We start from the raw sequence: 57671 nt of genomic DNA on the forward strand, positions 1-57671 counted from the left end.
TAGACAATGCCATTAAATCCGGACCCTCTGATGACAAAGTATTAGGGGTCTAAGTAACCGGGAAAAAGGGTTGTTGGTTGCATAAAATGGGACATCCATAATCCAGGTACCGACACCCTCTTGGTCGAAATTATGAAAATTTCAGCAAGTTATCTTTTAACCCTGTCCGTACTAAGTTTCGCTACAACTCCCTCTAGAAATTGCTCTTATCGTTCAATGCAGCAATTGATAAGATTTTAAAATTCTCATTATTAAATTCCGGTTGCATCTATTCACCCCCATTTTCAAAGGGGTGAATAGATGTCTCTGGCTTTAAAATCTAATCCACCTTGTCTTGAACGAAAATTACTAATTTCTAGAGGTGTGCTTAAGCTTTCCATAAGAAATTTAAGAAAATTTAACACTTTCAGACAAGTTAATAACTATTGAAATTGGCTTAATTCTCGATAAATTAGCGCTGTTTTTGATGACTTAGTGAATTAATTTTTTGTTAACAATTGTTAGGTATAATGCAATGAGAAACCAGGGTAAACCAGGCAAGTAGAAAATAGTTGGTTGTCACTGTTTTTGATGTGAAATATTAATTAATTGAGTCTAGGTGCTAAAGGTGCATCTGGACGGGAATAGGTTTGCTTAAGAAAATTTAGGTATTTTAGATTAATTGAAGGTATAGGTGATTGTAATGGGTATTGAAGCAGCGCAGCAAACGATAGTTGCTATGTCTAATCTGGGATGGGGGATGATGTCTGATGTTAATAATCTTGACACTATTCGTGATCTAGGTCCCAAAGGTAAAAAAGTTGCTGAAAAGCTATCGGCTGAGAAACCGCATGAAGATGCATTTAGCGGGTTCTATGACTTGTTTGACCAGCATCAGAGTACAAGAGGTACAGCACTGCTGATGCAGCGTTTGATTACAGCAGAAATGGCCAAAAAAGACTTCAGTTTTGGCGCAGAGTTGGATTTAGCTGAGTGCTATAAAAATCTGACGGCAGCACTGCAAAAAAATTCTGCGCTGTTGAAAGATTATAAAGAATTATGTGCTACGCTGCAGGCCTGCCGAACTGACGAAACCGCAAGAAGTATAGGGCAGGCTGGCAGTTTAGCTAGCAAATTGCTTACCTCTCAGACGGCGCCGTTCATTGAGGCAGCCCTCGGTACTACCACCGTTGCGGGTATGAGCGCCGCTGCACTTGCGACAGCGGGTGTGGCTGTGGGTGTGGCTCTGTTAGCGGGAGGTATTGCGTACAAAATTTCCGATACGGCTGAAAAAAAGGAAAAAACATTGCGTCAGGAGATAAGTCAAACTACTGATGAAATCGGTCGACAATCTAATCAGGGTACAGCCGTGGTGCTTGAAGCGATGAGCCATGATGCCGAATACGCAAAATTCGACCAATTTATGCAGGAAGCTATTTCTGCTGCAAAAAAGAATATAAAGCCATCAGTAGGTATGGATATGTTAACGGATGCGCAACAACTAAGAGGCATTCAGCAACAAGAGTATAAATATAATCTTAAAGAATTAGAATTCAGTTTACAGCATGCAAAACGCGAAGCAAATTATTTAACTACAAAATTGTTAGCCACTCTAGATTCGGAACCCGTAGAGAAAAAACCCGGTGCTTTAGAGAAGGTAAAAAATGTATTTAAATCGAAAAAAACCCTGAAAGCTGAAAAAGATCAGGATTCTCAACTGCAGCAAGCGAGAATTAACAGAAATCGCGAAGCGATAGATAGTCGCATAGCGGCTATCACTGAGAAAGTGCAAGTGTTAGAGAAATTAGTCAATCAGCTGAAAGGAAAAGATACCAGTCAGCGCGCTGAGGATACTATCAAATTTCATTCGGGAATGAGCTCTTCAGCTGCTTTATTGCAAAGATTGCAAACACCGTTGGAAAGAGGAGCGCAAAAAGTAACGATGCATGTGAAAGCAGATCCCTCGCCGGTGGTAAAAGAAATGCCAGTCGTCTTAAAAGAGAAGACAACTAAAACTCGACCAATAATTGCGACGGATTTTATGCAACCTCCTGTTGCTGAGGAATATTTAAGTTTAAGGCCATGTTAGGGATTATTGTCTTCCTCCATTTATTCTCTCCCCCTTTGAAAAAGGGGGATTAAGGGGGATTTAAAAGTTTTGCAACATATTATTGTTTATCTAGTATTTTAAGCTCAAGTAAAAAATCCCCCTCCGGCCTTGCTGTCTTCGATCCCCTTTTTCAAAGGGAATGAACAAAGCTTTATTTTTTTGTTACGCTTTGCAGGTAACCCGCGCTTTCATTGATCCAATCTTCACGCACTGGGGTGAAGAAATCAATATCAATCGTATTATCTTCCAGCGTCAGAAATTCGTGCGGCACATGCGGTGGAAAAATAATAACTTCCCCAGCTTTCACAATAAATTCCTTACCTTGAGAGTAAACTTGCACTGAGCCTTGTATAATCCAGGTGACTTGTTCATTTACATGATGGTGCAATGGCACTGTCGCGCCTTTTTGAAATATCCATTTAACCAACATAGATTGGCCCGAGTAAATATATTGACGGGATATTTTGTCTGAAAGTTTTTCGACTGGCATGCCGTCAAAATTATAAAAAGTCGGCTGCGCCTGGTAATGCGCAAAAATATGAGGAATAATACCTTTGGTACTGGAATCAGTCATAAAATTCTCCAATAAATGGTTAACTGCTAAAATATAAATATCTAAACATTTAATTATATTCTATCATTGACATTATTCTAATATAAGTACACACAATTTTGTGATATAGTATTAAAAATTATACTATGGGGCGATGGGTATGAAGACTAAAAAAAGCAGACGCAAGGGTGATTGTCATTATGGATGTTCTGTGGAAGCGGCTTTGGATGTCATCGGCAATAAATGGAAAGGTGTAATTTTATTTCATTTGTTAGATGGCACTAAACGTTTTAATGAATTAAGGCGTTTAATACCGAGTGTGACACAGCGCATGTTAACTTTGCAACTTCGTGAGCTTGAAGAAGATGGAATTATTATCCGCAAAGTATATCCAGTTGTGCCACCAAAAGTAGAATATTCGCTATCACCCTTAGCTGAGGATTTAAAACCGATTATTCTCGCATTAAGGGAGTGGGGTTCTCGCATAATGAAAAAAGTGTAATGGGAGTTTTTCAATATGAGTCAAGAACCACAGCAGCTCCCCAAAGCCACAAAATTTAGTCTAGTTTCAACGCTTAACTATTATTTCATCAGTCCATTAATACGTTTGCTATATGCGCCGATTGGTTATGCCAGTAGTTTTCTCCAAAGACCATTACCTGATAAAACTCATTCACACATGCCGCGTGAATTGCGCGATAGACAAACGGCATTAGATTATTACCAAAAATCTCAAACCTTATTTCGGGGTGCAATACACTTTAAGTCCTCTAGCATTCCAATGACTTTAGAATATTTATTTTCTAGCTTATTTTATATAAATAAATATATTAAGTTACTTGATAAAAATTCTGATACTCAGCAGAGAAATGAGGCTTATGTTGACAAAGCGTCAATTTATTTATCTTTATCTGCTGTTTTCAGATCATTGGGTAGCAAATGTACTAAAAGTGCTCCAGAAGAAGCATTGACTTATTATGAAAAATCTTGTGAGTACGCGCAGATAGCTAAGGGTCAGTTAAAGAGAATACCCAGTAAAAATAAAATTGCAGCAAAAATTTTAGGACAAATTGATTTTGTCACTGCCGACAATCATCGATACATAGTTGATATTATTTATCATACAAAGATGAAAGATGTAGAGAGCATATGGCGAGCATTATATCATTTGCAGCAAGAACAGTCGTTTTACCCTAAATTAACGTCTGAATTCCTCGATGGTGAAAAAGAATTGCTGGGCAGCATATTAGAACCTAGTACAATAAAAGACACTGATAAAAAATCTTCTGGGGAGCGTAGTTCTGCAGAAACTGTTGGTTCTGCGTCAACACCCATTTCAATTAATCGACTCTCTGTTGAAGCGGCTATTTTAACCAATAAAAATCATCAAGCGGGTATACATCTACATCTTGCAAGTTTAGCTAAAGATAAAAAAGATTGGGAAAGTTGTACTAAGCATATATTCGCATTAATTCAATGTTTGCCTGCAGAAGAAGAATTTCATGAATGTAAAAACAAAGCGAAAATAATGGGTGATACGGAATTGGTTCAAATGCTCGATGGACAATTGCGTGATCGTGAAACTGCTGAGTTAGCTTTAGTATTTATTTTAGAGTTGCCGCCTTTATTGCTGGCCTGTGCGCAAAATAATTTACCCTTGGTTCAAAGCTGTTTAGAAAAAGATATTGCTCTTGCGCCTGAAGGTTTAAGGTGGGCCTGCATGATGAATCGAACAGAGGTTATTCGCTATTTTATTAATAATTATCCAGCTATTGTTACTAATGAAAAAAATCCGCTTTATCGCCAAATAATTGCCCCTAACCTCGTTGAGCTGCAAGATAAAAAAGCTCAGACGCCTTCAGCAAAAGAGGGTGCCAAGAAAACAGAATCTGAAGAATCTTCTTCATCTGTAACAAAGGATACTCTGGCAAACATTCATGAGAGGTTTGCAACCATTAAAGAGACAATTGAAGGTCGTAAAATAACCGCAAAAAATCCAAAGCTTAATGCTAAATTACGTGAAGAAAATCGTCTCAAGGTGAAATTTGAAAACCTGCGCAAAAAGCCAGCAACAAATAAACAGGAAGAATTACAACCGGTATTAAAACAATTAATAAGAGCACATAAAAAGGTTGAAGTTTTTTTAAAATTGCAAACGCCTACATTGCCGGAGAAACAACCAGCTTTGGCTGAGCAGGTATCCTCCCCAAGTCCCAGTGAGGAGAAGCCGGATATCAAAAAAATTGTGCATGTTCTAAAAACTGCTTCTTCTTCCGCAATCATTGACTCTATTATGGCGGATTGCAAACCCAAACAGTCTGTAACCTCTAATAAAACTAAGCTTGAGGACGCTAGTGTTGATAGGGAGACAAAATATAAATTTACTGAATTAACCGATAATATTCCACCATTGCCACGTGCTGAACGTACCTTGGGAAGTTTCTTAGATATTCAGTATCAAAGTGAATTTTTACAGAAAAAAATACAATTAATCGAAGAATACGCAGAAATGGATTTTGCTCCGGTGATTGAAACGCAGCAGCAAGATAAAAATATCCAAACGCTGCTGCAGCTTTTGCAAATTTATGCTTTAGTGTTTGAAATGCAACAATATATGGAAACGTTAAAATCTATGCCTTCAGTGCAAAAAGATATAGGTTCTGTCAATTTTATAAGGAACGCTTTGACGCATGCTTACTGGTTAGTGGAAGCATCAACAAAGGAACCTGGTGCAATTTCCAAATTGCACCAGGAATTGGTGGTTGCTAGCAAAGTTATGACTGTTTGCCATCGGGATAAAAATTATCAAAAATTATATAAAGATGAATTTTTTAGTAGAATGTTGGCATATGGTGAAGTCAGGTTGCCTCAAGAAAAAGAATTGGATGGTAGTCAAATTCAAGCTAACACCCGTTTGATGGAAAAGTTATCCAGCGATTTTTTAAAACAAGCGACTACTTATAACTGTAATAAATTATTAGTCAGTACCGCAAATATCATCAAAACATTGACTAAAATGTATGGGGATAGAAACAGTTATTTAGTGGTTGGTTATTCACCTGAAATACGGCATCCTAAACCGCCTTGGCATGGGACGACTCCTAAAAAAACTCCTCCGCTCGCGCCTATTCTGCATAACCAAGGTTTTCGTTTATCATCAGATTCGGAAATTGTGAGTCAACGTTATATCGAGGATGCTATAGAAAAATATATCAATGGTATCACTCGAAAGCTGTCTATAGAAGTGCTGGTTCAACAGCATCCTGCTGAATTTAATAAGTATGGTACGAAGTTTATACAGAATCATTCTGTAGTAGGTGAATTTAAAGATAAGCAACAAGAGCGGGTCACTTGGATAGTTGAGCAATTACGTATCGCACAAAGTTTAGAACCCGATGATGATGAGGATGCGTCGACACAACCACCTAATGCCAGAAATGTTAGCTCATCTTCACCCTTTGAAATGGGTTCTAGTTAATCGCTGGCGCGAAATTCAAGGAACAATCAAAATGAATATCGTAGTAATCGATGGCTATGTGCTAAACCCAGGTGATTTGTCCTGGGGTGAGCTTGAGAAATTAGGAGCTTGTCAACTCTATGATCGCACCGCTGAAGATCAAGTTATTCAGCGCGTACGGGATGCAGAGGTTGTTATCACCAATAAAGTGACATTTAATCAGCAAAGGATTTTGCAGCTACCGAGGCTACGTTATATCGGTGTTTCAGCAACTGGTTATAATATTATTGATATGGCTGCAGCAGATGCACGAGGTATCACGGTGACGAATGTGCCTGATTACAGCACTTATTCTGTAGCGCAGATGACTTTGGCGTTGTTATTAGAATTGACCAACCATGTGGCCTTGCATTCTGCTTCAGTGCATGAGGGAGAATGGTCGGCCAGTCTGGATTTTTGTTATTGGAAGCGTCAATTAATCGAGCTTGATGATTTAACGATCGGCATTGTTGGATTTGGCAATATTGGAAAAATTGTGGCTAATCTGGCGCTGGCTTTGGGTATGCAGGTATTGGTTTATACTCGTACGCCAAGAGCGGCTCAACCGGGTTTAAGCTTTGTCGACTTAGAAGTTTTATTACGGCAAAGCGATGTTGTGAGCTTGCATTGCCCTCTTACGCCTGAGACGACTCATCTGATTAATGACAAAACCTTATCCTTAATGAAACCCAGCGCTTTGCTGGTGAACACCAGTCGCGGTGGGCTTGTGCATGAGCCCGCTTTAGCAGCGGCGCTCAATGCGGGTAGAATCGCTGGTGCAGGTCTTGATGTGCTGGACAAGGAACCTCCAGATGAGAATAACCCGTTAATACAGGCAAAAAATTGCATTATTACTCCACATATTGCCTGGGCTAGTAAAGCGGCACGTGAAAGATTATTGGATAAGGTAGTATCTAATTTGGCGTCTTTTTTATCTGGAAATGTACAAAATTGCGTCAATAGATGCTAGGTCTGTCGTCAATTAGTCCCATTGCGTCGTTTGGCGACCTGCCCCCCTTCTTCAAAAGGGGGTAAACGGTTGCTTATTGGTGCATTTAAGCGTTGTATATCAATTTTTTTTCGGGTTTTTAGCATGTTAATCTATCTCAATTTGCATTTCTCCAATCAGCATCTATGCTTTAGATGTGCATCATAATTTAAGGGAGTAAATGCGATGACTATCAAAAATAAATTGGCTGGAATAGCTTTAGCAACGGCGGTAGGATTATGTTTGAAAGGCTGTGCTAGCGCACCGGTTGGCGCTGAAAATAACCCAGTTATTCAGGTTAATCCCCAGGTTGGAAATGAGGTTTTATGTTATGGCGTTAATTCTTGCCAAGGACAGAGTGCTTGCAAGCTGGTTTCAACCACTTGTCATTATGTGAGTTCTGGTCCAGGCACAAATTCCTGCCGGGGTAAAGGTGGTGTCTATATGTCGGGCAAAGAATGTGAGGCTAAAGGAGGTGTAGTACCGCAAGTTCCATTATAGCCTGTTAAAAACCCTTCCCTTCATTGGTATCCTCTACAATACTTCCTTCTTTCCTAAGAATATAACTTAAGGAAAGAAGGGAAGTACTCACACAAACCAACATCTTAAACGCTTTGAGTATAACGAGGTTGATAATGATAGCCATCCAGGCTAGCATTAAGCTTTATCCCAGATATTTCATATTTTAGCAGTCACTCCTTTTTCCTTCTTCCCTTGTGGGAGAAGGAAAAAGGAATGGCTGCCAAATATGAAATATTCGCATTAAACATAAGAACCAGGAGATACTGTTTTATGAATGCACAACTTTCCAGCGCCCCGCCAATGGGTAGGGTAGAGCAGGGTGGGTATAAATTCATAGTTTATTTTATATGTTTGGTTGGCGCTTTAGGCGGTTTGCTTTTTGGTCTTGACCAGGGGTTTATTGCCAATTCACTGGAAACGATCAAAACGGCTTATAGTTTAGGTACCCAGGGCGCGGAAAAGTATTCAGCGATTTTGGCCACGGGTGGCGTCATTGGGGCGTTACTTTCAGGAATATTCGCTCGGTTTCTTGGGCGTAAAAAGAGTTTGGTGTTTGCAGGGCTTATCTTTAGCCTGGCCTCACTCGCTTCTGCGTCTTTGCCCTCATTTTTCTTGCTAAATGTATGCCGTTTCCTTCTAGGATTTGGGGTGGGCATTGCTTCTTTTATTGCACCATTATATTTATCTGAGACGGCACCAGCCTCTATACGTGGCTCTATGGGAACCTTGTTTCAGTTAATGATTACGATTGGTATTTTTCTGATCTCTGTGACCAATGTGTTTATCGCTAGAACATTTATCGATCCTTCAGTGGCTTTGCCATTGATGTTTCTGGTGATTTCACTGTTTGCACTATTAATGTTGATCGGGAGTCTGTTTCTTCCCGAAAGCCCGCGTTGGTTAATGTTAAAAGGCAAAAAAGACAAAGCAGTTAAAGTATTACGACGTATTTTCAATACGGATGCAGAAATTAATACTGAAATCAATGAAATTGAACAGGTTTTGGCACAAGGTAAAGGCCACACGATTAAGGCTTTATTTAAAGGACATTTTGTAAAAATTCTCATTATTGGTGTCGTGCTGCAGATGTTTCAGCAGTTGGTGGGTATTAATGTCATGATTTATTACGCGCCTACTATCTTTGGCTATGCGGGTATGAAAGGTTTGATTGCGATGATGACAGTGCCTACCGTTAATATGTTGTTTACTTTCCCTGCAATTTATTTGGTGGAAAAATGGGGGCGCAAAAAACTGCTATATGTTGGTGCGGTACTGATGATGATAAGTATGTTGGCGGCGGGTTTGGCGTTTCATGCTATTGGTAATGCCGCTGATCCACAAGCAATCAGTGCGCTTCCTAAAGGTGTATTATTGGCAGCGATTATTGTTTATATTTTTGGATTTGCCTTTTCCTGGGGACCTGTGGCTTGGTTAGTATGCTCAGAAATATTCCCGCTGAAAGGACGTGAGGTCGGTATGACTATTACTACCATGGTTAACTGGACGTTTGCCGGATTGGTTATGCGTTATGCACTGAGCTTTATGGAAACTTTTGGTAGATCATCCTTGTTTTATTTATTTGTGGTGTTCTGCGTATTAGCGATTATTTTTGTTGCGCGGTTTGTGCCGGAAACCAAAGGAATTACTTTGGAAGAGTTGGAAGCAAAATTGAAGAAGTAAAATTGTTACCTTAAAACATGTGACTACTCCCCCTTTTCAAAGGGGGGGAAGTTACATATACGTTTGGCAGCAGTGTTCACTGTATTTTTTTAGTCTAGGAATTGAATAAATTTGTATAAAACAGAAAATGTCTTCATGTGCCTAGATAGATAACTAATACTTTGAGAATTGTATGTCGCAAGCGAGCCGTGTTTCTGAGAAAAAATCCAAGAGTTCGCTCCCATTAGATAAAAAATTAATAAAACTAGATACTGAGGATATAAAGCAGAGGCCAGTACTTGATGATCCATTGGTTCAATATAATATAGCGGCGCTTGAAGTTTCTGATTATATCTACCTTGAATGGAATATGGTCCTTTAGCTAATGCTTATAAGGTATCTAGGACAGAAATGAGTTTGCCAATGGATATGTCTGCTCCATTAGAGCAGGCTGAACAAAAATTCCAACCATTTTTTCTAACCAAGTTTACTAAATCATTATCTGCTTCTGAAACAGCTATCGCCTATCTAGCAAATCCTGAAGTAACTCCAGAAACTATCAGAAAAATCCATCTCAAACAAATCGATGAATTAATCAATGCCTTTGAAAGTGCTGAAGGAGATTTAAGTTGGTTAAAAAGTTTGGTTAATGTCAGCAAAATAAAAGCAGACATAAAGTCTCAAGGAGCTGTGTTGATGATAAAACTAAAAGACGTGATCTAATAGATATACAATTACAAGCTTGTTTAGAGTTTTTACAACAAGTTCGTGAGAATTGGCTAAATTTGGGGGCCAGCTTAGAGAGGGAACATAAAGTTAAAACCACGCGTGAACATAAGCTAAAGGAATAGTAGGAAAAGTTGCCAAAGGCGGTACCCGATTTGAGTATCGATCTAATTACCCTGAAGAAGGTCAAACCACCTTATATATTAGAGATATTACTAAAGCTTCCTTGATTTCTTTTAATTCTGTTCAAACTGAATTTGAAACCTTAGCAAAAGTAAATTCAACGGGTTTGAAACTTGAGAGCAGTTGATTCTGAGACAAGATTTCTATTGAATACTGAGGTTATAAAAGGTTACCATATCTCCTCTCCATATCTATTGAAATGGGAATAATGTACTTATGCATTTAGACCCCGTCGTTTTATCTCGCATCCAATTTGCGTTTACACTTTCGTTCCATATCCTATTTCCAACATTGACCATCGGCCTTGCCTTGTACCTCTTGGCCTGGGAAATCGCTTGGTTAAAAACACGCCGGATAATTTATTACCAGCTATGCCGTTTTTGGACTAAAATTTTTGCCTTAGCCTTTGGTATGGGGGTGGTATCTGGCATTGTGCTTTCTTATGAATTTGGTACTAATTTTAGTCGTTTTTCAGAAATCGCGGGTAATGTGCTTGGGCCGTTGATGAGTTATGAGGTAATGACGGCATTTTTTCTGGAAGCGGGGTTTCTCGGTGTTATGTTGTTTGGCTGGAAACGGGTGCCACCTGCTGTCCATTTGTTTTCTACCGCTATGGTAGCCATAGGCACTTTATTGTCAGCCTTTTGGATTTTAGCTGCGAACTCCTGGATGCAGACGCCGGTAGGCTATAGCCTAAACAATGGTATTTTTTCGGTGGCGAATTGGTTACATGTGATTTTTAATCCATCGTTTCCTTATCGTTTCATGCATATGGTAGTGGCTTCATTACTCAGCAGTAGTTTTTTGATAGCAGGCATTGGGGCGTGGTATCTCATCAAACAGCGGCATTTAGAATTAGCGCGAGCCACCTTTTCTTTGGCGATAGGTGCTACTTTGTTGCTGGCACCTTTGCAACTACTGTTAGGAGATATGCACGGTCTTAATACTTTTAAATATCAAACCTTGAAAGTCTCGGCGATGGAAGGGCGTTGGGAGACGGAGCGGAGTGCGCCTTTGACGTTGTTTGCTATCCCTGATCCGGCGCAGGAGACCAATCACTATGCGATTGAAATTCCCAAACTAGGTAGCATTATTTTGACCCATGAATTGAACGGTGAGATTAAGGGTCTTAAAAGCGTGCCTAAAGAAGACCGACCCTATGTGCCCATTGTGTTTTATTCATTTCGGGTGATGGTAGGGATAGGCGTACTCTTTATTCTGACAGCGTTTACTGCACAATATCTACGTATGCGTAAAAAACTCTTTACTAGCTCCAGATTTTGGCGTTGGTGTGTGTTGATTTCCCCCTTAGGTTTTGTCGCGGTGGTAACTGGTTGGTTTACGACTGAAACCGGACGCCAGCCTTGGATCATTTACGGTTTGTTGCGAACTCGGGATGCGGCTTCCATATTACCGGCAAGCTCGGTATTCATTACCTTGATAGCTTTTATGGTGTTATACCTGACGTTATTAGGTACGTTTATTTTTTATCTGCTGCACTTGGTGCGTAAAGGACCAGAAGAAGTTTCTCATACTGATAAGCCAGACCGTTTGGCTTCATGGCTGGAGGATAAACCCTAATGGTGGATACATCAGTAATCTGGGCGGCTGTTATCGGCTTTGGCCTTATAATGTATGTTATTTTAGATGGTTTTGACCTGGGGATTGGTATTTTGTTTCCGTTTGTGAGAAGTCAAACGGAGAAAGATGTGATGATGAATAGTATCGCGCCGTTATGGGATGGTAATGAGACTTGGTTGGTGCTGGGAGGGGCGGGATTATTTGCAGCGTTTCCCAAAGCCTATGCAGTGGTGTTATCTGCGTTATATTTGCCGTTGATTCTATTTCTATTTGGATTAATTTTGCGTGGCGTGGCTTTTGAATTTCGTTTCAAAGCCAAACGTCATCAATATTTATGGGATTGTTCATTTGCTGTGGGCTCGTTTTTAGCTACTTTTATGCAAGGAATGGTATTGGGGCATTTTGTTGAAGGTTTGCCGATAGTTGATGGCAAATATGTGGGTGGAGCTTATGGTTGGCTAACGCCATTTAGTGTCATGTGTGGGGTGGCTTTAGTCGGGGGATATGCTTTGCTGGGTGCAACTTGGCTGATTATGAAAACTGAAAATGCGTTGCAGCAATGGTGTTATAAAGTCGCCTCTTATCTGATGTGGGTGATACTAGTATTTATTTTAGTGGTTAGTTTATGGACACCCATAGCGCAACCGGCTATTGCTGAACGCTGGTTTTCCTGGCCGAATATTCTTTATTTTATTCCGGTGCCGGTGCATACCACATTACTAGCCATTGCGCTGTTTTGGAGTTTACGCACCCGACATGAATATTTACCGTTTATTTGTAGCATTGGGTTGTTTATTTTATGTTACAGCGGTTTTGTTATCAGCATCTGGCCTTATGCAGTGCCGCGGGCTATCACGATTTGGCAGGCCGCATCGCCACCGACGTCGCAGTTATTTACCCTGACGGGTGTGTTGTTTCTGATTCCGATTATTCTGGCTTATACTTTGCATGCCTATTGGGTGTTTCGTGGGAAGGTGCAGGGCGAGAGTCATTATCACTAGTGATTTGCTATTGCTTGAGCTGGAAAACTGCTTCCATCCGTTAGATATTAGATGGGGTTGTCATGAGAGGTTTTTTATAGGAAAGTATAATTTATATGTAAAAGCTAAAATTAATGCGAGTGAGTTACTGAAAGTATAGAGAGGTATGAATGCAAATTGCGACAGAAAAAACCCTATCGACTCCTGAAGAAATAAAAATAGAGCAACACCCTTCTTCTATCCCGCCATCAATTCAAATGAAATACCCTGGTTCAATGAGAAATCGTGATGCCATTATTACGCAGCATGGAGTTGTGTTAAAAAGACCAACTAAGATGCTGAATAAAATGCTGGTGTTCTACCCAAATCCCGAAAGTTATGTGCCTATAGAAATAGAGGCATCGCGAATCGCAGCTTATAAAGAAGCACTTATGTTGAGCTTAGGTCGATGTTTTTTTGGTGATGCTTTTCCTGAGCCAGATTTTGAAGTATTTGATAAAGAGTTATGGCTCAAGATTCCATTTATCGAAGGCAGTTCGCTAGGATTACAGTATTTTGACAGGAATCCAGAGCAATTTATTAGTGATTTGGCGAAATTAACTACGATCATGGTATTGTTTAAAAATTCTGATATGTTTAACGATAACCTTATTGTAGGCCCGGATGGTTCGATACATGGGATAGATCTTGCTGAGTGTGGGGGAGGCGCTCCTAAAGATTTCTATTATACCCAATGGCGTTTTAGGAAATTTCAAACGCCCCTCACATTTATAGTGATTGATTTTCCCGATGATTTATTAAATAAATTACAAGAACATACAGACTTATATTGTTTGGAGGTGCGAAAAGCCATAAATTCGATTCGGGAGATAATTAAAAAAGGAGCAGATAGAGCCTGTATTAAAGCTTTTCATTCTATGAGGAAAGATTATCTGCCTCATATCGACAATGTGGAAAAGTTTATAGATATGAGTTGGTACTATCAATCATGTGTGGATTTTCTAGAATTAACAAGAGATTCATGCCTATTATTGAGGAAATGTAAATTCCAGGATATTCCTGAAAAATATAGTTTTTTTTATACGAAAGAATTTGAGGAAAATTTTAAAAATAGTGTCATTTCTACATTTAAATTGAGGGATATAAGAGATAAAAATATATTTGATTTATTATCTTCTTCTCCAGGAGAAGATAACAATGTGCTAATAGGAATTTTTTGTAATAAAATTTCAATCATGCAAAGGATATATTTTGTTCGGCAAATTTTGCCTTTTTGTATTGATTACAATAATTTACCTATGTTGGAAGCATTGTTGGAGGCGAACAAAGATATAACCGATAATTTTGAGAATTTTGAATATCTATTAAGTAAAAATCAGCGAGAAATGTTAAAAAAATTATTTGACATGAGAGAAATAAAAGCTTCAGGAAGGATGTTGTTGAATGAATTTATAAAATATGGAAATATCACCGATGCCGGGATTAAGCTTACAATGGCGCAACTGGCCTCCAGAAAAGATCATTTTAATCCAACCGTTATATCCGATAAAGAAAATTTTTCAAATTATTTAAAAGCTCTGAAATTGGGTATGCGTAATACTGAACGTCCTATCCGTGAAGTTTTTATTATGGGTGATCCCCATTTTAACAGCGGAACCCATTGGGTTTCAGGTATTATTGAAATAGATGCTAAAAATAATGTAAAACTTTTGCTAATCGATTCTGTTGGTGATGAGCTTAGCTCTTGTTGTGTGGCATCATTTGCCAAACAATTTCCTCAAGGTATGTTGTATCGTAATATTGAAAAACGACAATATCAGCCCAAAGGTTGTTCTATTTATGCAATGGATGATGCACGCCACGCCTTTACTGTTGAAAAATATTTGAAACAGAATATTTTTGATTATTTGGATAAGCAAAATTATCCGATCAAACGTTTTAAATTAGAAGGATTTATCATTCGTCAACGTCCCTGCCATCTGCCTTTGTCTTTTTACCGTACGGCGCAATCATTAGCCAAAGCAGTTCCTTTTAGATTTTTTGACGAATCTAGTAGTGTGATTAATAAAAAAGCGATGGATCTGGGTGATTGTCGTAAAAAAGATATGAAAGAAATTGATGGAAAATTACGAAATCGGCGTATCCCCTATGTATCTAATAAATTTCTCAAGAAGAATATGGAGTTCTTAGATAGGTTTGGTGATGAAAAAGTTGCTTCAAAAATGCAAAATTTTAGTCTGTCGGCTTTCCAACAACGTATGCGGCAAAGATATGCGGCTTCTGCATTTCGATTAGGGATATCTTATGCCAAGGGAATAGGTGTAGATAAAGATGAAAAGAAAGCATTTAGCTATTTATCAAGAAAAGAGGAGATATCTGAAGAGGAGTCACTTTGTAGTTATGCTTATTGCTGGCAACATGGGATAGGAGTAGATAAGGATGAAAAAGAAGCATTTAGATTGTATAAATTATCGGCTGAAGCGGGAAGTTTAGAGGGGCAGGTCAGATTAGGGGAGTGTTATCAGTTCGGGATAGGTGTAGAAAAAGATGAAAAAGAAGCAGTTAAATTATATCAATTGGCAGCTGAAAAAGAGGACGCTTATGCCCAATATAGGCTGGGATATTGCTATCATTATGGTATAGGAGTTACTTATGATGTAACAGAGGCGGTTAAATGGTACCAACTATCCGCAGACCAGGGGGATGCTAATGGGCTATATGGTTTGGCTTATTGTTATCAGCATGGAATAGAAGTGACAAAAGATGTTAGAAAAGCCTTTGAGTTATATCAATTATCGGCTGCAGAGGGAGACTTGAACGCAAAGGCTGAATTAACCTATTTCTACCAAAGGGGTATAAGTCCAGAGAAAAGTCAAATTAAGGTATTTTAATTGTAACAAAAATTATTCATTGCTCTGGTTCATGTCAAAACTGTGCCAGGTTTATATTTTTATCCACCTAAGGAAAAAAATTGATGCAAGCCATACGTATCAATCAATTTGGGGATGCCAATGTCCTGCAATTACAAGAAATAGCTACACCTAAACCCAATCCAGATGAAGCTTTAATCCGCATAAAATTTGCAGGCGTTAATTTCCGTGATATTTATCTTAGAAATGGCCGTCAGCCAATAGACTTACCCTGTACACCTGGTTTGGAGGCATCAGGTATTGTCGAAGCCATTGGGGAGAATGTAAAAGAAGTTCAACCCGGAGACCGAGTAGCTTACTCCTCAACTATAGGTTCATATGCTGAATTTAATATTGTCAAAGCTTGGCAGCTCATACCGCTTCCCGATGATATCAGTTTTGAGCAAGGAGCAACTTTTCCTTTACAAGGCATGACAGCACATTATTTATTACATGAGTTTTATCAAATTAAGCCCGGCGATCAGGTTTTAGTACACGCTGCAGCGGGAGGTTTGGGGTTATTATTGGTGCAATGGCTTAAACATAAAGGTGCTGTTGTCATCGGTACCGTTTCAACCCCAGAAAAAGCCAGAATTGCTAAAGAGGCTGGAGCAGACCACATCATTTTTTATAATACTGAAGATTTTGTGACAGCAACTAAAAAATTAACGCAGAATAAAGGTGTCGATTACATCTTAGATGGTGTAGGAAAAACTACTTTTACAAAAGATTTAGAGGCAGTACGTATACGTGGTTGTATTTGTTTATACGGCTCAGCCAGTGGTCCTGCTGATCCGTTTCCTCCAAATTCATTGCAGGCCAAAGCACTGACTCTGGCTGGCGGCACTTTGATAAATTTTATTACTACCCGTGAAGAAATGCTCACACGTGCAGCGGCGGTAATCGATGGCATGCGCGCTGGTTGGCTTAAATTGAAAATTGGACAAATTTTTCCACTGGCACAGGCAGCAGAAGCCCAGCGTCTACTCGAAAGTCGTAAGACAATTGGCAAAATTATTTTGGAAGTTGCGAAATAAAAAGCAATAATTTTTCAATCTCAAGAAAGAAATTAAAAATTTTTTTCCTAACTACTCGCAGGTCTTTTGAGTTAACATCTCAGATATTTTTTATGGCTGCAATTTGGCAACTACCATAAAAACCAATAATTTGATTGTCATCATCAATCAGACGCTTGGTTTCATTAAATTTGTGTTGCCATTGTTCCTCGGTAGTTCCATGCGCTAAATCAGTTTTTTTATACGCAATTAATCCTTTTAATAATCCCATTTTTTGGTCTTTTTTCCAGAATACAGGTTGAACCAAGTTTAGATCAGTAATAGCAAAACCGGCTTTTTTCGCTAAATAAAGAAGCTTCATTCCAATATCAGGGTCGCGCTCCATACCATCAATTTCGTCCTCAGGATTTTTAAATTCTGGTATATACCCCTGCCAAGCAAAAGTAGGTGGGTAAGCAAAAGCGGCGCCAATAATACCCTCCTCACCTATATATAATCCTCCAGTGTTAAGTCCTTCATAAAATACATTAAGTGCTCTACGTGGACTATGCAAATGATGCAAAACAAACCGGCAGTAAATGAGATCAAATTTTTCATTGAGTTGTAAAATATCGTATGCTGATAAAACTCGGGTCTGAACATTAGAAAGTTTTTCTTGTTGAATTCTTCTTATAGTCACATTAAGCTGCGCTTCACTATTATCAATGCTAACGACTAAGCCAGTCTGCCCGACTTGTTTTGCGAGCCAAGCTGTCATAAGTCCTGCACCACAGCCCACATCTAAGACCTTCATGCCGGGTTTTATGCCAGATTTCAAAACAAAAGCTTGGGTGCTCGGATTAAAAGATTTATCAAGCAGATCATAATCTAAACCTTCTTCTCCTATTTCAAAATCATATTTTTCAGGATTGTTCATGGGAGAGTCCATTGACTTAAAAACTTATGTTGAAGAGATTACCTGCGCTCTCAGGTTTGTTACCGGCGCTTCTGGAAAAAACTCTGTAGTAAAGTGGCGCATTCTTCTTTAAGGCATCCTCCTTCCCAGATTACTTGATGGTTCAAGCTACGCCTGTCTAGCAGGCTAAAGACACTAGCTACTGCGCCGGCTTTGGGATCTAATGCTCCATAGACCAGGCGGGAGAGACGTGCATTTATAAGGGCGCCTGCGCACATAGCGCAGGGTTCTAAAGTGACATACAGTGTGCTGTTTGGTGGGAGGCGATAGTTTTGCAGGTTATGGGTGCTGGCGCGAATGGCAACAATCTCGGCATGTGCCGTGGGGTCAGAAGTGGCAATGGGTTGATTCCAGCCTTCACCAATTACCCGATCGGATGCTACTACGACTGCACCTACTGGCACTTCTGCTTGCCCTTCTGCTCGTTTAGCTAGCGTGAGTGCATGTTGCATCCAATAGCAATCTCTTTTATTTAAACTTTGCTGATGATATTCAGAATTCATTTTGTGACTCAAGCTGAATTGCGGCTGGCATTGGTATTGGCTGCTAAGGCTTTGATGATTATTTTTTTATAGATCACTGATAAATCGCTTTTTTCATTTGCTAATTCTTGTAGTCTTATCATAGCGAATTGTTGTATAACCAACAAAGGTAACACAATTTCTTCGCGTAATTTAATCGATTCACGATTTAAAGGATCAGTTTCCAGTAAGCATTTTTGGCCAGAAATTTGTAATAATAATTTTTTCGTCAACTCAGCTTCTGCCAGTAATTTTTTCCAAAAGTCGCCAAATTCTGGGTCGTTTTTCATATAAGCCGTTAATGGGAAATAAGTTTTACATAGGCTCATCATCGTATTTTCAACTAAAGTTCTGAAAAATAGTGACTGTTGGTATAGCGCTGTTAATTGCGATTCTTTGCCTTGCTTTATTAATTCTTGCAGTGCTGATCCAAAGCCATAGTAACCGGGAATATTCTGCTTAAGCTGATTCCAAGAACCGACAAAGGGTATAGCACGTAAATCGGATAAACGTAATTGTGAGGCTTTTTTGCGCGAGGTTGGTCTTGAGCCGACATTTAATTCGCTAAAGAATTTCAAAGGGGTCATGTGTTCTAGATAGGGTACAAACAATGGATCATTTTTTAGAGCTAAGTAAGTCGCTTTACTTTTTTGAGATAATTGTTCCAAGAGGGAGATTTCAGTTTCATGTAGGTCATTGGTTTCTTCTTCGAAGATTAAATCGCTAAGACCGGCGGTGAGCAATTGTTCTAAATTATATTTGGCGGAGTCATGCGTGCCAAAATTGGTGCTAATGGTTTGTCCCTGCACGGTGAGTTGCGGATGACTGTGCTTGATTTTTTTACCCAATGAGCGGTAAAACGCATGGGTGTTGCCGCCGCCGCGTGCAGGCGGTCCGCCACGACCATCAAAGAAGGTAATATGGATGCCGTATTGTTGTGAGATAATACTTAATTGCAGTTTGGCTTTATAAATAGACCAATTAGCCGCAACATAACCGCCATCTTTAGTGCCGTCAGAAAAACCTAGCATGACCACTTGATTATTGCCACGTTGTTGCAAATGTGCAGCATAGCAGTCATTTTTATAGAGTTGCTCCATGATGTGGGTCGCGTTCTCAAGATCTGTGATGCTTTCAAAAAGTGGAATAATGTCGACACTAACTTGTTGAGAAAATTTTCCGGCAAGATGTAGCATGGTGAGTAGTTCCAATACATCGAAAGCGGAACTGGTATTGCTGATGACATAGCGGCATAAACCTTTTTCGCCATTTTGTGCTTGGATAGTACTGATAGCGGCAAAGGCTTCTAAATTGCTGAGAAGTACAGGGTTTTGCTGGTGTTCAGGTAAGGTATATTTAATTTGATGCTGAATTAATTCGGCCAGAACTTGGGTTTTTTGGGTGCCACTGAGACTAGTATAGGTCGATAAGTTTTGGTGATTGCCAACTGTGATCTTTTGATTAGCTAAATCTTTCAGCATCAGCACGAAAACTTCGCGATGTATGGGAGCGGTTTCACGCATGTCCATAGCGGCAAAATAAAAACCGAAGCAATGCACTTTAACCATAAATTGTTCGAGAATATCTAAAAATAAAGAGTTATGGTGAGTGATTAATAATGTGCGGATATGATTTAAATCGGCAAGGAGTTCTCTAGCTGTAGTGTAAATTGCGTTTGTCGGTTGAACATTGTCGGCTTTGGAAGCAAAAAAAGTGTCTTCGATTTTCTTTTTGATCGCTTCTAAAGGAACCAAAATACCTTCAAAAGTCAGTTTTTTTACGAGTAGCCGCAGTTCGGTCAGATACATACGTAGAATGCGCGATTTAAGTAATTGGGCTACCGCTAGAGTGGTTTGTGCAGTGACGAAAGGATTGCCATCACGATCACCCCCAGGCCAGAATCCTAATTCTAGGCATTTAGGCATTTTAAGTTCTTGGGGTGCAAATTTTTTAAGTGTTTGATTAATTTCGGTTTGAATTTGTGGAATCACTGGATAAAAAATATTTTCCAAAAACCAGATTAAGCTTTGTGCCTCTTGCAGTGGGGTCGGTTTTTGATGATGGCGGAATGAGGTTTTACCCATTTGCAGCAGCAGCAGGCTGATTTGTTTTAAGTCATTATGACGTAAAGCCGGGATAAGCTCAGTTAATATCCCTAAAATTGGAGAAGGATAAAACTGTGTGGGATGCGCAGTTAATACAATTTTAATTTGATAATCGAGTATTTGCTGAGCAAAGATTTGGGTGTGTTGTTTGTTGAGGGTTTTTACAATGAGATCTTGTAGAGAACCTGAGCCATTCAAATCATGGGTTTTAGCAAATGCAGCATCTTCCAAGGCATCAAATAGCACAATCTGACGTTCAACGAACTGCAGCATTTTAAACAATAAGTTGATTTCATCATTATCATTGTGGAGGTTGGAATGTTTGGCTAAAAAACTGCTGACGATATTTTTGGGGTTTTTACCCTTGGCAATTTCACTTTTGCAATGCTTGGCAAATACGGATAATAAGGTACCGGCTTCTTCAGTGCCGCCAAAGGGTAGAGTCAAAAATAGGCCGTTGTAAAGTTGATATTTTAAAACGACTTCATCATTAAAAAGAGTAAGATTTTCATTCATGGTGTTTATCCAGACCAGAAGGGTCAAAAAAACTCTATGGGTGACAGGATAGCATAATATACTTGAAGCGTTTGAGATTTAGGTCTTAGAGCAGCCCATTTTGCACTGATCTTTGCTCTGCTGCAATAAATTGGGACTCTGGCTCGGTATTATCAAATGGTGATGCCCAAGGCTAAGGTAAATATCTTGAGATTCTCACCAAATTGGCGGGCGGTTGCAGAATTTAGGAATTTGCAGACTAATGGAAGGTTTAATCTTCCATTAGTCTGGAATAGCGGATAATTATTTCTGGGGGGCGAAAGTAGTAATGATATCTATATCTGGTGCAGATTTGCCTACTGTAGGAAAGTAATTCGTATCTACTAAGAAACCAGCGCTACCCACTGTTAATAAACCTGATTTTTCAAGCACAAATCCAAAATTTCCTAGCAAAGTATTTTGAGAAAATATATTACAACCTATAGAACTTGTTGTGGATTGATTGAATAGTTCATTTAAAGATTTCTCAGCTGGTATATTTCCTGCGGGTACGGTTAAAAAAAGGTTTTCTTTATAATCGGTTTTCACTTCATAAGGTGCGCAATAAACTTTTACTTCAGTATTTGCAGATTTAACTATTAAATTGTTTTGACCGGCAAAAGTTGTCGTTGTTGCGAGAATCAATCCTACCAAAATTATTAATTTTTTGTACATATTGCACCTCATTTTAGCATAATAGACATTTCTTGGCTTTTTTGGCGGAGAGGGAGGGATTCGAACCCTCGATACGGGGTTACCGTATACACGATTTCCAGTCGTGCTCCTTCGACCGCTCGGACACCTCTCCTACAAAAGTGCGTAAGGATAGCATATGCATTATTATAAAGCCAAGCAGCGTGCTGAAACTTATTCTGCCTCGCCAAAACGGCCTTGGATTAAGGCTTCTAGTGCTTCAAGAGCAGCCGTTTCATCCTCTCCAGATATCACCAATTCGATTTCAGTGCCTTTGCTAGCGGCCAGCATCATGACGCCCATGATAGATTTGCCATTCACGCTTCGTTCGTTTTTTACCACCTCTATATTGCTGGCATAACGACTAGAAAGATGTACTAGTTTCGCGGCAGCGCGGGCATGTAGGCCAAGCTTATTGGCGATGATTACTTTTTTTCGTAACACGTTGCGATTCCCCTTTTACTCTTTTTGTTCACATTGAATAATACCGCACTGGCCTCCAGTTAAGGCTTTTTCGGTTAACTGTGCCAAGTTGAGTTGTGGATAATTCATCACTCGAATCAGCATGGGCAGGTTAAGGCCGCTGACGACACGGATATTCTTACAATCTTGTATTTGTTGTGCCACATTGCTAGGTGTTGAGCCGAATAAATCAGTTAACACCAGGACACCATCGCCTTGATCCAGTGCTTTAACTACTTTTTTTAATTTGGGGATCAATATCTCAGGGTCAGCGTCAGGTTGTAACTCAACGGTAGCAGCAGGCAAAGGCAGTTCGCTGCCAAAAGTCTGTTTGACCGTATTTAAAAGGGCTGTTCCGATTTCATTATGGCTGATAATTAGAATGCTTACGCTCATATCTTGTACTCTAGGTGCTAGTTGCAGCAGCAGGGTGAAGTAATGTGGGTGGTTTGGCATTTTGCTGTAGTTTGTAGTGAAGGACTAACATTTCCACTAAAAGTTCACTACGACGTTGCCTTGCAGCGGGTAGATTGGTATGAACAATAGGAGTATTCAGTATAGGTTTGGTTTCGAGTATAGGATTGCCTGGTACTCGGGGAATAGGGGAAACATCTGTCAATTGGATGGCCAAAGATAAAGCTTTTTCTTCTGTTATGGCGCTTGTGCCAAATAAAGACAGTATATTGAATATGCCTATGCCACGTATTTCCAATAAATTTTTAAGAGCTTCGGGTGCTCGGCCAGTTAGCCAATCATCGTTATCTGAAAAAAATTCTACTGCGTCATCAGCGATGAGTTGATGGCCACGGTTAATAAGCGCCAATGCCAGTTCACTTTTGCCCACGCCGCTTTCGCCAGTTAATAGCGTACCGACATCGAAGATGTTCATGAATACGCCGTGCATGAGGATAGATGGTTGGGGAGTCATAGGATTTGAGACACAGTCAGAGTGCTAAGGAATTGAGTATTAAGATCCAAAGCACTCTTTTCTCTGTGTGAAGAGGCACCGCAGTAACATTTCATGGTAGTGGTTAGGTATGTTCAGTAATTTTTTCTTTATATTTAGCCAGTTGTCTGATTAATTTATCAACTAGCACATCAACGGTTTTGTACATATCTTCCGATTCAGCTTTTGCGTTAATTTCAGTTTTGGGTACGTGGATATTGGCTTCAGCAATATGGCGTTGTTTATCTACACTGAAAATGACATGCACGCTGGTGATTTTGGCCGCATATTTTTGCAGTCGAGAAAATTTTTCTTCAGTAAATTTGCGTAAGGCATCAGACGCTTCGGTTTTAAGGCCGGTGAATTGGATAGGAATAGCCATAGTTAGTACTCCTTGGGTTTAAAATGGGAATAATGTAACAATTCTGTCACATTATAAATCAAACTCATGCCCGAGGTATACCTCTCGCACCTTTTTATTCGATAAAATAACTTCAGCCGAACCTTCGGCGATGATACCACCTTCACTGACTATGTAGGCACGCTGGCAGATATCCAGGGTTTCACGGACGTTGTGGTCGGTAATTAAGACGCCAATGCCGCGATCGCGCAGGTGTAAAATAATACGTTTAATGTCGATAACTGAAATGGGGTCAATACCAGCAAAGGGTTCATCAAGCAGGATGAAGCGTGGTTCCATGGCTAAGGCGCGGGCTATTTCGACCCTACGTCTTTCCCCCCCCGACAAGGTATAACCGTAATTGTCTCGCAAATGGGCGATGTGGAATTCTTGCATGAGGTTTTCCATCAGTTCCAGGCGCTGGGATTTTTTTAGGCTTTTGCGTAGTTGCAAGATGGCCATGATGTTTTGTGAGACAGTCAGCTTGCGAAAAATGGAGGATTCCTGCGGTAGATAGCCAATGCCCATGCGTGCGCGAAGATGCATGGGTAAATGGGTAATATCAGTTTCATCCACCATGACTTTGCCGCTGTCACAGGTGATTAGCCCGACGATCATATAAAAGCTGGTGGTTTTGCCGGCACCATTGGGACCCAGTAAACCCACAATTTCATTATTACTAATGTGGATGTTAACGTCTTTGACCACTTTGCGGCGTTTATATTGTTTTTCCAGACTGATGGCTTGTAATTTGCTCATAAGTTATTGACCGGGTAAATCCTGGGGTTGCAAGACCAGTACGGATTGTGCCGTTCCAGTGGGAAGGGAAGTGGCCAGCTGTTTGTCCAATTCATAGATAATATGTTCGCCATTGAGACGATTGGGTCCTTGAATGACTATCCCATCACCGAGAATGACGGCTTTTCTTAGTTGAGGGTAATATTCAATGGTCTTGCCATAGGCATCCATCATCCGGTTCTTTTTTTCGTTATCAGGTAAAGTGGAGTAGTGGGCAGGTGCGCCTACTGCAATGGCTTTATTGATTCTGCCGTGCTCGCCATTGTAGACCGTGACTTTATCTGCGGTGAGGTGCGTAGTGCCTTGATCCATTTGTACATGGCCGGTGAAGATGGTGATGCCTGTTTTCTGATTCGTTTGAAATTTATCTGCAATAAAATGGGCAGGCTGATCGCGGTCAGTGCTAAGTGCAAGGCAGTTGCCGGGTATTAGTAGGCCAAATAGGCTTAGCATTGGTAAGAGCTTAATTGGATGAGGCATTGGCATCAGTCGTTGTTCCTCTAGCAGACGGTTGGTCAGGCTTGTGAGCTGGTTCGGGAGGAGGAGGTTGGTATACACCGCGTGCATTGGACAAGAGGTTAATATCGCCTGTCTCCATATTGGCGGTGAGACCAACGGCGTGGGTGATATTGCCAGGTTGCACAATAGTGACGGGTTGATTGGTTTCTAGGAAATGGCGTTTAGGGTAGGCGGTCAAGGCGCTGGTAGTTAAATCTAAATTTTTTTGCTTTAAGTTATCTAAGCGCTGTACTTGTACATTATCTTTGAGATAGACAGTCGTGCCGCTGTTTTTGGCGGTGCCGGTTTTGGCGTTAATGATCCAGGTTTGCTGGTTTTCATCGCGTGAAACCAAGAACGGTTTGTTAAATATTTCTGTGTCTTCTGCGCCATAATGCACCATGCGCTCCGCATCAAAATTACTTTTCCATTGACCTTGAATATCAAATTGTGTGTAGTGCATGCCAATCATGAAGGCGTCTGGAGTCGTCGCTTTGTTAGATTTTTGCTGATCGGGGCTGGTCAACAGGTTACGTGCAAGCCAGGTGCTAAAAAGCAGTGCGACGATTAATAGTAGACTCATCAGAGTGGATTTGTTGGGTAGGCTCATCACAAATAGTGCTCATAAACTGAATTTAAAGTGCCTTGTGCATGCATAATCAGTTCGCAAACTTCCCGTACGGCGCCTTGTCCGCCAGCTGCCTTAGTAATCCAGTCGGCATGGTTACGCACATATTCTAAAGCGTCAGCAACAGCGATCCCCAACGCCACTTTGCGTATAATAGGCAGATCAGGCAGATCATCACCCACATAAGCTATTTGGTGGGTAGTGAGATTTAGGGAGTGGGTTATTTGTTCCAAGGCAATATTTTTATCATTAAATCCTTGGTAGACATGTTTTACCCCTAGCTCCTGCATGCGTCTTTGCACGATGGGCGATTCACGGGTGGTGATGATGCCAACTTCTATGCCTGTTCGTATTAACAGTTTGATACCTAAACCATCATGTAGATTGAAAGCTTTGCATTCATGACCGTTGTCGGTGTAATAAATTTTGCGGTCAGTTAGTACGCCATCAACATCTAGTAATAATAACCGGATTTTAGCAGCTTTTTCGTAAATTTTCAGCATAAGTTTTTTAGGCCAGACCCAAACCAGCGCTGAGCAAATCATGCATATGTACCACGCCAATCACTTTATTGGCGTCATCAGTGACGGTCAGGGCGGTGATTTTGAAAGTTTCCATGATATGCAGTGCTTCATTGGCTAATTTGTCGGCGGGTATGGATTTGCAGCCTGGGGTCATTACCTCTTTAATTTGGGTGGTATGCACATCCAGTCCGCGATTGAGCGTGCGGCGCAAATCACCGTCGGTATAGATTCCTAGTAAACGATCTTCACCATCGACAATGGTTGTCATACCTAAACTCTTTTGCGTCATTTCAATTAAGGCATCATCAAGACCGGCATTTTCGTGGATTTTAGGAATAAAGTTACCGGTGCGCATGACATCGGCAATGCGTAGCAACAGACGCCGCCCTAATTGGCCTCCAGGATGGTATAGAGCAAAATCTTGAGCAGTGAAGCCTTTGGCTTGTAAAAGAGAAATAGCTAGGGCATCACCCATGACCAGTGTTGCTGTAGTGCTGGAAGTGGGGGCTAAACCTAAGGGGCAGGCTTCTTCAGAAATACTGGTATTGATGTAGACAGTGGCAGCTTTAGCCAGGGTGGAGTCTCTTTTGCCGCTCAAGCAGATCAAGGGTATGTTTAGTCGCTTGATTAAAGGGAGTATGTTAATGATTTCAGCTGTTTCTCCCGAGTTGGAGATCGCTAAGACAATATCTTCGCGTGCGATCATGCCTAAATCGCCATGATTGGCTTCTGCCGCGTGGATGAAAAAGGCGGGGCTGCCGGTGCTGGCGAAGGTGGCGGCGATTTTGCGGGCGATGTGTCCTGATTTGCCCATGCCGGTTACTGCGATGCGTCCTTGGCAGGCAAGCAACTGTTCACAGGCTGCAGCAAAATGTGTGTCAATCCGTTCACGCAGGCTCATGACAGCGCGAGCTTCAATGTCGATGACAGCTTGGCCGAATTCATAGAATTTTTCAGGGTTCATAACTTGATGTGCTCGGTTTTGGGTGGCTCATTATAGTCTATACAAGCCTTTTAATTCCAGTTATACTGAATCATATTTGTATATTTTTTTGCCTTCTTACAGCCTTAGCATTTTCCCTCCTCCCCTTGTGGGAGAAGGGGAGAAGCCATAAATTGAGTTCCAAATTTATAATTCAGAATCCGTCATGACTTTCAAGCCAGATAAAGACCCTTTAGTTATTGTGCGTAATATGAGCTTTATGCGAGGAAACAGGCATATTTTCCGCGATATTAGCTTGGATATTCCGCGTGGCAAAATTACGGCGATCATGGGGCCAAGCGGTACAGGTAAAACCACCCTGTTGCGTTTGATTAGTGGTCAGTTGCCACCAAGAACGGGGAAAATATTGGTTGAAGACATGGAGATAAGCAACTTGTCTCGACGCAAATTATATATAGCGCGGCGCAGGATGGGTATGTTATTTCAAAGTGGTGCCTTATTTACGGATCTTAATGTATTTGAAAATGTGGCTTTTCCGCTCAGAGAGCATACGCGTTTACCTGAGGATATGTTGCGTGATCTGGTGTTGATGAAGCTAGAAGCAGTAGGATTGCGCAGTGCATGGCATTTGATGGCCAGTGAATTATCAGGTGGTATGGCGCGTCGCGTAGCCATGGCGCGGGCTTTGATGCTCGATCCAAAATTGATGCTTTATGATGAACCATTTACTGGTCAAGATCCCATTACTATGGGGGTATTAGTGCAGTTGATTAAACGCTTGAATGATGCATTAGGCTTAACCTCAGTGATTGTATCGCATGATGTGGCTGAAACAGCTAGCATTGCGGATTATGTCTATATACTTTCTGATGGTAGGATCATGGGAGAGGGTACTCCAGAACAATTATTTGCTAATAAAACCCCAGAGGTCGAACAGTTTATCCATGGTTTGCCTGATGGTGCCGTGCCTTTTCAATATCCTGGGGTGGCTTTGGCGGAGGATTTGTCGTGTTGTTAGATCAGGTACAGTCTTTAGGTCGTTTTGGGTTATTAATTTGTCAACGTTTGGGTATATCTGGCTTATTTTTAGGCCGCACTTTACTTAGGCGTCCACGTTTTGCGCAAAGCTTTGAGTTATTACGATCACAGATCTATTCGGTGGGGGTATTATCCCTGGTGATTGTGATGTTGTCCGCGTTGTTTATCGGGATGGTGGTATCTTTGCAGGGTTTTAATACCTTACAGCGTTTTGGAGCAGCGCAGGAGTTGGGTCAATTACTGGCATTAAGTGTTACCCGCGAATTAGGTCCGGTGATTACGGCATTATTGTTTGCAGGGCGTGCGGGTACGGCATTGACGGCTGAAATTGGCTTAATGCGGGCGACAGATCAACTTGATAGTATGGAAATGATGGCAGTAGACCCCTTATGGCGCATTGTATCTCCGCGGCTGTGGGCTGGGTTTATTTCCATGCCCATTTTAACGGCGATTTTCGATATGGTGGCCGTTTACGGTGGTTATCTGGTTGGGGTGAAATGGTTAGGGGTGGATGCGGGTTCGTTCTGGAGCAATATGCAGGCTGCGGTTACTTTTAGAATTGATGTAATCAACGGATTGATAAAAAGTTTAGTTTTCGGTTTTGTAATAACCTGGATTGCGGTCTATCAAGGTTATTATACCGTTCCGAATGCGGCAGGTATCAGCCGGGCGACGACCAAAACTGTGGTTTATTCTTCGCTAGCGGTATTGGCGCTGGATTTTATTCTCACTTCCGTGATGTTAAAAGGGTGGTAGCGTGACAAAAAAAGTAATAGAGATATTAGTCGGTTTTTTCATGATTCTAGGGATCATCGCTTTGATATTCCTGGCGATTAAGGTAAGCGGTTTGACGACTTATACTAGCAAGCAAAGTTTTTATACTGTGACCGCAGAGTTTGATAATGTCGGTGGCTTGAAGGTGCGCGCGCCGGTCATGATTGCTGGGGTTTGGGTAGGGGAGGTTAAGGGAATTGAACTGGATCGTACCAGTTTTCGAGCGAAAGTGCTGTTATCTTTGCTCAAGTCTAAAAATAACCTGCCTAGCGATACATCTGCCAATATTTATACACAAGGCTTGCTAGGCGCAAATTATGTGAATTTAAACCCAGGGTATGCGGATACCTTTTTGAAGCAGGGTAGTGTCATTGAGTCTACGCAGCCGGCAGTTATTCTGGAAAAACTGATTGGGCAGTTTATTTATAATATGGAAAATAATGGCAATAAAAAGTAAATAGAAAATCCTGCGCTATAATTGTTTGCATGCTGTGTCTCTTCCTTTTCAAAGTGGAAGAATGGTTGCAACCTACTTGAAGGAGAATTAAATTAATGAAAACTAAGATTATCTTAAAATGTTTGTTGGTATCATGGCTAATGTTGTGGAGCGTGTTTGCCAGCGCAGCCTTGTCGCCACCTGTTGAAATGCTACAGAATACTACTGACCAGATGTTAGAGGGATTAAAAGAAACTTCCAACCGTAATACTCAATCCCTATACCGCTTAGTACGCACTATTTTATTACCCCATGCCGACCTGGATTTAATGTCACAGCAGGTTGTCGGGCGCTATTGGGCCCAGGCAACTCCAGCACAGCGTGAAGAATTTAAAAAACAGTTCACTTATTTTATAACCCGAACCTACTCCACGGCGCTGTCTTCTTATTCCAACCAAAAAGTGAAATTTTATCCCATACGTGGCGGCATCAATGGCAACCGTGTACAGGTTAACAGCACTATCATCCAGAACAATGGTCAGAATATCACTGTTTCCTATCGTCTGAACCTTAATAATGGGCAGTGGAAGGTTTATGACTTTAGTGTAGAAGGCGTAAGCTTAGTCGAGAATTACCGCTCACAATTTGCAGACGTTTTGCGCACGCAGGGGATGGAGGGATTATTGGATAGGCTAAAATCTCGCAATGCGAGTTTGCAATAAGTGAGTTCTAGTAGTGAGATAATAAATGACGACGGCAGCAGAAGTTAAAATCAGCAAAGATGGCAAGTGTATTTTGGTGGGGGGAGTATTGAGCTTTGCCACGGTGGGAGTATTACGTGACCAAGGTAATCAATTGCAGGAAAAGCTCCAAACGCCCGTTTTTGATTTTAAAGAAGTGATTCGTGCTGATAGCTCAGCATTGGCGCTTTTAACTGCCTGGGCTAGATATGCACGGGGTTCGGGTAAAACCGCTGATTTTATCAACATACCGCCACATTTAATGGATATTGCCTGCCTTAGCAGATTAGACAAAGTATTGTCGTTACGTCCTTCGAAAGAGTAATCGTAACTACTCGCTCTTATAAAAAACAACAAGAATATGAAGCATTGTCATTCCTGCGTAGGCGGGAATCTATCCTGATTTTGGCTCTGTGCCAAATAGAAATGGATTCCCGCCTGTGCGGGAATGACAGTGTTTTTATAGGGTGAGTAGTTGCGATTAATCATAGATATTTGTTCAACCAAGCTCCTTAGGGATAAGGAGTAGAATTATTTTGGAGTTATTATGGAAAAATTAGCAATCACCGGTGGTATCCCTATGCGGGGAGACGTAGTGATATCAGGTGCCAAGAATGCCGCACTCCCTATTTTGTTTGCAACTTTGCTAGCGACAGAACCGACCATACTGAATAATGTTCCGCATCTCAAAGACATTACCACCACATTAGCTTTATTGCATAAACTGGGTGCTGCAGTCCTGCGCAATGAAAGCGGTCAAGTCATGGCGCATCCATCGATAATAAAAGATTTTTTGGCGCCCTATGAACTGGTTAAAACCATGCGTGCGTCCATTTTGGTGTTGGGGCCACTTTTGTCTCGGTATGGTGAAGCGGTGGTATCACTGCCAGGAGGATGTGCAATTGGCTCACGCCCTGTGGATTTGCACTTAAAAGGCTTGCAAGCCATGGGAGCCGATATTTATATCGATCAAGGTTATATTTACGCACGCACTAAAGGACGCTTAAAGGGTGCGGTTTTGCCGTTGAGCAAAGTGACAGTGACTGGAACAGAAAATTTAATGATGGCAGCTGTCTTGGCTGAAGGTAAAACAATTATCCAAAATGCCGCCTGTGAGCCCGAAGTAGTGGATCTGGCTAATTTTCTCAATATTATGGGTGCGCGCATAAAAGGTGCCGGCACTGACACGATTGAAATCGAAGGCGTAGCCAATCTCAAAGGCGGTGAATATTCTATTTTACCTGACCGAATTGAAGCTGGAACTTATTTGGTTGCAGGCGCGATTACTCGCGGTAATGTGAAATTAGTGGGTATTCATTCTGAAATCATGCAGTCATTACTACTTAAACTACAAGAAGCGGGAGCAGAGATTACTACAGGTGAAAATTGGATAAGACTAGATATGCAGAATCAACGTCCGAAAGCTGTAGATTTCGTGACTGCGCCTTACCCCGCGATTGCCACAGATATGCAAGCGCAGCTTATGGCAATGAATGCAGTAGCAGAAGGCATCTCCACCATGACAGAGACAATTTTTGAAAACCGCTTTATGCATGTACATGAACTGCAACGCATGGGTGCGGATATTCATTTAGAAGGGAATATGGCTATTTGTACCGGCAAACCTTCATTAATAGGCGCTCCAGTGATGGCAACGGATTTGAGGGCTTCTGCGGGGTTAGTTTTAGCAGCTTTAGTTGCACAAGGTGAAACCATTGTAGATAGAATTTATCATATCGACCGTGGTTATGAACGGATTGAAAACAAATTATCGCGTTTGGGTGCAAATATACGTCGGATAAAAGGGTAATACAGCTTACAATGCCTCAAAATACCAAGGAAATGCGCAATAAAATACCCATAAAAACAATAAAAAATTGAAACCTAAGTTGGTTGCAAATCTAGGTTTTGTCAGGCCTGAAATCAAAAGGCCAGTATTTAAAATCAACAACACCACATTCAATCCTAGTCCTGTCCAGGGGATTAAAGATCCATGGTAATGGAATGCGCTGGGAAAAAATCTCACATGCCAATAGATAGTACCCCCTAATGTCAAAAGATAGAGCAAAACTGATCTGATCGGAATAGAGGGATTGCCTGAAAACAGCCGGAAATTCCAGAGAAAAAATACTAACGCTACTTGTATGCCAACGATAAATAAAACTAGATAAAAGAGAAGCGCTGCATGATTGGTTATCGATTGAGCTGCCATAAGCTGCTTTAAATGCGCTGCAATAGCTATTCCAGGCAAAACTACCACCACCGAACCCGTTAAAAGAGTTAATGCGCTAAAAACAACGAGCGCAATAATCGCCAGCAGGGTTAATCTAAGGGCGTAAGTTTTGGAAGTATGATTCAGATCATTGGACATGATAAAAGAAGATATCATAGAAATGATATCTATTCAAAGCGATAGGATAACTGCTCACCTACTTGTTCCGCAACTCGGGATACATCGGCCCGCAACTGAGGTGCGTCGTCTCACAACTGAGGTACATTGTCCCGGCATTGATGCTGAGATCCAGTTGACAGGGAAGTTAAAGTTTCACTTTCGTGCCACTCCTTCCTTCTAACATTTATGCCGAGGAAATGACATGCTCTAATTAGGATTCGTGATAGACAAGTAGCTTGGTTTGTATTAATAAAAAATGAGGTTCATACATGTTCGGTAAAAATGAAAATACATCTAAATTATCAGCATTTGAATTAGAAGATAAAAGAAATGTTTCAAACAAAAGTAGTGATAAAAAAGAAGTAATAGCGAGAAAAAATGTATCAGGAGATGATTTACCTGAAGTTAAAGTAACTCAGAAAAAACAATTGCAAGAATTCAAACTAACCAAGCTAAAAGAAGTAAGAAGCTCAGAGGAATTAGATGCTTTGGGTGAATATTATTATAAGGAAGCAGAAAAATTTAGCATGAAAAGGACATGGAGCGAGATGCTAAGACATTATATCAACGAGCAGTTAGGTTTTGTGAGCTAGCGAGAACAACTGCTAAAACTAAGGGCGAAAAAGATTATGCACCTGCGATAAAGGTTATCTTTAATTGTTATTCTAGAGGGTGTGAAGCTGATATATCTAAAGTAATAGAATTATACAAGTTGGCAGATAAACTAGGAATTCCAGCTGCTAAAAATAGTTTGGGTTTATATTACGAAAAAGGCGAAGGAGTAAAGCAAGATGGTAAGCAAGCAGCGCGTTTATACCAAGAAGCCGCAGACCTAAATTATCTGCCGGCTATATGTAATTTAGCTAATTGTTACTACTATGCCCAAGGAGTAAAAGCAGATAAAGAAAAAGCTTTAGCACAGTTTACAGAACTGTATCAACAAATATCCTCGTCTTATGAGGCTTTAAAAACAGCCTATGCAGAGCAGAGCTCCGAATTAAAAAAATCCAAATTGGCAGTCATTGACTATAAAAATCAAGCTCATTATTGGGAAGCTCAATTTAAGAGAATCCAAACAAGAGAAGAGGGGCTAAACCAAGAATTAGAAGAGTTAAAAGCAAAATTGCGCAAGCGGGAGCAACAACTATTCGGTAGGCGCACCGAAAAACAAGTGTCTACTCTTCAGAGTGCTCCTGCAAAATCGGCTAAGAAACTTGGACAGCAGGCGAATAATCCCATTCCCACGCGCCGTGATTATAGGGACTTACCCGAAGTGGAGGAAGTGGTTGGACTGAACGAGTCTGAAAATTATTGTCCCTGCTGTCATTTCACCCTTGGCAATCAAAAAAATTTCAAGAGCAAGACCAGTTTTTAAGGAATGCACTTAAGTGCATGGAAGAAAAAATACAGGGTGAACTGGCTCAGCCAGATTTACTCTGCTCTGCTAAAAAAATATTAAAAAGTTTATTAGGGCATTGGGCTGGATTAATCGTATTTGTATATTCAAAGCATGGGTCGGAAGGGGGATTGTTGGGATAACGCAGTCTCGGAAAGCTTCTTTCATAGCTTAAAAGTGGAGCTGATTCATGGCTCATCATTTAAAACACGGCAGGAAGCTAAGCAAGCTATTTTTGAATACATTGAAGTTTTTTATAACAAGATAAGAATTCATTCCGCTATAATTATTTATTATCAGAGGTGTAAGGCCTGAGAACACGATCATTGCTAGGTCAGCATATCAAACAGTATCAAGAAGGTAGAATTGAACCTTTAGTCCAGGCGGAACGGGGATATTCTAAGGATTCTAAAGCCTTTTCTATCAGTTCAGCTTTATTATCCACGCCCATCTTGTTTTTAATATTTTCGATATGCGTCTGAACAGTACGTGTTGATCTACTGATAGCTTCTGCGATGAGCCGCGAAGATTTGCCTCGAACAATATGATGCAATATTTCAATTTCGCGTTTAGTAAGATAAATATTTCCTAATTTTAATCCAGGCAAATACATTGGTAAATTATTTTTTTGATCAAAAATTCCTAAATTGGCGATCAGTGACAATGAGCTTGCAAGAGAATATTTACCTATGACTACCGAAAAACCCATGACACCAATAACTTTATTTTCTGCGCCATACCAAGGTAACTTGATTGTAAGCCCATCAATAAATAAACCATTATTAGTTGGCATCTGCTCATCAAAAAAAAATTTTTTTTGGTAGCAAATAACATTCTTATCATTTTGAATCATTGCCCTGCATGTTTCATTTTGCCAGACATCAAAAGCACTTTTTTTATAAACATCTTTAAATGAAGCAGTGTTTAATAAATCAAGATTTTCTATATTACAATTTTGCAACCTACTTTCATGATCTAGCAAATAAATAGACAATTTCAACTTAAAAAGATCAGATAAGCTATCGGCTTTTTCTGACATAAAAGTCGCATTTTTTTTCTCTGGATCGAGAAGTTTAATTCCATGTTGAAACTTATAGACATACATTTCATCGGGGGAAAAAATTTTTTTTATCTCACACATATTCGGCATTTTAATATTATTTCTATTATTTGTCAAAATAATACACCAATAATACCCATAGAACAATTAAAAAACCATTAAAGCAATGTAGCAAAAAAGTTAATTTTCCCAACCCCCCTCTCAACCAAATATCAGTACTTTGTACGGATAAAAGCTTTTGGCAATTCTTTACACTACCTATCACTTTTAAATCTAGTCAGATATTTATTATAAACGAATATAGTCACTTACCTTCATAATGCGAGAATCATATGTCAGAGAATAAGAAATCTTTATCTGCCTCCCCCCAAAAAAAATATTACCCTGAAATTGAACTTTCTTCTATTAGGGCGGTCAACGATGCTAAAGACGACAATTTAATAGAAAATATCACCGATGAGCTAATTATTAATGTCGGGCCATTGAAACCTCTGTCAAAAGACGAGATGGAAAGACTTCTTAGGGTACTTGGGGAGTCGCCTGATCTTGAGGAAGAAACTTCAGAACAACTGCCAGCACAGGATGATATTGGTCTTAGCGATAATACGGCTAAACTGGCGGATATACTTTACCATGAAGTACTTGACCCACAAATGAATGTCAACGCAACAATCCTCGCTTTGGATAACCGAGGGATTAGAAGTCATACCTTTCGTTTATTCATAGATAAAATCCGCGAGCGATATATTACTGAAATAGATTTAAGTAATAACTTCTTAGATGACGATAGTGCAATCTTGTTGGCAGAGTTCTTATCTAATCGACAAACGATAAAAAAGTTAAACCTCAGTCATAATAGTATTGGTAGCGCGGGTATACGGGCACTCGCTGAGATACTTAAAACGAATACCAGCCTAATCACGCTGGATATAAGTGCAAATCACCACCTAACTTTCGAGGATGCCCAACTGTTGGCTGAGGCATTGGTTATCAATGACACATTAACCACTCTTATCCTGCCTGACCAGGCGCTGGATCTAGAATTCAGCAAACAGATTAAGGCAGCATTGAAGCTAAACCGTCTGGTTGTAAACCAGACTCCATGGGAACGTGTTCCCCTTACATTCTGTGACAAGGGTATTGATGACGGTGCTGTCGAGGTATTGTCTAAACGACTACAACAAGGTTATTGGAAACCCAGCGAATTGGATCTGAGTCACAATCAAATAACGATTAAAAGTATTACGCCAATCAGTCAATGCTTAAGCCATAGTCGTAATACCATCACTAAACTGAACCTGGATGGAAATTACCTGACTAAGGAGAGCCTGGCTGTTTTGACTGATTTAACTAAAGATAGTGCCGTGAGGGATGATGCTATTTTGCCAATTGATAGAAAACCCCTCGAAGCAATAACCAGTCCCCCCATGCTCTCAGATACACTGACTGATATTTTTTGTGACATTAAATCATCTTCTAAAAAATATGATACGGAAATAGAAATGATAGATCTGGAGGAAAAACCACTTATCAGAGAAGCCTTACCTTCAAATATTGATATGCTCGATGGTAAGGAGCCCAGCAATTTGCCTAAAGATAAAATAAATCCTGAAGCATTTTTTGAGGATGCCAAGCAATGCGGAATACCTATTCCTTTATGCTTAGCAGAGTATTCATATGACATGACCCCTATTGAACGAGATCCTAAAGCGTACAGCGGAGAAAACCAGTTTTTGAAAGATATCCATCGTGCCCAAACAGCCAAAATAGGCATATTAGTTATGGGAGAACCCATACCTTTTGCAGAAATGCAAAAAGCAGAAGCGCTGAAGGAAAGCCTAAGAGAACATGGATATCAAACACCTTTATTCCGACAAAAAGAAAGCATAGAAAATGAGCTCTTCCACGTTGAAAGGACCGTGTTGAAAGATAAGGAGAACCTACCGCTTCTCCTCTATCAAAGGGAGCTCGAATTAAGGAGAGACGCCATTAATGCGGAGCTGTTGTTATATGGCCAAGAATTTTTAGACCCCATGATAGAAAAGGGAACCTCTATATTCGAATTTTTAAATTCCAGGCTGACATCTAATGTGACTAGAGAATATAACTACCATCATACACAAGAATTTTTCTCCACCCAGATTTTTTTGTTAAAAGATGCTATTAAGCTTTATAGACCCGAAATTCAGCAAGAAGGTACTGTTCAGGCAAAAGTAATCGTTAATATTGAGAATAGAGATGGCTTAGTTGTTACCTCGTTGGCCAGGAACTTCACAGCTCGCGTATCTGGAGAGCCAACACCTGTAGAAAAAGAATTGTTTATTTCCCCACAAAAAGAAGAAGCAGGTCCGTTGATAGTAACACGTTATAAAAAAGTGCCAGGGGAAAAAGCTCTGGAAGTAACTGCATACACCAATATTCCTAAAATCCCTGCTTTGATGTATGAAGCCTTTTGTCTCAATCGCTTGAAAAAACTACAAAACTATGAACTATACACCCGCTCTGAAAAAGGCGGTAAAAAGCCAGAAATAGGCGAAATAGTTATCGAAAAGGTTAAAAAATCAGGTCATGCTATGTTGTGTTATACCGTCATAGACCCTAATGGGGATCTGCATGATGATGTAGAAATATCACCACTGGAATTCGATGTTTCAGCATTCTCGGATAACCCGAGAACATTAAAAGAGGCTTTAGTTAATGAAAATCATTTACCAACCATTTTAAAAATCACTTCGGAAAAAGGCCATACCCAGATACGGACACCTCAACTCCCTCTCAAAAATATGCTTTATGAAAAACAAACATCAACCAGTACACAAACCTCATCGGCCTTCTTTTCACCCAAAAGAAATCCTTCCCTTTTGTCAGAATCTAAAATAAAGCCCCCAGAGTCTAAAGCTATTGCACCCAAAGATATATCGATACAAGATTTTTTAACGGTGGTGTATGAGGATATGCGCACAGATCTTCCCCAGCGCACAGATTTTATCTTCTGGTTAGAAAAAATGGCTGAAATACCATCGGAATTAGAAAAGGTAGATCAATTTCTAGCTACAGAATATATGAAAAAATATATAAACCAAAAAATTGGACCTCTTATGGCTGAGCTTAAAAAAATATGTGATAGATTTAATCCCATTAAAGAACAGTCTGGCGATAATAGTTATATCGAGGATCTTAACCATAAATTACTATTGTTAGACAGGTTCCTTGATGATACAAAATCACACTTTCTTAACGGACTCACAGATAATCCCCGATCTCTCTTGAGCTTATTTGGTATATATAAAGAATTTAATATTGTCAATAGTGAAATCTTAACTTTATCTAAATTAACTATGGAAGATATGGAAAAGGGAAAATATAAAGCTGAAGAAGCTACAAATAACTTCAGCTTGCGCTGAGCTAACGCGAAAACCTATTGACTTATCCGCTAAAGGGGAAAGAACCACTTTCTGGCATTTCTTTCCCTAATGTAAATATTACTTAGGCCATTGTTATTTAGAGGAAAAAGGCGGAGTATCTCAAGATTTAAAAGAAGCAGCGCGCCTATTCCAATTATCTGCAGTACAAGGTTGTGCGGCAGGGCAGTATGGCTTAGGTTATTGTTATCTAACAAAGAAAGGCGTAGTTCAAGATTTTGCACAAGCCCTGCATTTTTTTGTATTGGCAGCAAACCAAGGGCATCCAGTGGCTCAGTATTATTTAGGTGAATGCTATGAGTGTGGAAAGGGAGTCAATAAGGATGTAGATAAAGCTATAGGGTACTATAATTTAGCTGCAAAACAGAAGTTAGCTATCGCTCAACATAAATTGAGTTGTCTCTATTATGAAGGGCTTGGCGTAGAAGAATATCTGGAAAAGGCGTTGAATTATTCTGAAGAGGCAGCTGGGCAAGGCCTTGTAGAGGCAAAAAGTTTTTTTGGTGTTCTTTTACATAATTATGATTATGGTGATATAAAACTTAAAAACCATGTCAAAGCCCATGATTTAAAAATTGTTGTAGCAAATTATCAATCTGGAGCTGCCCGGGGAGAGCGAAATGCGCAATTTAATTTAGCAAATTGTTATAAAACGGGTATTGAAGTTGAGCAGGATATGAAGTTAGCGGCGCGTTTTTATTAATTAGCGGCAGATCAAGGAGAGCCTAATGCGCAACGCGAGCTAGGTGTTTGTTATCAAATGGGACAAGGGGTAGAAAAAGACATAAAAGCTGCAATTCACTACTATCGTGCTGCCGTTTCGCAGCAAGATGCTGAGGCTCAGTATATTCTGGGACTTTGTTATATCTCAGGTGAGGGAGTAGAAAAAGATACTCAAAAAGGACTACGCTTGTTCAGATCAGCCTGTAGTGGTGGGTACCAGAAGGCTAAAGAAAAAATAATGGAATTCTATGCAGGTCAGGTTCAAGGATATGGGTTTTGGAAAAGCAAGCATTCGGAGCTACAGAATTTTGCGCCCTCAAGTGCGCCTGTCAGTAGTGATGGTTCTGTTAAGCCTTATTGGGTTGAGGAAGGTTTAGGTTTTTGAGATTATCAGGTCAAATTATAACTACGTCAAATTCATTTCACGGACTTTAGGGTTGGGTAAGAAAACAGTTAAAATCCCTAATGTTGGCAGAAAAGAAACCAGGTGATAAACATAATCGATGCCATGGATATCCGCAAGCTTACCGCAAACGGCAGCGCCTAGCCCTCCCATTCCAAAAGACAAACCGAAAAATAAGCCAGCAATTGTGCCGGTACGACCTGGGGCTAATTCTTGTGCATACACTACAATGGCTGAAAATGCAGAAGACAAAATCAGTCCGATGATGACACTCAAAATACTGGTAACCGGCAGGCTGGCATAGGGTAATGCTAATGTAAAGGGTAGTACGCCCAATATCGAATACCAGATAACTGCTTTGCGTCCAATCCTATCACCGATGGGACCACCGATTAATGTGCCAATTGCCACGGCTGCCAGAAACAAAAATAAATGTAATTGCGCAGCTTGAGTGGACAGATGAAATTTATGTATGAGATAAAAGGTAAAATAACTGGTAATGCTCGCGAGGTAAAAATACTTAGAAAATACCAGCAACATCAACACAGTCATAGAAATAGTGATGGTCTTGCGGTCAAATGCTATTTTTTCAACGTGTTTACGTTTACGGGCGTTGGCCAGATGATGAATTTGGTACCAGCGTCCGATGTAACTCAAAGTGATAATGGCAGCAAAAGTGGCTAATGAGAACCAGGCCAGACTCATCTGACCATGGGGTAAAATAATAAATGCTGCGAGTAAAGGCCCCACTGCTGTGCCGGCATTGCCGCCAATTTGAAACACCGATTGAGCAAATCCTGGTTTGTTACCTGCTGCAGTACGCGCCATGCGCGAAGATTCTGGATGAAATACTGAGGAGCCAAGGCCGATTAAACCGGCACCTAGCAAAATAAAAGAGAAATTTTTCGCATAAGCTAGAGTCAATAGTCCAATTAAAGTCGAGAACATACCTATGGGTAAAGAATAAGGGTAGGGCTTGCGATCTGTAATTAAGCCTACCACAGGTTGTAAAAGCGAACCTGTTAATTGGTAAGTCAGGGTGATAATTCCGATCTGCGCAAAATTTAAAGTGTATTCGTGTTTCAAAATAGGGTAAATCGCAGGCAAAAGCGACTGCACCATATCATTGAGAAAATGGCTGAAGCTCAGGGCAAGGAGGATAGAGATAACAGTGTCTTTTTTTTCAGATATATTTTGCATGAGTGGTGGTTAGTTTTTTGAGGGATTTTCCTCTCCCCTTGTGGGCTAGGATATGCACACAAGGGGAGAGGGGGAAAGCCAAGGCTGTAAGAGAAAAACAGTCTTCACTGCGAAAAGCAATGACAGTCAAGGGTTAACCATAATTATTAATAACTAAAAAAATAACCCCCTGATCTCTACCCAGCTTTAACAACAAACGTTGTGGATTATTCTTAACTGTTTGCAGTAATTGATCCACATTATGTATGGCTTGACCATTTGCTTCCAGAATGACATCGCCGGGACGTAAGCCGCTGATCCAGGCATTGCTGGTTTCATCCACATCAATTACGCCGGCGCCTTTAATGGGCCCAAAGTCTGGCACCAGTTGATCGTAAGATGTAAGTCTGACGCCATCTAGCAATGAAGCGAGTCCAGGCGTAGTAGCCATTTTAAGTGCTTTGGGATCGACGATATGGGCATTTAAAGAAAATGATTTATCTTTGCGAAGTACCTCAATTGTTATCTGCGTATTAATAGGTAAAAAGCCGACGATATTTTTTACTTGCGCGCCGTTTCTCACATTGATGTTATTGAGTTTTACAATAACATCTTGTGGTTTTATTCCGGCAGTTTCAGCGGGAGAACCGGAAATGACGTTGGTAACCAATGCGCCTTGTTTGCCGCTGATATTAAAGGCATCCGCGAGTGCCGGTGTTAGATCTTGCACCATCACGCCTAAAACACCGCGTTGTACTTTGCCAAATTTAATTAATTGCACGGCGACGTCATGTACCATATTGCTGGGAATAGCTAGGCCAATACCCACATTAGCGCTGACAGGGCCAATGAGTGCCGTATTGACACCAATCAATTGGCCATTGAGGTTTACTAAAGCGCCGCCTGAGTTTCCAGGATTAATAGAGGCGTCAGTCTGGATGAAGTTTTCATAACCTTCTATGCCTAAGCTGGTGCGATTTAAAGCGCTTATCACCCCGGAAGTCACAGTTTGTTGCAAGCCAAATGGGTTACCAATAGCAGCTACAACATCTCCAACCTTCAAATTTTCAGAATTTCCAAAGGTAATTTGCGTTAAACCTTTAGCGTTAATTTGCAGCAATGCAATGTCAGAGGGTTTATCCGCACCAATTAATTTGGCTTTAAAACGACGGCCATCCTTCAGGGTGACGGTGATGATTTTAGCATCTGCCACCACATGCGCGTTGGTTACTAAATAGCCTTGTTCAGCATTGATAATGACACCAGACCCCATTTCTTCAAACTGTCTAACACCAGGTACTACTTGCTGTCCAGATTGTGGGGAAGGGGCGCCTTGTTGGTCAGGAGATTGATCTTGAGACTGTGGTTGATTTCCAGAAGTGCCACTTTGGGCGGAGATTGGGAAAAATCCTTTAGTTTCACCTAGAACGGTGACATTCACCACCGCAGGCATGACTTTTTCCAGCATGTCTGCGAGATTAGTGGGTTTACCATTAGCTTCTGGCGGTAAAGCACTAAGCCCTGGTAGTGTGACCAGACTGCCGGCTAAGACGAATAAAGCGATCTTTATCCATTTGCATACTTTCATGAGTGTTTTTCCTCTGAATTATATTTGGTCATTTATAGGTGAGTTGATCTATCTAAGGTTTATAAAGCTTTACTGTGACTGAATCTATTTACGAACATATGTTTGAAAAGATATGAATAATTACAAGAATTTAGCTGATACTTTATCATATCAGAACTATTGCTGCACTTTAAATTGTGGTCTTAGCATCAAGTATTACCTTGCAACCAAATTAAACTGGCCATTCTTCCGGTTTTACCTTGTCCACGACGGTAAGAATAGAAACGGGAAGCATCGGAATAAGTACAAAATCCTCCTCCATAAATACGTGACACGCCACAGGCATGCAAACGCTGTTTAGCAAGCGCATACAGGTCAGCAAGCCATTTATCGTGAGATTTAGCTTTAAAGGCAGTTTGGGCTTTGGGATCATGCTGTAAAAATGCCTGGCGTACTTCCTCGCCGACTTCAAACATGCTGGGTCCAATAGCGGGTCCCAGCCAGGCTAGCCATTGGTCTTGAGGCTGTTTGAGGTGTGAAAGTGTATTTTCAATAATCCCTGCAGCTAAGCCGCGCCATCCGGCATGGATTGCAGCTACCTGATCGCCTGCTGTATTGCATAGTAATAAGGGCAGGCAATCTGCTGTTATTACGGCGCAAACTATATTAGGCACACTGGTGAAAGAAGCATCTGCTTCAGTGCTTTGTGCGTGCATTGTATCAGCTTGGATGGCATGGGTGCCGTGAACCTGTTTTAGCCATACCGGTTCATGAATGAGATTAAGCTCAGCCATTAAACGTTGGCGATTGGCAATAACAGCTTCTGGGCTGTCTCCGCCTTTGCCTAAGTTAAAACTGGCGTAAGGACCTTCGCTAACGCCATCGAAACGCAAGCTGGTGCAGGCTTTAATATGAGCGGGGGCAGGCCAATTGGGGAAAAGGTAATGTAGCATGAGCAATTTTCCTATTTTTTAGAGTATTTGTTGGATATTTTCTTCTCAATAAGCCGCTACCTTTTTCCTTCTCCCACAAGGGGAGAAGGAAAAAGGTAGCGGCTTATTTAGGCCGAATTTTTATGCTCTCTTAAATAATTTAGCAAAGTCTCAAGATCATCAGGAAGCTCCGTCTCCCAACTCATGAGTTCATTTGTTTCAGGGTGAGTAAGGGTCAATTTTTTTGCATGCAACGCCTGGCGTTTAAATGCCTGTAGGCATTGTTTTAAATTATCCGAGCATTGTGCTGGGATTTTTAATCTGCCGCCATAAGTTTGATCGCCTAGCAAAGGATGACCTATATAGGCCATATGTACGCGAATCTGATGCGTGCGTCCGGTTTCCAGCATGACGTTAATACAAGTATGCGCGGGAAAGCGCTCATTGATGCGATAATGTGTGATAGCTGGTTTTCCAGAAGCGACTACCGCCATATGGGTACGCTGGGTGGGGTGGCGCCCGATAGGTTCGGCAATTGTTCCGCCTCCTGTTAAGGTACCATTGACGATGGCAATATATTCACGCGTTACTGCGTGGGTTTGCATTTGATTAATTAAATGCGTATGCGCGCAGAGGTTGCGGGCGATCACCAATAATCCTGAAGTATCTTTATCCAGTCGGTGTACGATCCCCGCGCGGGGCAGGCTGGCCAGGCTGGGATCAAAATGTAGCAAGGCATTGACCAATGTATTGTCAGGATTACCGGCAGCAGGATGCACTACCTGGCCGATAGGTTTATTTACAATAATTAAGGATGTATCTGCATAGACTACAGATAATTGCATATTTTGCGGTTGCCAGTCAGTTGCAACAGGTAGGGTGGCATTGATGTGTATATACTGGCCGGCGGCTATTTTATCTTTAGCGCGCAGATATTGATGATTGACCTGCACGTGTTTATTTTCGTTCCAAGTCTTAAGACGTGAACGGGAATGTTCAGGAAACAACCGGGCAAGTGCCTGATCTAGGCGAAGGCCGTGTAAATCTTCAGGTACAAAGGCATTTAAAGTGATGGTATGCTCAGGTGTGGTCATGGTGGTATTTTAGCGTAATTCCAGTAGCTACACAAAATCTCTTACAGCCCTAGCTTTTTTCCTTCTCCCACAAGGGGAGAAGGAAAAAAGCTAGGGCTGTAAGAGATTGACTGCATTTACATTCTGGTAAACACCAGGTATTCTTCCCCACCATTGATAGAACCCATTGAATAATAATTATAGTGGATCAAACCCTATGCGAATTTTCAGCATCATTGTCCTGGTCATGGCGCTAATTACCCTGGCAGCCTGTAAGACCTCTGAACCTTTTGCGGCATACAAAGGCGCATCAGCCCAGACTATTTTCCAGAATGGTGAAAACAGCTTAGCCAGAGGGCATTATGAGGCAGCTGTCAAAAGTTTTGAGGCATTAGATGCGCTCTATCCCTTCGGTGATTATTCCCAACAAGGTCAGCTTGATATCATTTACGCCTACTACAAAAAAGGCGATGCCGAATCTGCATTAGCGGCTGCGGATCGCTATATCCGTCTTTACCCTCGTGACCCCAATGTCGACTATGCTTTTTATATGAAAGGACTCATTAATATGGGGCCTTCTGACAGCTGGATAGAGAAGACTGCGCGTTCGGAACTTTCTCAACGTGATCTCACCAATATGCAACAGGCGTTTGCCGATTTTAACTTACTAATACAGCGTTTTCCCAACAGTCGCTATGTGCCGGATGCACGCACCCGTATGATTTATATTCGTAACCTATTGGCGCAGCACCAATTGGAAGTGGCACAGTATTATATGAATTATAAAGCTTATGTGGCTGCCGCTAATCGCGCGAACAGCGTAGTGCAAGACTATCCCGCTTCACCGCAGATAATCCCAGCTTTGGCAATTATGGTTCAAGCCTATCGCGCATTAGGTGAAAATGATATGGCTAACAATGCCTTACAGGTATTGCGAGCTAATTATCCTAATTCTAAAGAGGCAAAACAGTTAGGAACAGCTTCCAAATAGATCTGTCCTTAAGTTTAAAACGCCTCAAGCATACATATAAATTAAGATATTATGACTTGATAAATATAGCTTTGTTCTTTATTTAAGGCCTATATCTGAAAATCCTACTTTAATTAGCCGCTATTTCTGAAATCGTATTGACTAAAAATAAAAAATAAAAAAAATGAGGATTTCTACTATGGCAGACATAAAATCAGAAAATCCCGCACCATTAAACCAAGATAGTGAGTTGCAAGAACCCTTAATTCCAGATAGTCCAAATGAGGAAGTTTCTTTTTGGGCAGGTTTGAGAACTGATATCCTGTCTAGTTTAAAAGTAGTATCAATACCATCAGTTATCACCAATTCTATATGGCGTGGCCTTAATTTGGCTGGTGTTGCAGCGGATGGGGGAGTTCTGGCTACTTCCTATCAAATTGCTATGCCGGTTTTTATCACCTGTTTTTCTGTAGACTTGCTGCGTCGTGCTATCGAAAAAAGTATGGAAAATAATATAACAGTAAAAGAGGCTTTTTCTCGTTTAGAGAAAGAAGATTTTATTGGTGCTGCAAAACTCGCTTTGAAATTTTATGGTGGAGTTGTAGGTTGGACTGCAGGTTATAAATATTTAGGTGCAGTTTTGCAAAAAACAGGTTTGATGGACGTACTTGCTAATGCGCTGGGAGCAGCCTTTGGTTCTGCAGGTGGTTTATTTAGTATTTGCGAAGCCATAGAATTTGCAGAAGTGAAGGCAAAGAAAAAAGACAGTATGGATCATCAAGCCTCATGGGGAGTCGCTTTTCGGGGTGCAGTAGAAGGAGCTATCTGGTCCGTAATGGGCGATAAAAATTTGCATCAAATGTTGAGCAGTAAAAATATTTCAGATTGGTTAGCGAAAACCATAGATAGTTTTGCCGTAGGAATACCTTCAGGGATAGGTTTTGGTATAGCCTCTCTCGGGACTTATCCCTGCAGCAGAATATATAATTTTTTTGCAAGTAAGAAAGAAAGTAAACCAAACCCATTGCCAGTAGATACACAGGAAAATGATCTTCGATCAGACTCTATATTACCACCAGGAGTAACTGAGGAAGATAAAGGTTTAGTTAATGTTGTTACGGATCCTTCTCCCCCTCTTGCTCATACTAAACCCTAATTATCGAAAAAACATTTCTTTTGTTGAACTCTAAAAAATTGTTTCTCTTTTTGAAATAATATCTTTCTAAATGCCCTAATTATCTTCGCATAAGAAATAGTTATAATGCTCTCAGTATCAAAATATATGGGAGAAAATCATGATAAAGATATTAGTTTTATACCATTCTAATAGTGGAAATACTGCAACAATGGCGCAATTAGTCGCTCGAGGAGCACAATACCATGAACAAGTAGAAGTAAGAGAAAAATCCATAGATCAAGCCAATGATGCGGATATTCTCTGGTGTGATGGCTTGGCGGTTGGTTGTCCTACTAACTTGGGGACTTTATCCTGGCCAATGAAGAAATTCTGGGATGACCGCAGCCGTACTTTATGGGGCAAGGTCGATGGCAAAATAGCCTGTGCTTTTTCTTCTGCAGGAAGTTATGGCGGTGGGGCTGAATTAACTTGCTTTAGTTTGACAAGTTTATTAATAAATTATGGGTTTTTGGTATTTGGAGTGACCGAATTTACCGGTAGACGCTTTTCTCCGCATTATGGCGCTATTTGCGCTGGTTCACCTGAGCAAACGCAGGAACAGAATGCTTGCTTGTTGCTAGGTCAGCAATTAGCGCAATGGGCGGGAAGAAACCGTGCTGCAGTTTCACATGTTGACGCGGTTAGAAGCTAATTAATCGCTGGCGCGAAATTAAAAGTGAAGCGTTTTTCTGCGGCTTTAGTAAAGCTATTGGCATCAACCACAGCGATAAAACTTTTAATATTGGTAATCCAATCCATTCTGGCACGACCATTTGCAATAAACTAAATTTGTAAGTACCCCCATTTTTCCAATTGGGTGGGCAGGCATCTAAATTTTTTGTCTACGGATTATTTTGGGTACAACCAGCGCTGCAATTAAGGCAATAGCAAAAACTACAGGAAACAACCACATAGCAAATTGAAAATCTGCTGCAGAGTAAGTACGAACACCGCCTTGGGTAATGCCCGACCAATGTTGATCCAATAACCAGCCGAACAGTGGTTCAAAGATAATGCCGCCACTTAAAATACTGATAGAAATCACGCTGACCGCTGTTGCGGTAATAACGGGGGGATTATTTTCAGCCACTAAAGGATAGCTGATGACTTGGGTAGAGGTAGCAAAGCCCAGTAAAAAAAATAATGTCAAGAGTGTCAATTGGGATAAATGCGGTATTTGCATTAGGCATAGCACAATGATGAGTGCAGAAATAGCACCCACAATCATGAGAAATTGTCTTTTGCCAAGATAGTCTGAGAGCCATCCGACAAAAGGCGCACCTAACATGGTGCCTATAAACAACATAGAGGTAGCATAAGAAGCTGAGGTCTTGGTTAACTGGTGTACCTGTTGTAAATATAAAATCCCCCAGATACCCCCCAGTAAAAAAATAGGTAGGTTTACCAAGCAAGAATAAATACCGCATAACCAATTATAAGGTTTGGACAGTGCTAATCTTAGGCTGCGCCAATAACCTATACTCTGTAACTGCTTGCGTTGCTGTTGTTGTAGCTTGGAAAGTTGCGCCGGGTAGTCATGAACCAAGGTAAAGATTAATACGATAATGCCTAATCCGATTGCGGCATCGATGAGCAATGTTTGTCGCCAATTTAAATGATTTATTAATAAAGTTAATGGTGTTTGGGCAATAAAACCACCCAGCATAGCAAAAGTAACCATTAGCCCAATCACTAAAGCTAATCGGTATGGAGGAAACCAGCGTGAGGCTAATCGCACGCAGCTTAAAAAACAAAAAGCACTGCCAATGCCGGTTAGAAAGCGCGAAACGGTCAATACAAAGAGCGTTTGTGCTTGTGAAAACATGAAGGTTCCCAATACACAAACCGATAAAGCGCAGAGTACCACTTTGCGTGTGGAAAAACGGTCTAAAATGGTAGCAGCAGGGAACAAAAATATTACGGTTGCATAAAAATAACTTGAGGAAAGATAACCTAGGGTAGTGGCGCTGAGTTTAAATTCCAGGATTAACGGTTTACTAATCGCATTGAACATATTCATTTGAATAAATTCATAAAAGTAAAATAATGCGCCGGTAAAACAGACTATCCAGGATTTAAGGCTTGAGGTAATTAGGTGGGTAGAAGGGTAGGGTATGGCAGTTTGATCACTGACAGTTGTCATGATTTGAACTCCTGTGCCATGCAGCGTGTTTCTTTAAGCGGTAGGGTTGCTAGTAATGCGATCAAAAAAGCAATCGGCATCATCCACAGAGCTAAACGGTAATCAGAGAGAGAATACAGTGGAACTCCATTCAGAAGATGATGATCCCAATGCAAACCCATAAACCAGCCAAATACGGGTTGCATCACCCCGCCACCCATAATTAATACGGAGGCAATGGCACTGGCAGTTGCCGTTATTTCCAAGGGATTGCTTTCTGCAATCACTGGATAACTGATGACCTGACTGCTGGTAAAAAAACCCAAGAGGAAAAATAATAACATGCCAATAGCGGGTGTGATTTGTGGTAAGTAGATAATTGGAAATATGACGGCTAAGGATAAAATGCTGAAAACAATCATGGGTAGTTTGCGGCGGCCAAGGCGATCCGACAATAAGCCAATCGCTGGGGCACCCACAATGGTGCCGACAAATATCATGGATACAATTTCAGAAGCTTGCGTGTCGGTTAAATGATGAATTTGCACTAAATACAAACTGCCCCACATGGCGCCCAGCAGGAAAATAGGCAGGTTCATCAAAGAGGTATACACACCGCTTAGCCAGTTTTGACGGTTGATAAAAGCGCGTTTTAGGCTAGTCCACAGGCGGGTGGTCGTGAGAGGTTTGTGATATTTATTGAGCGATTGCTCGCCATTTTCTGGATAATCTTGCACGAAAAGAAAAATCAGCAGCCACAATACTAAGCCAAAACCTGCAGCAATGCGTAAAGCATTGCGCCAGCCTAAGGCATCAGTTAACACGGTCATCGGCGTTTGTGCCACCATGCCGCCCAGCATAGCGATAGTGACAATTAGACCGATGACGAGTGCAAGATATTTGGTTGGAAACCAACGTGATGCCAGTCGCAAACAGCTAAGGAAGGCAAAGGTGCTGGAAATTCCAGTAAGAAAACGGCATAAATCAGCTACCCAGATGGTGCTGGTATGGGCAAAAACAGTGGTACAGCTCACCGCAGTGAGCATAGCCACTAACAGGGCTTTACGAGTAGATACACGGTCTAAAATGAGACCGGCAGGGAATAGAAATAACACATTCGCATAGAAATAATAAGCCGAAAGCCGGCCGAGTTGTTCGGCACTGAAGTGGAATTCTTTTAATAAAGCTTGATTAATGGAGTTAAACATATTGAGTTGGAAAAACTCATAGAAGAAAAATAGCGAAGAGGCGAAACAGACTAGACAAGCTTTGACAATTTGGCTTCGAGTTAAGGTGGGTGGGTTAGGGATAGTCGAAGTATTATTCTGCATTAAAAAAGCACCTCGCGAGTTTCTATTGATTGGTACATTATCCCTACTAACAGCTAACCCCTTTTTCAAAGAGGGTTAGCTGCTACGTTTATGATTTATAAGTATAACAAGTTTCTGATATCCCTGTAACTTCCGTAGTCATCGCAAAGAGACCTCCTGCATCAGGTCCACGCAGCAAATCAGCCTCCGATAAATTGCCGCGGGCTGAAGTCACATACAGAATATTTAAGTTTTTACCGCCAAAACAACAACTGGTAGGGCGGCTGATAGGCATAGGTATTACCTCTTTGATGCTGCCGTCAGGGGCATAACGTGTAATCCGCCAGCCGTAGGAATGTGCGCTCCATAAATCACCCTGGCTATCGACAGCCAAACCATCGGGTAGACCGGCATCAGTCGGGGTTGTGGCAAATAGCCGTCGGTTGCTTAAGCAACCGCTTTCTGGGTCAAAATCATACTGGAATATTTTTCTGGCGATGGTATCGGTGAAATACATAGTGTGATTATCTGGACTCCAGCCAATACCGTTAGAAATAGCAAAGTCCGCATCGCGGGCAATAGCTTGTGCCTTATGATCGAATTGGTACAGTACGCCAGTAGGTTCCTTACCTTGTATATCCATGGTGCCAGCCCAATAGCGTCCTTGACGGTCGCATTTTCCTTCATTAAAGCGTAAATTGTCTGCATTTTTTAGCAATTCATTCAGCCAAGTTATTTTTCCAGAAGGTAGTTCAATAGCCACCAGAGCGGACTTAAAAGTTGCTACCAGGCCACCGCCTTGTTTTAAACCGATGCTGGTAATTTTGTCTGGCATAGTCCAGCTGTGGTATGAGCCATCTTCCACCCTAAGACGATGTAGCTGGCACCCATAAATATCCACCCAAAACAGTGCATTTTCACGATGATCCCATAGGGGACTTTCTCCAAGGGTGTTATGTCCATGCCAGATACAGGTTATGTTCATTTGCGGTTCCTTTTGTGCTAAAAATTAGTGCGGCGTATTTTGAAGTAAATTTCAGGATCGCGCTAGGTTAAGTTACTCATCTTTTTCGCTATGAGCAGGGTACCTTGATGCTTTTTCCTGCAGGTGGTTATATACTCCTAAAACCCTCCCAATCAGGACGAAACCATGCAACCATTTGAATTGAATCAATATAAACAGACTTTACGCGCCCTGTCAGAACGTATTGTTGAAGCTCAAAAACCCATACGTATTCTTAATTCACTCAAATGGCCGGCTGAAGTACAAGCACAGTTCTTTGAAAAAAAATGCCGCGAATTACCACAGGTGACTGAAGCTACCTACCAAAAAAATGCCTTGCAGTTTGAACCCAAAGAGAAAAAAGAAGAATTCTACGCCATAGAGCGCGATATCCGCCGCCAGTTAGGTCAGTTCAGCGGTGTTGCCAATGTCATGCTACGTATTTGTCGTGAATACCGTGAAGTCATACGCTTAATAGAAGCACGTGGCACGCTGGAGTTTACTAAAATTTCTCAAGAGCTTTATGGTAGCTCACAAGATGCCTTCTACGCCGGTGCTCCCACGCTGCGCGATCTAGCTGAATCAGTTACAGCCACCTTAAGCCGCATCAAAATTCAAGAAATCGATCCTCAGGAGGAAAAATGTTACACCAGCGAACAGGCGGTGCAAATACTAGGTGAAAGACTTGCGCAATATTTTGGCGATGACGACCGTCAAATTCATGTCAAATTAAGCGATGATATTGTCGCTGATGCTTCAGCCGGCGCTGAATATATCAAATTACGCAAAGACGCTTTGTTCAGCGAACGCGATTTAAGAGCTTATGAGGTGCATGAAGGCTGGGTTCATATTGGTACAACTTTAAATGGTCTAGCACAGCCAGTATGCACTTTTCTCAGCAAAGGTCCGCCGTCATCAACGATTAATCAGGAAGGCTTGGCGATTATTATGGAGATATTCACTTTTTCTTCTTATCCACATCGAGTACGGCGTTTGACGCAGCGCGTTTCTGCTATTGATATGGCAGAACGTGGTGCAGATTTTTTGGATGTATTTCGTTATTACTGTGAGGAAGGTCTTAAAGAAGATGAAAGTTATAATGCAGCTGTTCGGGTTTTTAGGGGTTGTCTACCGAATGCAGGTCCTTTTACTAAAGATTTATCCTATAGCAAAGGTTTTGTGCTGATTTACAATTATATCCGCTTGGCCATTAAAAATGGGCTGCAGAGCCGGATACCGTTATTATTCTTAGGCAAAACTACGCTGGAAGATTTACATGTATTAGCGGATTTGCAGGAAGAAGGCATTGTGACGCCACCTAAATATTTACCACCACAGTTTAAAGATTTAGCAGCACTGACAGCTTGGATGGTGTATTCATTATTTTTAAACCGTTTGAGTTTGGATCAACTGACTGTGGATTATAAGGGGATTTTGCATGAGTAGTTTATTGGATGCTTGTTAAAATTTTTTATCCTACAGAGGGAAAGATTACGGTATTGCCATTATTCGGCATCACTGGTTAACATGCTTTGCAATCTATCATCATTAGCAAATGCCGGCCTGCTGTATGAAAAAGGTTATACTAAACAAGATATTATTCAACTGCATATGTTGATTGACTGGCTCATTACATTGCCTGAAGAGCTTAAACAGATTGAGGAGGAACTAAAAGTGGAATTTATTACTACCCCTGAACGTGTTGGTATGATGAAAGGAAGAATAGAAGGTAGAAAAGAAGGCCTTAAATAAGGTGAAGCTACTATGTTAATGCGTTTGTTACAGCACCGCTTTGCTGATATACCGGAAAATTACTTAACTCTCATTCAACAGACGGATTCAGAAACTCTCTTGTTATGGGCTGAGCGTGTCCTCGATGTAGATTCTTTAGAAGAGGTATTTGATTAAACGTAAGTAAACAATCACCCTACAAGGAGATTGCTTTCAGTTGTATTTTCCAAATGCATCCTCTAGGAGGTGCTGCCATAAAACGACAATGCAATATAGGCAAAAAAGATCAGTAAATGAATTGCCCCTTGTAGAACATTGGTACGGCCGCTGCCGATGGTGAGAATGCTCATAATGAAAGTAAGCCACAATAAGGTCTCATTGACATAGTTCACCCCTAAAATGACCGTTTTTCCTGTCAACAATCCCATCACCAGCACTGCTGGAACAATTAAACCAATCGCTGCCAGAACTGAGCCCAGCATGACGTTGACCGCATTTTGCAATTGGTTGCACAAGGCAGCCCGTATAGCCACACAGGCCTCCGGTGTTAATACCAGCATGGCGATTAACAGTCCTCCTAAGGCATGTGGTGCTTGCAAATTATCCATGGCATAGTCGATAGGTACAGCTATTATATTGATTAAACTCATAGTCAGGATTAAATAAATGAGCAAAAACAGTAGATGCCATCTTTTAGAGTAGGAAATAGCATTATCTTTATGAATATGTCTTTGCTTATCTAGATCAACCTCCAAAAAATATCTACGATGACGCACTGTCTGAATGCCTAAAAAAATGCCGTAGACAATTAATGAGACGCAAATTAAAAAAATAGTCAAAAAAGGCGAGAGGATGCCGCTAGCAAGTCCACGTGAATAAGCCGGCAAAATTAAATTAAATACGGCGATTAAAAAAATGACACAGAGAAAAGATTTAGCGCCTAATAAATTAATTTGCTGTTCTCGATAACGCCAACCGCCAAGCAACAAAGTGGCTCCTAATAATCCATTTAGCATCACCATAATAATCGCGTAGAGCGTGTCACGTGCAAGGGTAGGGTTAGTATTTGTTCCGTTTAGCATGACGCTGCTAATCAGCATCACTTCCAGGGTGACAATGGATATGGTTAATAATAAAGTACCCCAAGGTTCGCGGATAAGCGCGGCGACGGCTAAAGCATGCCGAAAAATTGCAAACTCTGCGTATAGAATAGTTCCGAATAGCCATAGAAATACAATTAGCATGTAGATGAGATGATAGGGGGTGGCGAGTAAGGTATTTTGTAAGAAAAAAATGAGGATAGAGGTAGTTAGTAATATACCTAGGGCACGCTCCTTGAAGAGAATTTTGATTAATTTGTTGAAACCTGTGTTTTGCATCGTGGCAATTCCTTCAATATTTGTAACTACTCACTCCCACATAGAACACGTCGTCCCTGCATGGATGCCGGGATCCAGCTTACAGGGATGTAAAACTTTCACGTCCTTGTGATCTGGATCTCGGCATCCATGCCGGGACGACGTACTTATATAAAGTGCAAGCAGTTACAGCAGAGTTTAATACGCCCGCGCTAAAATCACTTTTTTATTGGTTTTATTGCCTGAGAAAATACACTTGCCTTCGTTAGGGCTTTCGGTAAATGGAATGCAGCGTGTCGTTATTTTTAATTCCTTGAAGATTTCTACCACTTCAGGATTATTTTCAACAGCTGGATCAAAATAGGCTAAAGCAAAATAATTACGTTGGTTTTCATCTGCATGAAATAACGGTTTAAGCTCAGCTAAAGTGTTAATTTCCAGTGTGTTTTCAGTTTGAAATTGTAGTGCTTTGGCCAACAGATTGTCTTGAATTTCTTCCAATATGGTACCTGCTTGTGACAAGAGTTCATCGCGCTGCAAAATCGTTTTTTCTTTAGCTGGTTTATCTCTTCTGGATAAAGACAGGTTCCCAGTTTCAATTTCACGGCGTCCAATTTCTATGCGTAGAGGTGTGCCTTTTTTCACCGCATCCCAAAATTTTTCTCCTGCGCGGCGTTCAGTTTTATCAATAGTTATCCGTAAAGATTCGCCAAAGGCATTAGTTTGTTTCAACGCTTGTGCCAGTTGCGTACAATAGGCCAAAACCTCAGCTACATCAGCTTCTTTCATAGCCACAGGTATAATAATAATTTGTTCAGGTGCAATGCGAGGCGGGATTACCAGTCCATCATCATCACTGTGGCTCATAATCAGCGCGCCGATAATGCGTGTGGATAAACCCCAAGAAGTAGTAAAGGCATGGTGAGTTTGCTGCTGCTTATCAGTAAAGGCAATGTCATAAGCGCGTGAGAAATTTTGTCCAAGGAAGTGTGAAGTGCCAGCCTGCAGGGCTTTTCCATCCTGCATCATGGCTTCGATGGTGTAGGTATTGACTGCGCCGGGGAAGCGTTCATTCGGGGTTTTTTCGCCCCGAATCACTGGAATCGCCAAAAACTCTTCTACCAGTTGTGCATAAACTTCCAGCATGGTCAGGGTTTCCTCTAGGGCTTCAGCTTCAGTTGCATGAGCAGTATGGCCTTCTTGCCATAGAAATTCTGAGGTACGCAAAAACATGCGAGTGCGCATCTCCCAGCGCATAATATTGCACCACTGGTTAATGAGTATAGGTAAATCCTGATAAGACTGAACCCAGCGTGCCATCGCATTGCCAATAATGGTTTCACTGGTGGGGCGGATAATCAGCGGTTCGGTGAGTTCTGCGTTGGGAGAAGGTATTAATTTTCCCTGGGAGTCAGTTTCTAAGCGGTAGTGGGTGACGACGGCGCATTCTTTGGCGAAGCCTTCAACGTGTGCTGCTTCTTTTTCTAGAAAACTCAAAGGAATTAATAGCGGAAAATAAACGTTTTGATGCCCAGTTTCTTTAATCATTCTATCCAATACACGTTGTACGGATTCCCATAAAGCATAGCCGCGTGGTTTTAAAATCATGCAACCGCGCACCGGGGAATGTTCAGCCAGATCAGCCGCTTTAATAACTTCTTGATACCAGTCAGGAAAATTCTCGCTACGGGTGGGAGTGATGGCATTTACTTTGGTGTTCATTAAGGCTCCTGGCACTTTGTTGTTCAAATGACTATTTTCGGGTTATAGTGAGTCAAAATCATACCACAGAAATAAACTGCTAATGAATTATCGTCACATCTACCACGCTGGAAATTTTGCTGATGTCTTCAAGCATATGCTGTTAATCACCTTGATTCGTAGTTTATCCGCCAAAGACAAACCCTTTTGTTACTTGGATACGCATGCGGGCATTAGTCATTACGATTTACAAACAGAAGCAGCTCAAAAAACTAATGAAGCAAAAGCCGGCATATTCAGGCTTTGGGATATGCTACAAACTTCTTCTTTGCTGCCAGAGCCTATCACTGATTACTTAGAATTAGTGCGTCTTTGGAACAAACAGCATGGGCAATTACAGTTACGTTTTTATCCAGGCTCACCCGTATTAGCCAGATATTGCTTGCGTCAGCAGGATAGGATGATTTTAACGGAAATGCATCCCGAGGATATTTTAGTTTTAAAACAACAATATGCTGGAGATAAATCCGTCGCAGTGCATCATTTAAATGGTTATCAAGGAATGAAAGCATTTCTACCGCCGCGTGAAGGGCGGGGTTTGGTGTTCATAGACCCGCCTTTTGAAAATACAGATGAATTTGCGTTATTGCTGCAGCATTTGCAGCTAGCACTACAACGTTTTAGCTCTGGAGTGTATGCCATATGGTATCCCATAAAATCATTGGCGAGTGTGAAACGCTTCTATCGTGAACTAAAGGCCAGCGGCATTCGCAAAATTCTCTGCTGTGAATTTCATTTGCCCAAACTAACGGATAACGCTTTGGCATTGGCTGCTGGCTCTAAATTGCGGTCTTCCGGGATATTAGTGATTAATCCACCTTGGCATTGGGAGGATACGGCAAATAAAGTTTTATCTTGGCTAAGTCAAAATTTCACTAAACCGTCAGGAAGTTATCAGGTAGAATGGCTGGTGCCGGAATAACCCAGAGAAAACAAGGAATGTTATCTTTTAGAATCGCTATATTCACCATTTCATCTTTGGCATTAGTTAGCTGTGCGGTTGGTCCTAATTTTCATCGCCCAGCATCGCCCGCCACTCCATCTTATACTGCCTCCCCTCTGCCTAAGAAAACTGCAAGCGTTAAAGGTCAAGGAGGCGCCGCGCAACAATTTGAAATGTATAAAGATATTCCCGCACAGTGGTGGGCATTGTTTCAATCAGAGGATTTAAACGAGTTAATTCAGCAGGGGCTGGCTAACAGTCCAAATCTTGCTGCCGCACAAGCCGCATTGCGTGAGGCGCATGATAATCTTTGGGCAGGTATTGGCGCTGGTCTATTTCCCTTAATCACCGGGCAATTTAACGCCCAGCGCGAACAATTTTCTGGCAATACCTTTGGTCAACCGGGCACTAATCTATTTAATTTGTACAATGCTCAGGTCAATGTTTCTTATACCCTGGATGTGTTTGGCGGCATCCGCCGACAGATTGAAGCACTGGGGGCGCAAGAAGATTATGAACGTTTTGAGTTGGCGGCGACTTATCTTTCCTTGACAGCTAATATTGTCACCACCGCCATTGCCCAAGCGCAATTGCGCGCCCAAATCAGCGCAACGTATGAATTAATCCAATCTCAAGAAGAATCTTTACGTATCATCAACGGGCAATTTCAGTTAGGTGGTGTGGCAAGAACGGATGTGTTAGCACAGCAAACATTGTTGGCACAAACCTATGCAACCTTGCCGCCGCTAGAAAAAAGTTTAGCGCAAACACGCCATGCGTTGGCAGTGTTGGTTGGCAGACTACCGAGTGACGATCAATTGCCGGTATTTGATTTGTCGCAGCTAAAGTTGCCTACGCATTTACCTATTAGTTTACCGTCGCGCTTAGTGGCACAAAGACCGGATGTGCGTGCGGCTGAAGCCCTAATGCATGCGGCCAGCGCCCAAATTGGCGTGGCGACCGCCAATTTATTACCGCAATTTACGCTAAATGGCTACTATGGCGCCACGGCCAATCAGCTCAAAGATTTATTTAAGCACAGTAGTGAAATTTGGGATATCGAAGGTCAGGTGATGCAGACTATCTTCAATGGCGGTGCTTTGCTGGCAAAACGTCGTGCTGCGATTGATGCCTACCAACAGGCGGCGGCGCAATATCGTGAGACGGTGTTGCAAGCTTTTCAAAATGTGGCAGACGCTTTACGAGCATTGCAATATGACGCGATAGCTTTACGCGCACAAACCCAAGCTGAGTCATCAGCTCGTGGTACCTTACGTTTAACTCGTCAGCAATTTAAATTAGGTGCGGTGAATTATTTATCATTGCTCAACGCTGAAATTCAATATCAACAGACACGCATTGCCAGGGTGCAAGCAGAAGCGCAACGGTTTACTGATACGGCGGCTTTGTTTCAGGCATTGGGTGGGGGGTGGTGGAATAATCCTGGGGCTG

At 41.2% G+C, this 57671-nt stretch carries 58 protein-coding genes, 1 tRNA gene and 3 pseudogenes (2 of these 62 cut by a window edge); 35 read left to right on the forward strand and 27 right to left on the reverse strand.

Annotation, left to right across the window (positions count from 1 at the left end; genetic code table 11):
* Together VHE99_06990 and VHE99_06995 are read left to right on the forward strand one after the other, a co-directional pair.
* Positions 1-53, forward strand: the end of a protein-coding gene (locus VHE99_06990) for a hypothetical protein (protein HVV68759.1). Its footprint begins 682 nt before the window's first position; only the last 53 of its 735 coding nucleotides appear in the window; its start codon lies off the left edge, out of view; its stop codon occupies positions 51-53.
* Between the two features lie 629 nt (positions 54-682).
* Positions 683-2068 (forward strand): hypothetical protein, encoded by a 1386-nt coding sequence (locus VHE99_06995; GenBank protein HVV68760.1) that lies wholly within the window; start codon positions 683-685, stop codon positions 2066-2068.
* Positions 2069-2240: 172 nt separating this feature from the next.
* Here VHE99_06995 and VHE99_07000 read toward each other — a convergent pair whose 3' ends face one another.
* Positions 2241-2663: a cupin domain-containing protein gene (locus tag VHE99_07000; GenBank protein HVV68761.1), complete on the reverse strand. Its 423-nt coding sequence runs from the start codon at positions 2661-2663 to the stop codon at positions 2241-2243.
* 139 nt (positions 2664-2802) lie between these two features.
* On the opposite strand from VHE99_07000, the gene VHE99_07005 reads away from it, so the two are divergent.
* From VHE99_07005 to VHE99_07050, 10 genes are all read left to right on the forward strand, one after another.
* A complete protein-coding gene (locus VHE99_07005; GenBank protein ID HVV68762.1) occupies positions 2803-3144 on the forward strand; it encodes a helix-turn-helix domain-containing protein in 342 nt (113 codons plus the stop codon).
* A gap of 15 nt (positions 3145-3159) precedes the next feature.
* The gene (locus VHE99_07010) at positions 3160-6120 is read left to right on the forward strand and encodes a hypothetical protein (GenBank protein HVV68763.1); all 2961 of its coding nucleotides are present in this window, start codon (positions 3160-3162) and stop codon (positions 6118-6120) included.
* A 31-nt stretch (positions 6121-6151) separates the two neighbouring features.
* Complete coding sequence (locus tag VHE99_07015) at positions 6152-7108, forward strand: D-2-hydroxyacid dehydrogenase (GenBank protein HVV68764.1); 957 nt, start codon at positions 6152-6154, stop codon at positions 7106-7108.
* Between the two features lie 204 nt (positions 7109-7312).
* The gene (locus tag VHE99_07020) at positions 7313-7627 is read left to right on the forward strand and encodes a hypothetical protein (protein ID HVV68765.1); all 315 of its coding nucleotides are present in this window, start codon (positions 7313-7315) and stop codon (positions 7625-7627) included.
* A 291-nt stretch (positions 7628-7918) separates the two neighbouring features.
* Entirely contained in the window at positions 7919-9328 is a 1410-nt protein-coding gene (locus tag VHE99_07025; GenBank protein ID HVV68766.1) for a sugar porter family MFS transporter, read from the forward strand.
* Positions 9329-9670: 342 nt separating this feature from the next.
* Positions 9671-10030: a hypothetical protein gene (locus VHE99_07030; protein HVV68767.1), complete on the forward strand. Its 360-nt coding sequence runs from the start codon at positions 9671-9673 to the stop codon at positions 10028-10030.
* A gap of 402 nt (positions 10031-10432) precedes the next feature.
* Positions 10433-11797, forward strand: coding sequence for a cytochrome ubiquinol oxidase subunit I (locus VHE99_07035; protein ID HVV68768.1), 1365 nt, complete (start codon positions 10433-10435; stop codon positions 11795-11797).
* On the forward strand, positions 11797-12798 hold the full coding sequence (cydB, locus tag VHE99_07040) for a cytochrome d ubiquinol oxidase subunit II (protein ID HVV68769.1): 1002 nt from the start codon (positions 11797-11799) through the stop codon (positions 12796-12798). The genes VHE99_07035 and cydB overlap by 1 nt, the downstream gene beginning before the upstream one ends.
* A 149-nt stretch (positions 12799-12947) precedes the next feature.
* A complete protein-coding gene (locus tag VHE99_07045) occupies positions 12948-15668 on the forward strand; it encodes a tetratricopeptide repeat protein (GenBank protein ID HVV68770.1) in 2721 nt (906 codons plus the stop codon).
* Between the two features lie 83 nt (positions 15669-15751).
* A complete protein-coding gene (locus VHE99_07050) occupies positions 15752-16723 on the forward strand; it encodes a quinone oxidoreductase (protein ID HVV68771.1) in 972 nt (323 codons plus the stop codon).
* Between the two features lie 79 nt (positions 16724-16802).
* Here VHE99_07050 and VHE99_07055 read toward each other — a convergent pair whose 3' ends face one another.
* From VHE99_07055 to VHE99_07120, 14 genes are all read right to left on the reverse strand, one after another.
* Positions 16803-17618: a class I SAM-dependent methyltransferase gene (locus tag VHE99_07055; protein HVV68772.1), complete on the reverse strand. Its 816-nt coding sequence runs from the start codon at positions 17616-17618 to the stop codon at positions 16803-16805.
* A gap of 59 nt (positions 17619-17677) precedes the next feature.
* Positions 17678-18160: a tRNA adenosine(34) deaminase TadA gene (tadA, locus tag VHE99_07060; protein ID HVV68773.1), complete on the reverse strand. Its 483-nt coding sequence runs from the start codon at positions 18158-18160 to the stop codon at positions 17678-17680.
* 8 nt (positions 18161-18168) lie between these two features.
* Positions 18169-20799 (reverse strand): phosphoenolpyruvate carboxylase, encoded by a 2631-nt coding sequence (locus VHE99_07065; protein HVV68774.1) that lies wholly within the window; start codon positions 20797-20799, stop codon positions 18169-18171.
* Positions 20800-21081: 282 nt separating this feature from the next.
* A complete protein-coding gene (locus VHE99_07070) occupies positions 21082-21492 on the reverse strand; it encodes a hypothetical protein (protein HVV68775.1) in 411 nt (136 codons plus the stop codon).
* A 42-nt stretch (positions 21493-21534) separates the two neighbouring features.
* Positions 21535-21625, reverse strand: a tRNA-Ser gene (locus VHE99_07075).
* A gap of 59 nt (positions 21626-21684) precedes the next feature.
* Complete coding sequence (locus VHE99_07080) at positions 21685-21954, reverse strand: HPr family phosphocarrier protein (GenBank protein ID HVV68776.1); 270 nt, start codon at positions 21952-21954, stop codon at positions 21685-21687.
* Positions 21955-21969: 15 nt separating this feature from the next.
* Complete coding sequence (locus VHE99_07085; GenBank protein ID HVV68777.1) at positions 21970-22368, reverse strand: PTS sugar transporter subunit IIA; 399 nt, start codon at positions 22366-22368, stop codon at positions 21970-21972.
* 10 nt (positions 22369-22378) lie between these two features.
* A complete protein-coding gene (locus VHE99_07090; protein ID HVV68778.1) occupies positions 22379-22900 on the reverse strand; it encodes a hypothetical protein in 522 nt (173 codons plus the stop codon).
* A gap of 103 nt (positions 22901-23003) precedes the next feature.
* On the reverse strand, positions 23004-23300 hold the full coding sequence (gene raiA, locus VHE99_07095) for a ribosome-associated translation inhibitor RaiA (protein HVV68779.1): 297 nt from the start codon (positions 23298-23300) through the stop codon (positions 23004-23006).
* 51 nt (positions 23301-23351) lie between these two features.
* Positions 23352-24077: an LPS export ABC transporter ATP-binding protein gene (gene lptB, locus VHE99_07100; protein HVV68780.1), complete on the reverse strand. Its 726-nt coding sequence runs from the start codon at positions 24075-24077 to the stop codon at positions 23352-23354.
* Between the two features lie 3 nt (positions 24078-24080).
* Positions 24081-24602, reverse strand: coding sequence for a lipopolysaccharide transport periplasmic protein LptA (gene lptA, locus VHE99_07105; GenBank protein HVV68781.1), 522 nt, complete (start codon positions 24600-24602; stop codon positions 24081-24083).
* Positions 24580-25224 carry an LPS export ABC transporter periplasmic protein LptC gene (gene lptC / locus VHE99_07110; protein HVV68782.1) on the reverse strand — a complete coding sequence of 215 codons (645 nt, stop codon included), beginning with the start codon at positions 25222-25224 and terminating at the stop codon, positions 24580-24582. Before lptC ends, lptA begins: the two co-directional genes overlap by 23 nt.
* Positions 25224-25745 carry a 3-deoxy-manno-octulosonate-8-phosphatase KdsC gene (gene kdsC, locus VHE99_07115; protein HVV68783.1) on the reverse strand — a complete coding sequence of 174 codons (522 nt, stop codon included), beginning with the start codon at positions 25743-25745 and terminating at the stop codon, positions 25224-25226. Before kdsC ends, lptC begins: the two co-directional genes overlap by 1 nt.
* A gap of 7 nt (positions 25746-25752) precedes the next feature.
* Positions 25753-26730, reverse strand: coding sequence for a KpsF/GutQ family sugar-phosphate isomerase (locus VHE99_07120; GenBank protein ID HVV68784.1), 978 nt, complete (start codon positions 26728-26730; stop codon positions 25753-25755).
* A gap of 184 nt (positions 26731-26914) precedes the next feature.
* Here VHE99_07120 and VHE99_07125 point away from each other — a divergent pair, with 184 nt between their 5' ends.
* The 6 genes from VHE99_07125 (at position 26915) to murA (ending at position 31507) form a co-directional block, all read left to right on the forward strand.
* Complete coding sequence (locus VHE99_07125) at positions 26915-27727, forward strand: ATP-binding cassette domain-containing protein (GenBank protein ID HVV68785.1); 813 nt, start codon at positions 26915-26917, stop codon at positions 27725-27727.
* Entirely contained in the window at positions 27721-28503 is a 783-nt protein-coding gene (gene mlaE / locus VHE99_07130) for a lipid asymmetry maintenance ABC transporter permease subunit MlaE (protein ID HVV68786.1), read from the forward strand. Before VHE99_07125 ends, mlaE begins: the two co-directional genes overlap by 7 nt.
* Before the next feature lies 1 nt (position 28504).
* Entirely contained in the window at positions 28505-28978 is a 474-nt protein-coding gene (gene mlaD / locus VHE99_07135) for an outer membrane lipid asymmetry maintenance protein MlaD (protein ID HVV68787.1), read from the forward strand.
* Positions 28979-29073: 95 nt separating this feature from the next.
* Entirely contained in the window at positions 29074-29679 is a 606-nt protein-coding gene (locus VHE99_07140) for an ABC transporter substrate-binding protein (GenBank protein ID HVV68788.1), read from the forward strand.
* A gap of 25 nt (positions 29680-29704) precedes the next feature.
* The gene (locus VHE99_07145; GenBank protein HVV68789.1) at positions 29705-30022 is read left to right on the forward strand and encodes an STAS domain-containing protein; all 318 of its coding nucleotides are present in this window, start codon (positions 29705-29707) and stop codon (positions 30020-30022) included.
* 222 nt (positions 30023-30244) lie between these two features.
* Positions 30245-31507 (forward strand): UDP-N-acetylglucosamine 1-carboxyvinyltransferase, encoded by a 1263-nt coding sequence (gene murA, locus VHE99_07150; protein HVV68790.1) that lies wholly within the window; start codon positions 30245-30247, stop codon positions 31505-31507.
* A gap of 6 nt (positions 31508-31513) precedes the next feature.
* On the opposite strand, the gene VHE99_07155 is transcribed toward murA, so the two are convergent.
* Positions 31514-32086 (reverse strand): hypothetical protein, encoded by a 573-nt coding sequence (locus VHE99_07155; GenBank protein ID HVV68791.1) that lies wholly within the window; start codon positions 32084-32086, stop codon positions 31514-31516.
* A gap of 272 nt (positions 32087-32358) precedes the next feature.
* Between VHE99_07155 and VHE99_07160 the strand changes: the two genes are divergently transcribed.
* The 4 genes and pseudogenes from VHE99_07160 (at position 32359) to VHE99_07175 (ending at position 33800) form a co-directional block, all read left to right on the forward strand.
* On the forward strand, positions 32359-32682 hold the full coding sequence (locus tag VHE99_07160; protein HVV68792.1) for a hypothetical protein: 324 nt from the start codon (positions 32359-32361) through the stop codon (positions 32680-32682).
* The gene (locus VHE99_07165; protein HVV68793.1) at positions 32628-33464 is read left to right on the forward strand and encodes a hypothetical protein; all 837 of its coding nucleotides are present in this window, start codon (positions 32628-32630) and stop codon (positions 33462-33464) included. Before VHE99_07160 ends, VHE99_07165 begins: the two co-directional genes overlap by 55 nt.
* Positions 33465-33481: 17 nt before the next feature.
* Complete coding sequence (locus tag VHE99_07170; GenBank protein ID HVV68794.1) at positions 33482-33628, forward strand: hypothetical protein; 147 nt, start codon at positions 33482-33484, stop codon at positions 33626-33628.
* Positions 33591-33800: pseudogene (locus tag VHE99_07175) on the forward strand (IS3 family transposase). The gene VHE99_07170 and the pseudogene VHE99_07175 overlap by 38 nt, the downstream one beginning before the upstream one ends.
* Before the next feature lie 37 nt (positions 33801-33837).
* Here the strand turns inward: VHE99_07175 and VHE99_07180 are convergent.
* Positions 33838-34662, reverse strand: a complete 825-nt coding sequence (locus tag VHE99_07180; GenBank protein HVV68795.1) for a LuxR C-terminal-related transcriptional regulator — start codon at positions 34660-34662, stop codon at positions 33838-33840.
* 215 nt (positions 34663-34877) lie between these two features.
* On the opposite strand from VHE99_07180, the gene VHE99_07185 reads away from it, so the two are divergent.
* From VHE99_07185 to VHE99_07205, 5 genes and pseudogenes are all read left to right on the forward strand, one after another.
* Entirely contained in the window at positions 34878-37949 is a 3072-nt protein-coding gene (locus VHE99_07185; GenBank protein HVV68796.1) for a hypothetical protein, read from the forward strand.
* A 187-nt stretch (positions 37950-38136) separates the two neighbouring features.
* Positions 38137-38220, forward strand: a pseudogene (locus tag VHE99_07190) (sel1 repeat family protein).
* 15 nt (positions 38221-38235) lie between these two features.
* Complete coding sequence (locus VHE99_07195; GenBank protein ID HVV68797.1) at positions 38236-38670, forward strand: tetratricopeptide repeat protein; 435 nt, start codon at positions 38236-38238, stop codon at positions 38668-38670.
* A gap of 33 nt (positions 38671-38703) precedes the next feature.
* Positions 38704-38784: pseudogene (locus VHE99_07200) on the forward strand (SEL1-like repeat protein).
* Complete coding sequence (locus tag VHE99_07205) at positions 38764-39075, forward strand: hypothetical protein (protein HVV68798.1); 312 nt, start codon at positions 38764-38766, stop codon at positions 39073-39075. Before VHE99_07200 ends, VHE99_07205 begins: the two are co-directional and overlap by 21 nt.
* A 21-nt stretch (positions 39076-39096) precedes the next feature.
* On the opposite strand, the gene VHE99_07210 is transcribed toward VHE99_07205, so the two are convergent.
* The 4 genes from VHE99_07210 to rluD form a co-directional block, all read right to left on the reverse strand.
* The gene (locus VHE99_07210) at positions 39097-40293 is read right to left on the reverse strand and encodes an MFS transporter (protein ID HVV68799.1); all 1197 of its coding nucleotides are present in this window, start codon (positions 40291-40293) and stop codon (positions 39097-39099) included.
* Between the two features lie 133 nt (positions 40294-40426).
* Positions 40427-41860 (reverse strand): Do family serine endopeptidase, encoded by a 1434-nt coding sequence (locus VHE99_07215; GenBank protein HVV68800.1) that lies wholly within the window; start codon positions 41858-41860, stop codon positions 40427-40429.
* Positions 41861-42048: 188 nt separating this feature from the next.
* The gene (gene pgeF, locus VHE99_07220; GenBank protein HVV68801.1) at positions 42049-42792 is read right to left on the reverse strand and encodes a peptidoglycan editing factor PgeF; all 744 of its coding nucleotides are present in this window, start codon (positions 42790-42792) and stop codon (positions 42049-42051) included.
* Between the two features lie 107 nt (positions 42793-42899).
* Positions 42900-43865, reverse strand: a complete 966-nt coding sequence (gene rluD / locus VHE99_07225) for a 23S rRNA pseudouridine(1911/1915/1917) synthase RluD (GenBank protein ID HVV68802.1) — start codon at positions 43863-43865, stop codon at positions 42900-42902.
* A gap of 196 nt (positions 43866-44061) precedes the next feature.
* Here rluD and VHE99_07230 point away from each other — a divergent pair, with 196 nt between their 5' ends.
* The 3 genes from VHE99_07230 (at position 44062) to VHE99_07240 (ending at position 46643) form a co-directional block, all read left to right on the forward strand.
* On the forward strand, positions 44062-44835 hold the full coding sequence (locus VHE99_07230; GenBank protein ID HVV68803.1) for an outer membrane protein assembly factor BamD: 774 nt from the start codon (positions 44062-44064) through the stop codon (positions 44833-44835).
* A 178-nt stretch (positions 44836-45013) separates the two neighbouring features.
* Positions 45014-45970, forward strand: a complete 957-nt coding sequence (locus VHE99_07235; GenBank protein ID HVV68804.1) for a hypothetical protein — start codon at positions 45014-45016, stop codon at positions 45968-45970.
* A gap of 139 nt (positions 45971-46109) precedes the next feature.
* Positions 46110-46643, forward strand: coding sequence for a flavodoxin family protein (locus VHE99_07240; protein HVV68805.1), 534 nt, complete (start codon positions 46110-46112; stop codon positions 46641-46643).
* Here the strand turns inward: VHE99_07240 and VHE99_07245 are convergent.
* The 4 genes from VHE99_07245 to VHE99_07260 form a co-directional block, all read right to left on the reverse strand.
* A complete protein-coding gene (locus tag VHE99_07245; protein HVV68806.1) occupies positions 46640-46750 on the reverse strand; it encodes a LysR family transcriptional regulator in 111 nt (36 codons plus the stop codon). The genes VHE99_07240 and VHE99_07245 overlap by 4 nt on opposite strands.
* Positions 46751-46820: 70 nt before the next feature.
* On the reverse strand, positions 46821-48134 hold the full coding sequence (locus VHE99_07250; protein ID HVV68807.1) for an MFS transporter: 1314 nt from the start codon (positions 48132-48134) through the stop codon (positions 46821-46823).
* The gene (locus tag VHE99_07255) at positions 48131-49444 is read right to left on the reverse strand and encodes an MFS transporter (protein ID HVV68808.1); all 1314 of its coding nucleotides are present in this window, start codon (positions 49442-49444) and stop codon (positions 48131-48133) included. The genes VHE99_07250 and VHE99_07255 overlap by 4 nt, the downstream gene beginning before the upstream one ends.
* Positions 49445-49532: 88 nt before the next feature.
* Complete coding sequence (locus VHE99_07260; protein HVV68809.1) at positions 49533-50408, reverse strand: SMP-30/gluconolactonase/LRE family protein; 876 nt, start codon at positions 50406-50408, stop codon at positions 49533-49535.
* A gap of 165 nt (positions 50409-50573) precedes the next feature.
* Between VHE99_07260 and VHE99_07265 the strand changes: the two genes are divergently transcribed.
* From VHE99_07265 to VHE99_07275, 3 genes are all read left to right on the forward strand, one after another.
* Entirely contained in the window at positions 50574-51872 is a 1299-nt protein-coding gene (locus VHE99_07265) for a flavohemoglobin expression-modulating QEGLA motif protein (protein ID HVV68810.1), read from the forward strand.
* Positions 51873-51953: 81 nt separating this feature from the next.
* A complete protein-coding gene (locus VHE99_07270; GenBank protein ID HVV68811.1) occupies positions 51954-52178 on the forward strand; it encodes a hypothetical protein in 225 nt (74 codons plus the stop codon).
* 12 nt (positions 52179-52190) lie between these two features.
* Entirely contained in the window at positions 52191-52334 is a 144-nt protein-coding gene (locus tag VHE99_07275; protein HVV68812.1) for a hypothetical protein, read from the forward strand.
* A gap of 62 nt (positions 52335-52396) precedes the next feature.
* Here the strand turns inward: VHE99_07275 and VHE99_07280 are convergent, their stop codons facing one another.
* The gene (locus VHE99_07280) at positions 52397-53536 is read right to left on the reverse strand and encodes a calcium:proton antiporter (protein HVV68813.1); all 1140 of its coding nucleotides are present in this window, start codon (positions 53534-53536) and stop codon (positions 52397-52399) included.
* Positions 53537-53713: 177 nt separating this feature from the next.
* The gene (gene proS / locus VHE99_07285; protein ID HVV68814.1) at positions 53714-55237 is read right to left on the reverse strand and encodes a proline--tRNA ligase; all 1524 of its coding nucleotides are present in this window, start codon (positions 55235-55237) and stop codon (positions 53714-53716) included.
* Between the two features lie 82 nt (positions 55238-55319).
* On the opposite strand from proS, the gene rlmJ reads away from it, so the two are divergent.
* Together rlmJ and VHE99_07295 are read left to right on the forward strand one after the other, a co-directional pair.
* Positions 55320-56198, forward strand: coding sequence for a 23S rRNA (adenine(2030)-N(6))-methyltransferase RlmJ (gene rlmJ / locus VHE99_07290; protein ID HVV68815.1), 879 nt, complete (start codon positions 55320-55322; stop codon positions 56196-56198).
* Between the two features lie 17 nt (positions 56199-56215).
* Positions 56216-57671 carry the 5' portion of an efflux transporter outer membrane subunit gene (locus VHE99_07295; protein HVV68816.1) on the forward strand. 11 nt of this gene lie beyond the right edge of the window, so only the first 1456 of its 1467 coding nucleotides appear in the window; its start codon is at positions 56216-56218; its stop codon lies off the right edge, out of view.

Source organism: Gammaproteobacteria bacterium (assembly GCA_035546635.1).
Taxonomy (GTDB): Bacteria; Pseudomonadota; Gammaproteobacteria; order JAURND01; family JAURND01; genus DASZWJ01.

What these genes read in the sequence shown, in the direction of transcription:
- VHE99_07005 (HVV68762.1), top strand. Translation starts at nt 2,803, where the DNA reads ATGAAGACTAAAAAAAGCAGACGCAAGGGTGATTGTCATTATGGATGT.
- lptC (HVV68782.1), bottom strand. Translation starts at nt 25,224, where the DNA reads ATGAGCCTACCCAACAAATCCACTCTGATGAGTCTACTATTAATCGTC.
- VHE99_07035 (HVV68768.1), top strand. Translation starts at nt 10,433, where the DNA reads ATGCATTTAGACCCCGTCGTTTTATCTCGCATCCAATTTGCGTTTACA.
- VHE99_07250 (HVV68807.1), bottom strand. Translation starts at nt 48,134, where the DNA reads ATGACAACTGTCAGTGATCAAACTGCCATACCCTACCCTTCTACCCAC.
- VHE99_07185 (HVV68796.1), top strand. Translation starts at nt 34,878, where the DNA reads ATGTCAGAGAATAAGAAATCTTTATCTGCCTCCCCCCAAAAAAAATAT.
- rlmJ (HVV68815.1), top strand. Translation starts at nt 55,320, where the DNA reads ATGAATTATCGTCACATCTACCACGCTGGAAATTTTGCTGATGTCTTC.
- VHE99_07070 (HVV68775.1), bottom strand. Translation starts at nt 21,492, where the DNA reads ATGTACAAAAAATTAATAATTTTGGTAGGATTGATTCTCGCAACAACG.
- VHE99_07010 (HVV68763.1), top strand. Translation starts at nt 3,160, where the DNA reads ATGAGTCAAGAACCACAGCAGCTCCCCAAAGCCACAAAATTTAGTCTA.
- VHE99_07160 (HVV68792.1), top strand. Translation starts at nt 32,359, where the DNA reads ATGTTCGGTAAAAATGAAAATACATCTAAATTATCAGCATTTGAATTA.
- VHE99_07065 (HVV68774.1), bottom strand. Translation starts at nt 20,799, where the DNA reads ATGAATGAAAATCTTACTCTTTTTAATGATGAAGTCGTTTTAAAATAT.
- pgeF (HVV68801.1), bottom strand. Translation starts at nt 42,792, where the DNA reads ATGCTACATTACCTTTTCCCCAATTGGCCTGCCCCCGCTCATATTAAA.
- VHE99_07120 (HVV68784.1), bottom strand. Translation starts at nt 26,730, where the DNA reads ATGAACCCTGAAAAATTCTATGAATTCGGCCAAGCTGTCATCGACATT.
- VHE99_07085 (HVV68777.1), bottom strand. Translation starts at nt 22,368, where the DNA reads ATGAGCGTAAGCATTCTAATTATCAGCCATAATGAAATCGGAACAGCC.
- VHE99_07155 (HVV68791.1), bottom strand. Translation starts at nt 32,086, where the DNA reads ATGATATCTTCTTTTATCATGTCCAATGATCTGAATCATACTTCCAAA.
- VHE99_07140 (HVV68788.1), top strand. Translation starts at nt 29,074, where the DNA reads ATGAAAACTAAGATTATCTTAAAATGTTTGTTGGTATCATGGCTAATG.
- VHE99_07025 (HVV68766.1), top strand. Translation starts at nt 7,919, where the DNA reads ATGAATGCACAACTTTCCAGCGCCCCGCCAATGGGTAGGGTAGAGCAG.
- VHE99_07275 (HVV68812.1), top strand. Translation starts at nt 52,191, where the DNA reads ATGTTAATGCGTTTGTTACAGCACCGCTTTGCTGATATACCGGAAAAT.
- VHE99_07030 (HVV68767.1), top strand. Translation starts at nt 9,671, where the DNA reads ATGGAATATGGTCCTTTAGCTAATGCTTATAAGGTATCTAGGACAGAA.
- cydB (HVV68769.1), top strand. Translation starts at nt 11,797, where the DNA reads ATGGTGGATACATCAGTAATCTGGGCGGCTGTTATCGGCTTTGGCCTT.
- VHE99_07260 (HVV68809.1), bottom strand. Translation starts at nt 50,408, where the DNA reads ATGAACATAACCTGTATCTGGCATGGACATAACACCCTTGGAGAAAGT.
- VHE99_06995 (HVV68760.1), top strand. Translation starts at nt 683, where the DNA reads ATGGGTATTGAAGCAGCGCAGCAAACGATAGTTGCTATGTCTAATCTG.
- VHE99_07090 (HVV68778.1), bottom strand. Translation starts at nt 22,900, where the DNA reads ATGACTCCCCAACCATCTATCCTCATGCACGGCGTATTCATGAACATC.
- VHE99_07270 (HVV68811.1), top strand. Translation starts at nt 51,954, where the DNA reads ATGCTTTGCAATCTATCATCATTAGCAAATGCCGGCCTGCTGTATGAA.
- VHE99_07235 (HVV68804.1), top strand. Translation starts at nt 45,014, where the DNA reads ATGGCAGACATAAAATCAGAAAATCCCGCACCATTAAACCAAGATAGT.
- VHE99_07265 (HVV68810.1), top strand. Translation starts at nt 50,574, where the DNA reads ATGCAACCATTTGAATTGAATCAATATAAACAGACTTTACGCGCCCTG.
- VHE99_07125 (HVV68785.1), top strand. Translation starts at nt 26,915, where the DNA reads ATGACTTTCAAGCCAGATAAAGACCCTTTAGTTATTGTGCGTAATATG.
- proS (HVV68814.1), bottom strand. Translation starts at nt 55,237, where the DNA reads ATGAACACCAAAGTAAATGCCATCACTCCCACCCGTAGCGAGAATTTT.
- lptB (HVV68780.1), bottom strand. Translation starts at nt 24,077, where the DNA reads ATGAGCAAATTACAAGCCATCAGTCTGGAAAAACAATATAAACGCCGC.
- lptA (HVV68781.1), bottom strand. Translation starts at nt 24,602, where the DNA reads ATGCCAATGCCTCATCCAATTAAGCTCTTACCAATGCTAAGCCTATTT.
- VHE99_07210 (HVV68799.1), bottom strand. Translation starts at nt 40,293, where the DNA reads ATGCAAAATATATCTGAAAAAAAAGACACTGTTATCTCTATCCTCCTT.
- raiA (HVV68779.1), bottom strand. Translation starts at nt 23,300, where the DNA reads ATGGCTATTCCTATCCAATTCACCGGCCTTAAAACCGAAGCGTCTGAT.
- VHE99_07170 (HVV68794.1), top strand. Translation starts at nt 33,482, where the DNA reads ATGGAAGAAAAAATACAGGGTGAACTGGCTCAGCCAGATTTACTCTGC.
- VHE99_07165 (HVV68793.1), top strand. Translation starts at nt 32,628, where the DNA reads ATGGAGCGAGATGCTAAGACATTATATCAACGAGCAGTTAGGTTTTGT.
- VHE99_07255 (HVV68808.1), bottom strand. Translation starts at nt 49,444, where the DNA reads ATGCAGAATAATACTTCGACTATCCCTAACCCACCCACCTTAACTCGA.
- VHE99_07000 (HVV68761.1), bottom strand. Translation starts at nt 2,663, where the DNA reads ATGACTGATTCCAGTACCAAAGGTATTATTCCTCATATTTTTGCGCAT.
- VHE99_07240 (HVV68805.1), top strand. Translation starts at nt 46,110, where the DNA reads ATGATAAAGATATTAGTTTTATACCATTCTAATAGTGGAAATACTGCA.
- VHE99_07145 (HVV68789.1), top strand. Translation starts at nt 29,705, where the DNA reads ATGACGACGGCAGCAGAAGTTAAAATCAGCAAAGATGGCAAGTGTATT.
- VHE99_07020 (HVV68765.1), top strand. Translation starts at nt 7,313, where the DNA reads ATGACTATCAAAAATAAATTGGCTGGAATAGCTTTAGCAACGGCGGTA.
- VHE99_07050 (HVV68771.1), top strand. Translation starts at nt 15,752, where the DNA reads ATGCAAGCCATACGTATCAATCAATTTGGGGATGCCAATGTCCTGCAA.
- VHE99_07055 (HVV68772.1), bottom strand. Translation starts at nt 17,618, where the DNA reads ATGAACAATCCTGAAAAATATGATTTTGAAATAGGAGAAGAAGGTTTA.
- VHE99_07215 (HVV68800.1), bottom strand. Translation starts at nt 41,860, where the DNA reads ATGAAAGTATGCAAATGGATAAAGATCGCTTTATTCGTCTTAGCCGGC.
- VHE99_07280 (HVV68813.1), bottom strand. Translation starts at nt 53,536, where the DNA reads ATGCAAAACACAGGTTTCAACAAATTAATCAAAATTCTCTTCAAGGAG.
- rluD (HVV68802.1), bottom strand. Translation starts at nt 43,865, where the DNA reads ATGACCACACCTGAGCATACCATCACTTTAAATGCCTTTGTACCTGAA.
- murA (HVV68790.1), top strand. Translation starts at nt 30,245, where the DNA reads ATGGAAAAATTAGCAATCACCGGTGGTATCCCTATGCGGGGAGACGTA.
- VHE99_07045 (HVV68770.1), top strand. Translation starts at nt 12,948, where the DNA reads ATGCAAATTGCGACAGAAAAAACCCTATCGACTCCTGAAGAAATAAAA.
- VHE99_07245 (HVV68806.1), bottom strand. Translation starts at nt 46,750, where the DNA reads ATGGATTGGATTACCAATATTAAAAGTTTTATCGCTGTGGTTGATGCC.
- kdsC (HVV68783.1), bottom strand. Translation starts at nt 25,745, where the DNA reads ATGCTGAAAATTTACGAAAAAGCTGCTAAAATCCGGTTATTATTACTA.
- VHE99_07230 (HVV68803.1), top strand. Translation starts at nt 44,062, where the DNA reads ATGCGAATTTTCAGCATCATTGTCCTGGTCATGGCGCTAATTACCCTG.
- tadA (HVV68773.1), bottom strand. Translation starts at nt 18,160, where the DNA reads ATGAATTCTGAATATCATCAGCAAAGTTTAAATAAAAGAGATTGCTAT.
- VHE99_07015 (HVV68764.1), top strand. Translation starts at nt 6,152, where the DNA reads ATGAATATCGTAGTAATCGATGGCTATGTGCTAAACCCAGGTGATTTG.